The sequence below is a fragment of the Streptococcus fryi genome, from assembly GCF_053206505.1.
In genome coordinates this window covers 1-57,671 of record NZ_JBRUGW010000007.1, presented here as the reverse complement: position 1 = coordinate 57,671, position 57,671 = coordinate 1, and the positions used below count along the sequence as shown (strand labels likewise).

General features: G+C 39.7%; 51 protein-coding genes and 1 rRNA gene (1 of these 52 running past the window's edge). 50 read left to right on the top strand and 2 right to left on the bottom strand.

What is annotated here, in order from left to right; translation table 11 throughout:
- The 44 genes from recO to nrdG all read left to right on the top strand — a co-directional run.
- Positions 1-36, top strand: the 3' end of a protein-coding gene (recO, locus tag ACVRZH_RS03290) for a DNA repair protein RecO (RefSeq protein WP_447453900.1). The gene continues 723 nt to the left of window position 1, outside the view; the window shows 36 of its 759 coding nt (coding positions 724-759); its start codon lies off the left edge, out of view; its stop codon occupies positions 34-36.
- Positions 37-63: 27 nt separating this feature from the next.
- Positions 64-1,056: a phosphate acyltransferase PlsX gene (plsX, locus tag ACVRZH_RS03285; RefSeq protein ID WP_447453899.1), complete on the top strand. Its 993-nt coding sequence runs from the start codon at positions 64-66 to the stop codon at positions 1,054-1,056.
- 121 nt (positions 1,057-1,177) lie between these two features.
- Positions 1,178-1,891: a phosphoribosylaminoimidazolesuccinocarboxamide synthase gene (gene purC, locus ACVRZH_RS03280; RefSeq protein WP_447453898.1), complete on the top strand. Its 714-nt coding sequence runs from the start codon at positions 1,178-1,180 to the stop codon at positions 1,889-1,891.
- Positions 1,892-1,894: 3 nt separating this feature from the next.
- Positions 1,895-5,617, top strand: a complete 3,723-nt coding sequence (locus tag ACVRZH_RS03275) for a phosphoribosylformylglycinamidine synthase (RefSeq protein ID WP_447453897.1) — start codon at positions 1,895-1,897, stop codon at positions 5,615-5,617.
- Between the two features lie 69 nt (positions 5,618-5,686).
- Positions 5,687-7,144 (top strand): amidophosphoribosyltransferase, encoded by a 1,458-nt coding sequence (gene purF, locus ACVRZH_RS03270; protein WP_447453896.1) that lies wholly within the window; start codon positions 5,687-5,689, stop codon positions 7,142-7,144.
- A gap of 41 nt (positions 7,145-7,185) precedes the next feature.
- Entirely contained in the window at positions 7,186-8,205 is a 1,020-nt protein-coding gene (gene purM / locus ACVRZH_RS03265) for a phosphoribosylformylglycinamidine cyclo-ligase (protein ID WP_447453895.1), read from the top strand.
- Positions 8,202-8,741 carry a phosphoribosylglycinamide formyltransferase gene (gene purN, locus ACVRZH_RS03260; protein WP_447453894.1) on the top strand — a complete coding sequence of 180 codons (540 nt, stop codon included), beginning with the start codon at positions 8,202-8,204 and terminating at the stop codon, positions 8,739-8,741. The genes purM and purN overlap by 4 nt, the downstream gene beginning before the upstream one ends.
- Entirely contained in the window at positions 8,738-9,193 is a 456-nt protein-coding gene (locus ACVRZH_RS03255; protein ID WP_447453893.1) for a GNAT family N-acetyltransferase, read from the top strand. Before purN ends, ACVRZH_RS03255 begins: the two co-directional genes overlap by 4 nt.
- A 1-nt stretch (position 9,194) precedes the next feature.
- Positions 9,195-10,739, top strand: coding sequence for a bifunctional phosphoribosylaminoimidazolecarboxamide formyltransferase/IMP cyclohydrolase (purH, locus tag ACVRZH_RS03250; protein ID WP_447453892.1), 1,545 nt, complete (start codon positions 9,195-9,197; stop codon positions 10,737-10,739).
- Positions 10,740-10,866: 127 nt separating this feature from the next.
- Positions 10,867-12,123, top strand: a complete 1,257-nt coding sequence (gene purD / locus ACVRZH_RS03245) for a phosphoribosylamine--glycine ligase (protein ID WP_447453891.1) — start codon at positions 10,867-10,869, stop codon at positions 12,121-12,123.
- Positions 12,120-12,611, top strand: coding sequence for a 5-(carboxyamino)imidazole ribonucleotide mutase (gene purE / locus ACVRZH_RS03240; protein ID WP_447453890.1), 492 nt, complete (start codon positions 12,120-12,122; stop codon positions 12,609-12,611). The genes purD and purE overlap by 4 nt, the downstream gene beginning before the upstream one ends.
- The gene (purK, locus tag ACVRZH_RS03235; protein ID WP_447453889.1) at positions 12,598-13,665 is read left to right on the top strand and encodes a 5-(carboxyamino)imidazole ribonucleotide synthase; all 1,068 of its coding nucleotides are present in this window, start codon (positions 12,598-12,600) and stop codon (positions 13,663-13,665) included. The genes purE and purK overlap by 14 nt, the downstream gene beginning before the upstream one ends.
- Before the next feature lie 10 nt (positions 13,666-13,675).
- The gene (locus ACVRZH_RS03230; protein ID WP_447453888.1) at positions 13,676-13,900 is read left to right on the top strand and encodes a phosphoribosylaminoimidazole carboxylase; all 225 of its coding nucleotides are present in this window, start codon (positions 13,676-13,678) and stop codon (positions 13,898-13,900) included.
- A 42-nt stretch (positions 13,901-13,942) separates the two neighbouring features.
- The gene (locus ACVRZH_RS03225; RefSeq protein ID WP_447453906.1) at positions 13,943-14,611 is read left to right on the top strand and encodes a YdcF family protein; all 669 of its coding nucleotides are present in this window, start codon (positions 13,943-13,945) and stop codon (positions 14,609-14,611) included.
- A gap of 30 nt (positions 14,612-14,641) precedes the next feature.
- Positions 14,642-15,934 (top strand): adenylosuccinate lyase, encoded by a 1,293-nt coding sequence (gene purB / locus ACVRZH_RS03220; protein WP_447453887.1) that lies wholly within the window; start codon positions 14,642-14,644, stop codon positions 15,932-15,934.
- Positions 15,935-16,052: 118 nt separating this feature from the next.
- Positions 16,053-16,532, top strand: a complete 480-nt coding sequence (locus ACVRZH_RS03215; protein ID WP_447453886.1) for a sigma-70 RNA polymerase sigma factor region 4 domain-containing protein — start codon at positions 16,053-16,055, stop codon at positions 16,530-16,532.
- A gap of 154 nt (positions 16,533-16,686) precedes the next feature.
- Positions 16,687-17,610 carry a helix-turn-helix domain-containing protein gene (locus ACVRZH_RS03210; protein WP_447453885.1) on the top strand — a complete coding sequence of 308 codons (924 nt, stop codon included), beginning with the start codon at positions 16,687-16,689 and terminating at the stop codon, positions 17,608-17,610.
- Positions 17,611-17,827: 217 nt separating this feature from the next.
- Positions 17,828-18,826: a Holliday junction branch migration DNA helicase RuvB gene (ruvB, locus tag ACVRZH_RS03205; protein ID WP_447453884.1), complete on the top strand. Its 999-nt coding sequence runs from the start codon at positions 17,828-17,830 to the stop codon at positions 18,824-18,826.
- 572 nt (positions 18,827-19,398) lie between these two features.
- Entirely contained in the window at positions 19,399-20,631 is a 1,233-nt protein-coding gene (gene arcA / locus ACVRZH_RS03200; RefSeq protein WP_447453883.1) for an arginine deiminase, read from the top strand.
- Complete coding sequence (locus ACVRZH_RS03195) at positions 20,631-21,074, top strand: GNAT family N-acetyltransferase (RefSeq protein WP_447453882.1); 444 nt, start codon at positions 20,631-20,633, stop codon at positions 21,072-21,074. Before arcA ends, ACVRZH_RS03195 begins: the two co-directional genes overlap by 1 nt.
- A gap of 22 nt (positions 21,075-21,096) precedes the next feature.
- Positions 21,097-22,113: an ornithine carbamoyltransferase gene (argF, locus tag ACVRZH_RS03190; RefSeq protein WP_447453881.1), complete on the top strand. Its 1,017-nt coding sequence runs from the start codon at positions 21,097-21,099 to the stop codon at positions 22,111-22,113.
- Between the two features lie 111 nt (positions 22,114-22,224).
- Complete coding sequence (gene arcC, locus ACVRZH_RS03185) at positions 22,225-23,172, top strand: carbamate kinase (protein ID WP_447453880.1); 948 nt, start codon at positions 22,225-22,227, stop codon at positions 23,170-23,172.
- A 94-nt stretch (positions 23,173-23,266) separates the two neighbouring features.
- Positions 23,267-24,763 (top strand): YfcC family protein, encoded by a 1,497-nt coding sequence (locus tag ACVRZH_RS03180; RefSeq protein WP_447453879.1) that lies wholly within the window; start codon positions 23,267-23,269, stop codon positions 24,761-24,763.
- A 16-nt stretch (positions 24,764-24,779) separates the two neighbouring features.
- Positions 24,780-26,114 (top strand): dipeptidase, encoded by a 1,335-nt coding sequence (locus tag ACVRZH_RS03175; RefSeq protein WP_447453878.1) that lies wholly within the window; start codon positions 24,780-24,782, stop codon positions 26,112-26,114.
- A 224-nt stretch (positions 26,115-26,338) separates the two neighbouring features.
- Positions 26,339-26,767: an arginine repressor gene (argR, locus tag ACVRZH_RS03170; protein WP_447453877.1), complete on the top strand. Its 429-nt coding sequence runs from the start codon at positions 26,339-26,341 to the stop codon at positions 26,765-26,767.
- 61 nt (positions 26,768-26,828) lie between these two features.
- Positions 26,829-29,372, top strand: a complete 2,544-nt coding sequence (mutS, locus tag ACVRZH_RS03165; RefSeq protein ID WP_522732201.1) for a DNA mismatch repair protein MutS — start codon at positions 26,829-26,831, stop codon at positions 29,370-29,372.
- Between the two features lie 178 nt (positions 29,373-29,550).
- Positions 29,551-31,557, top strand: a complete 2,007-nt coding sequence (gene mutL, locus ACVRZH_RS03160; protein WP_447453876.1) for a DNA mismatch repair endonuclease MutL — start codon at positions 29,551-29,553, stop codon at positions 31,555-31,557.
- A 121-nt stretch (positions 31,558-31,678) separates the two neighbouring features.
- Complete coding sequence (locus ACVRZH_RS03155) at positions 31,679-32,905, top strand: MFS transporter (protein ID WP_447453875.1); 1,227 nt, start codon at positions 31,679-31,681, stop codon at positions 32,903-32,905.
- Positions 32,906-33,496 (top strand): Holliday junction branch migration protein RuvA, encoded by a 591-nt coding sequence (ruvA, locus tag ACVRZH_RS03150; protein ID WP_447453874.1) that lies wholly within the window; start codon positions 32,906-32,908, stop codon positions 33,494-33,496.
- Between the two features lie 9 nt (positions 33,497-33,505).
- On the top strand, positions 33,506-34,057 hold the full coding sequence (locus ACVRZH_RS03145; protein ID WP_447453873.1) for a GNAT family N-acetyltransferase: 552 nt from the start codon (positions 33,506-33,508) through the stop codon (positions 34,055-34,057).
- Positions 34,058-34,618, top strand: a complete 561-nt coding sequence (locus ACVRZH_RS03140; RefSeq protein ID WP_447453872.1) for a DNA-3-methyladenine glycosylase I — start codon at positions 34,058-34,060, stop codon at positions 34,616-34,618. It begins immediately after the preceding gene.
- An 82-nt stretch (positions 34,619-34,700) separates the two neighbouring features.
- On the top strand, positions 34,701-35,954 hold the full coding sequence (locus ACVRZH_RS03135; RefSeq protein WP_447453871.1) for a competence/damage-inducible protein A: 1,254 nt from the start codon (positions 34,701-34,703) through the stop codon (positions 35,952-35,954).
- A 64-nt stretch (positions 35,955-36,018) separates the two neighbouring features.
- Positions 36,019-37,161, top strand: coding sequence for a recombinase RecA (gene recA / locus ACVRZH_RS03130; RefSeq protein ID WP_447453870.1), 1,143 nt, complete (start codon positions 36,019-36,021; stop codon positions 37,159-37,161).
- A 79-nt stretch (positions 37,162-37,240) separates the two neighbouring features.
- The gene (gene spx, locus ACVRZH_RS03125; protein ID WP_447453869.1) at positions 37,241-37,639 is read left to right on the top strand and encodes a transcriptional regulator Spx; all 399 of its coding nucleotides are present in this window, start codon (positions 37,241-37,243) and stop codon (positions 37,637-37,639) included.
- 210 nt (positions 37,640-37,849) lie between these two features.
- Positions 37,850-38,422, top strand: a complete 573-nt coding sequence (locus ACVRZH_RS03120; protein ID WP_447453868.1) for an SP0191 family lipoprotein — start codon at positions 37,850-37,852, stop codon at positions 38,420-38,422.
- An 81-nt stretch (positions 38,423-38,503) separates the two neighbouring features.
- A complete protein-coding gene (locus ACVRZH_RS03115) occupies positions 38,504-38,773 on the top strand; it encodes an IreB family regulatory phosphoprotein (protein ID WP_447453867.1) in 270 nt (89 codons plus the stop codon).
- Entirely contained in the window at positions 38,770-39,189 is a 420-nt protein-coding gene (gene ruvX, locus ACVRZH_RS03110) for a Holliday junction resolvase RuvX (protein WP_447453866.1), read from the top strand. The genes ACVRZH_RS03115 and ruvX overlap by 4 nt, the downstream gene beginning before the upstream one ends.
- Positions 39,190-39,223: 34 nt before the next feature.
- Positions 39,224-39,532, top strand: a complete 309-nt coding sequence (locus tag ACVRZH_RS03105) for a DUF1292 domain-containing protein (protein WP_447453865.1) — start codon at positions 39,224-39,226, stop codon at positions 39,530-39,532.
- Positions 39,533-39,797: 265 nt separating this feature from the next.
- The gene (locus tag ACVRZH_RS03100) at positions 39,798-41,390 is read left to right on the top strand and encodes a hypothetical protein (protein ID WP_447453864.1); all 1,593 of its coding nucleotides are present in this window, start codon (positions 39,798-39,800) and stop codon (positions 41,388-41,390) included.
- Between the two features lie 131 nt (positions 41,391-41,521).
- Positions 41,522-43,690 carry an anaerobic ribonucleoside-triphosphate reductase gene (gene nrdD / locus ACVRZH_RS03095; protein ID WP_447453863.1) on the top strand — a complete coding sequence of 723 codons (2,169 nt, stop codon included), beginning with the start codon at positions 41,522-41,524 and terminating at the stop codon, positions 43,688-43,690.
- 41 nt (positions 43,691-43,731) lie between these two features.
- Positions 43,732-43,878: a hypothetical protein gene (locus ACVRZH_RS03090; protein ID WP_447453862.1), complete on the top strand. Its 147-nt coding sequence runs from the start codon at positions 43,732-43,734 to the stop codon at positions 43,876-43,878.
- 79 nt (positions 43,879-43,957) lie between these two features.
- Positions 43,958-44,902 (top strand): Gfo/Idh/MocA family protein, encoded by a 945-nt coding sequence (locus ACVRZH_RS03085; RefSeq protein ID WP_447453861.1) that lies wholly within the window; start codon positions 43,958-43,960, stop codon positions 44,900-44,902.
- Positions 44,903-44,904: 2 nt separating this feature from the next.
- Positions 44,905-45,411, top strand: a complete 507-nt coding sequence (locus ACVRZH_RS03080) for a GNAT family N-acetyltransferase (protein WP_447453860.1) — start codon at positions 44,905-44,907, stop codon at positions 45,409-45,411.
- A gap of 1 nt (position 45,412) precedes the next feature.
- The gene (gene nrdG / locus ACVRZH_RS03075) at positions 45,413-45,979 is read left to right on the top strand and encodes an anaerobic ribonucleoside-triphosphate reductase activating protein (RefSeq protein WP_447453859.1); all 567 of its coding nucleotides are present in this window, start codon (positions 45,413-45,415) and stop codon (positions 45,977-45,979) included.
- 68 nt (positions 45,980-46,047) lie between these two features.
- Here the strand turns inward: nrdG and yaaA are convergent, their stop codons facing one another.
- Both yaaA and ACVRZH_RS03065 read right to left on the bottom strand, forming a co-directional pair.
- Positions 46,048-46,782 (bottom strand): peroxide stress protein YaaA, encoded by a 735-nt coding sequence (gene yaaA, locus ACVRZH_RS03070; RefSeq protein WP_447453858.1) that lies wholly within the window; start codon positions 46,780-46,782, stop codon positions 46,048-46,050.
- 427 nt (positions 46,783-47,209) lie between these two features.
- Complete coding sequence (locus ACVRZH_RS03065) at positions 47,210-48,763, bottom strand: helix-turn-helix domain-containing protein (RefSeq protein ID WP_447453857.1); 1,554 nt, start codon at positions 48,761-48,763, stop codon at positions 47,210-47,212.
- Positions 48,764-48,963: 200 nt separating this feature from the next.
- Here ACVRZH_RS03065 and ACVRZH_RS03060 point away from each other — a divergent pair, with 200 nt between their 5' ends.
- From ACVRZH_RS03060 to ACVRZH_RS03035, 6 genes are all read left to right on the top strand, one after another.
- Positions 48,964-51,978: a bifunctional FdrA/YlbE family protein gene (locus ACVRZH_RS03060; protein WP_447453856.1), complete on the top strand. Its 3,015-nt coding sequence runs from the start codon at positions 48,964-48,966 to the stop codon at positions 51,976-51,978.
- Positions 51,979-52,336: 358 nt separating this feature from the next.
- On the top strand, positions 52,337-53,584 hold the full coding sequence (locus ACVRZH_RS03055; RefSeq protein ID WP_447453855.1) for an MFS transporter: 1,248 nt from the start codon (positions 52,337-52,339) through the stop codon (positions 53,582-53,584).
- A 47-nt stretch (positions 53,585-53,631) separates the two neighbouring features.
- Positions 53,632-54,825, top strand: a complete 1,194-nt coding sequence (locus ACVRZH_RS03050) for a dicarboxylate/amino acid:cation symporter (protein ID WP_447453854.1) — start codon at positions 53,632-53,634, stop codon at positions 54,823-54,825.
- A 35-nt stretch (positions 54,826-54,860) separates the two neighbouring features.
- Positions 54,861-55,925, top strand: coding sequence for an ureidoglycolate dehydrogenase (gene allD / locus ACVRZH_RS03045; protein ID WP_447453853.1), 1,065 nt, complete (start codon positions 54,861-54,863; stop codon positions 55,923-55,925).
- 84 nt (positions 55,926-56,009) lie between these two features.
- A complete protein-coding gene (arcC, locus tag ACVRZH_RS03040) occupies positions 56,010-56,966 on the top strand; it encodes a carbamate kinase (RefSeq protein WP_447453852.1) in 957 nt (318 codons plus the stop codon).
- 504 nt (positions 56,967-57,470) lie between these two features.
- Positions 57,471-57,671, top strand: a 16S ribosomal RNA gene (locus tag ACVRZH_RS03035); the annotation flags it as partial.

Sequence of the window (57,671 nt, the reverse complement as noted above, 5' to 3'; positions counted from 1 at the left end):
GATTTGGGTCAATGGGGAGAGATTATGAAATCATAAGGGATTTCATAAAATGAGGATTAAATAATGAAGATTATTGCAGTAGATGCTATGGGTGGGGATAATGCCCCTCAGGCAATTGTAGAAGGTGTAAATAGAGCTGTTGCTGACTATTCAGATATTCAGATTCAGCTGTACGGGGATGAAAGTAAAATCAAGCCTTATTTGACACCGTCAGATAGGGTGTCCATTGTTCACACGACAGAAAAGATTGATTCAGATGATGAGCCTGCTAAAGCGATTCGTCGAAAAAAAGAGGCTAGTATGGTATTGGCAGCTAGAGCAGTCAAAAATGGAGAGGCACATGCCGTTCTATCTGCTGGCAATACAGGTGCCCTTCTGGCAGCAGGTATTTTTGTTGTGGGTCGTATCAAGGGGATTGATAGACCTGGTTTGATGTCAACCTTGCCAACAACAGACGGTCAGGGATTTGATATGATGGACTTGGGTGCTAATGCTGAAAATACAGCCAAGCATTTGTATCAGTATGCGGTTATGGGTTCGTTCTATGCTCAAAAGGTGCGTGGCATTAAGCAGCCCCGTGTGGCTTTGTTAAATAATGGCACGGAAAGCAGTAAAGGTGATACGCTTCGCAAAGAGGTTTTTGCTCTCTTGTCAGAAGATACTAGCCTTAACTTTATTGGCAATGTTGAAGCCCGTGAGTTACTAAATGGTGTGGCTGATGTGGTTGTGACAGATGGTTTCACTGGTAATGCCGTTTTGAAATCGGTTGAGGGAACAGCTATTTCTATCATGTCTCAACTCAAAACAGCCATCAAGACAGGAGGTTGGAAGGCTAAAATTGGTGCCCTATTCTTAAAGGATAGTCTTTCTCAACTCAAATCTCGCCTTGATTACAGTTCTGCAGGAGGTGCTGTCTTACTTGGATTGAAAGCTCCTGTAGTGAAAAGTCATGGCTCTAGCGATGCTGGTGCTATTTACCATACCATCAAACAAATTCGCCAAATGCTTGATAGTCAAGTTGTGGCAGAATCTGTACAGGTTTTTTCAGAAGAATAAGAGATGCCGTTCGTGAATAACGAACGGTTTTTTAATAATGTTTGCGTATGTTCTGTTTTTTGTTGAAAAGAGATAATCTGTATGCTAGAATAAGGTTAAACAAAAACGAAAGGCGAATAAAATGACATCCAGAAACCTAATTTATTCGGGGAAAGCGAAAGATATTTTTGCTACTAATGATACAGATGTGATCTTAGCTCATTATAAGGATCAAGCCACAATGTTAAATGGCGGCCGTAAAGAAGAAATTACAGGTAAGGGGCGTTTGAATAATCAGATTTCATCCTTGATTTTTGAACATTTGAATAGGTCAGGTATCGAGACGCATTTCATCAAAAAAGTGTCAGAAACTGAGCAGCTGAATCATAAGGTAGATATCATTCCCTTGGAGGTAGTCTTGCGAAATTATACAGCAGGGTCTTTTTCGAAGCGTTTTGGTGTGGCAGAAGGTGTGAAGTTAGAGACGCCTTTGGTTGAGTTTTACTATAAAAATGATGAGTTGGACGATCCTTTCATCAATGATGAACATATTGCCTTTCTAGGCATTGCGACTGAGGAAGAAGTGGCTGTTTTGAAAGAGCAAACACGTCGGATTAACGAGGTTTTGACAGATTTATTTGCGCGAATTGGGCTTACTCTGATTGATTATAAGTTAGAGTTTGGTCGTGATAAGGATGGTCGAATTATCTTGGCAGATGAGGTGTCTCCTGATACAAGTCGTCTTTGGGATGCAGATGGCAATCACATGGATAAAGATGTTTTTCGTCGTAATCTAGGGTCTTTGACAGATGTTTATACGATAGTATTGGAAAAGTTGCAAGGGTTAAAAGGATAAACTATGAACAAGCGTATTTTTGTTGAAAAGATATCTGATTTTCAAATCAAGTCTGTGGATTTGGTACATCGTTTACAGTATCAGTTACAGTTAAAGAGTTTAAAGCAGGTTCGTCTGGTTCAAGTATATGATGTGTTTGGTTTGAGTGAGCACTTGTTTGAGAAGGCTGAGAGACACTTGTTTTCTGAAGCAGTGACGGATACGGTCTTAAGTGATGGGGATGTGGCTAACTTATTAGTCAATCCGCATTTTGCTATTGAATCCTTACCTGGTCAATTTGACCAACGCGCAGCCAGTGCTCAAGAGGGGCTTTTCTTGCTCGGAGCCTTAGATGATGTAGTGGTCAAATCAGCTCAGCTTTATGTGGTCAATGCTGATATTGAACAGGCTGAATTTGAAGCGATTAAGGCTTTCTTACTCAATCCTGTGGATTCACGATTTAAGGATATGAGCAAAGAGCTTGTCTTAGAAGATTTCTTGTCAGCTCGTTCAGATATTCCTCATTTAACGGTTTTTGAACATTACAAGGCAGATGACTTTGCAGCTTACAAGGCTCAAGAGGGTTTGGCGATGGAAGTGGCTGACTTACTCTTTATTCAAGAGCATTTCAAGTCTATCGGGCGCGTGCCAACAGAAACAGAATTGAAGGTGTTGGACACTTACTGGTCTGACCATTGCCGACATACGACTTTTGAAACAGCCTTAACACATATTGATTTTTCAGCGTCTGCTTTTGAGGAGCAGTTGCAAGCGACTTATGATAAATACATTGCTATGCGTGCTGCATTAGGTCGTATGGACAAACCACAGACCTTGATGGATATGGCAACGATTTTTGGGCGTTATGAGCGTGCCAATGGTCGCTTGGATGATATGGAAGTGTCTGATGAAATCAATGCTTGTTCGGTTGAGATTGATGTGGACGTTGATGGTGTCAAAGAGCCTTGGCTATTGATGTTTAAAAACGAAACCCATAACCATCCGACCGAAATTGAGCCTTTTGGTGGTGCTGCGACGTGTATCGGTGGTGCCATTCGTGACCCCTTGTCAGGTCGTTCTTATGTGTACCAAGCGATGCGGATTTCAGGTGCTGGAGACATTACCCAACCGATTTCAGAGACTCGTCAGGGCAAATTGCCACAGCAGGTGATTTCTAAAACAGCAGCTCATGGCTATTCATCATATGGCAATCAGATTGGTCTAGCAACAACCTATGTCCGTGAGTATTTCCATCCAGGATTTGTTGCTAAACGTATGGAATTAGGTGCTGTTGTAGGGGCAACTCCAAAGGTAAATGTTAAGCGTTTGAAGCCAGAAGCTGGCGATTGCGTCATCCTTTTAGGTGGAAAAACAGGTCGTGATGGTATTGGTGGAGCAACAGGGTCTTCAAAAGTGCAGACAGTGACCTCTGTTGAAACGGCTGGTGCTGAAGTCCAAAAAGGCAATGCCATTGAAGAACGTAAAATTCAGCGCCTGTTCCGCCAATCTGAAGTGACCCAAGTGATTAAGAAATCCAACGACTTTGGAGCAGGTGGTGTCTGTGTTGCCATCGGTGAATTGGCAGATGGCTTGGAAATTGATTTGAATAAGGTTCCGTTGAAATATGCTGGGTTGAATGGGACAGAGATTGCCATTTCAGAAAGTCAAGAACGTATGGCAGTGGTTGTCGCACCAAAAGATGTTGATGCCTTTATTGTAGCAGCGGCTAAGGAGAATATTCATGCTGTTGTAGTGGCGAAGGTGACTGACAAACCACATCTTGTGATGACATGGAACGGTCAGGTGATTGTTGATTTAGAGCGTGCATTTTTGAATACTAATGGTGTTCGTGTCGAAGTAGCTGCCAAGGTCGTTGATAGTGCAGAATGTTTACCTTATCAGATAAGCACATCTGATGAAACTCTGGAACAGGACTTATTGGCTTTATTATCTGATTTAAACCACACGAGCCAAAAAGGGTTACAAACGCTTTTTGATAGTTCGGTTGGATGTTCAACAGTAAACCATCCTCTTGGTGGCCGTTATCAGCTGACACCAACGGAAGCATCCGTCCAGAAATTACCTGTTCAACATGGGGTGACGACAACAGTATCTGCGATAGCTCAAGGTTACAACCCTCATCTTGCTTCTTGGTCACCTTATCACGGTGCAGCGTATGCAGTCATAGAGGCGACAAGTCGTCTTGCAGCGACAGGCGCAAATTGGCAATCGGCTCGCTTTTCTTATCAAGAATATTTTGAACGAATGGATAAACAGGCAGAGCGTTTCGGTCAGCCAGTAGCTGCCTTACTCGGTTCTATTGAGGCGCAGGTGCAACTTGGTTTGCCATCTATTGGCGGCAAGGACTCCATGTCTGGTACCTTTGAGGAGTTGACTGTACCACCAACCTTAGTTGCCTTTGGAGTAACAACAGGTCATGTTGACCGTATCTTGTCACCAGAGTTTAAGTCGGCAGGAGAATATATCTACTACATTGAAGGTATTGAGTTTGGTAAAGATATCTCTTTTGATAAGGTACGTGCTAATCTGGAGCTCTTATCAAGCATTCAACAACGTCATACTGTGACTGCTACGGCATCAATTAGGTATGGAGGTCTTTTAGAAAGTCTTAGCTTGATGATGGTTGGTAATCGTATCGGTGCGACTGTTCAAGTAGACCAATTAGCTACTGCTCTAAAAGGGCAACTGGCAGGTTTTATCTTTACTAGTCCAGAGGAGATTTCAGGACTTGTCAACCTTGGTCGTACGACAGATGACTTCGACTTAGTGGTTAATGGACAAGGTTTATCAGGAGATAGGATACTATCAGCCTTTGAAGGAACATTGGAAGCTATTTACCCAACGGTCTTTGCCCAATCTAATCATCTTTTAGAAGTGCCAGAAGTGGTGACAAATCCTGCTTTGGTAGCCAAGGAACAAGTAGATAAACCTCTGGTCTATATCCCAGTATTCCCAGGAACAAACTCTGAATACGATTCGGCTAAAGCCTTTGAGCAAGCTGGGGCAGAGGTTGTTATGCTACCATTTAGGACTTTGACTCAAGATGTGATTGCCCAATCGATTGATGAGATGGTGGCAACTATTGCTAAAGCCAATATTATTTTCTTCGCGGGTGGCTTTTCAGCGGCGGACGAGCCTGATGGTTCAGCCAAGTTTATCGTCAACATTTTGTTGAATGACAAGGTGCGTGCAGCGATTGATGCCTTTGTTGACAAAGGTGGTCTTATCATTGGGATTTGTAATGGTTTCCAAGCCCTTGTCAAATCTGGTTTGTTGCCTTACGGGAACTTTGAAGAAGCGACTGAAACGAGTCCAACCCTCTTCTACAATGATGCCAATCAACACGTTGCCAAGATGGTTGAGACACGCATTGCTAATGTCAACTCACCATGGTTGGCTGGTGTCAATGTTGGTGATATTCACACCATTCCAGTATCACACGGTGAGGGTAAATTTGTTGTGAGCGATGAAGAATTTACAATCCTTCGTGATAACGGGCAAATCTTTAGCCAATATGTTGATTTTGAAGGCAAACCAAGTATGGATTCACGTTACAATCCAAATGGCTCTAGTCATGCTATTGAAGGTATTACCAGCCCAAATGGGCAAATCATTGGTAAGATGGGACACTCAGAGCGCTATGAGACAGGCTTGTTTAAAAATGTCCCAGGGCAGAAAGACCAGTTTTTGTTTGCCAGTGCAGTGAGATACTTTAGACAAGACTAATCATCACTTTTCTAGTCTGTATTGTGCGACGTGGAGTGATGTTGAACAACGTTTTAAAAAGGAACAATCATGGTATATGAAGTAAAATCTCTTAATGAAGAGTGTGGTGTCTTTGGCATTTGGGGGCATCCTCAAGCATCACAAGTGACGTATTTTGGTCTCCACAGCTTGCAACACCGTGGGCAAGAAGGTGCCGGTATTTTATCCAATGACAAGGGGCAGCTCAAGCGATTTAGAGACACAGGCTTGATTGCTGAGGTCTTTAAAAATCCTGCTGATTTAGAGCAGCTAACAGGAACAGCGGCTATCGGCCATGTACGCTATGCGACTTCTGGCAGTGCCTCTATCCACAATATCCAACCTTTCTTATTTGAGTTTTCCGATATGCAAGTTGGCTTAGCCCACAATGGCAACTTGACAAACGCTGTGAGTTTGAAGTATGAATTAGAACAAGCTGGAGCGATTTTTTCAAGCACATCAGACACCGAAATCCTCATGCATCTCATTCGTCGTAGTCAGGCACCAGATACCATGTCTAAAATCAAGGAGGCGTTAAACACAGTCAAAGGAGGCTTTGCTTACCTCATGATGTTAGAAGATAAGCTAGTGGCAGCTCTTGACCCGAATGGTTTTCGCCCACTGTCGATTGGCAAGATGAAAAATGGAGCTTGGGTGGTTTCCAGTGAGACCTGTGCCTTTGAGGTTATCGGAGCAGAATGGGTGAGGGATTTACAACCTGGTGAACTTGTGACCATTGATGATGAGGGTGTGCATTACGATACCTACACAGAGGATACTCAGTTAGCTATTTGCTCAATGGAGTATGTTTATTTTGCCCGTCCTGACAGTGTGATTCACGGTGTCAATGTCCATACAGCCCGTAAGGAAATGGGACGATGTTTGGCGCGTGAGGCTAAGATAGATGCTGATATTGTGGTGGGCGTGCCTAATTCATCCTTATCGACAGCCTCAGGCTACGCGGAAGAATCAGGTCTGCCTTATGAAATGGGCTTGATTAAAAACCAGTATGTTCAAAGAACCTTTATCCAACCAACTCAAGAACTCCGTGAACAAGGCGTTCGAATGAAACTGTCAGCTGTATCTAGTGTTGTCAAAGGCAAGCGGGTGATCATGGTTGATGATTCTATCGTGAGAGGGACAACTAGCCGTCGTATCGTTCAGCTCTTGCGTGATGCAGGAGCCACAGAAGTTCACGTCGCTATTGGGAGTCCAGAGTTGAAATACCCTTGTTTTTATGGAATTGATATTCAAACCCGTCGTGAGTTGATTTCAGCTAATCATACTGCTGAGGAGGTCTGTGAGATTATCGGTGCAGACAGCTTGACCTATCTCTCGTTGGAGGGGTTGATAGACTCTATTGGTATAGAGACAGATGCACCAAAAGGTGGGCTCTGTGTCGCTTACTTTGATGGTGAGTTTCCAACCCCACTATACGATTACGAAGAAGAATACCTCCGTAGTTTGCAAGAAAAGACCAGTTTTTATATTCAAAATGTCAAGAAGTAGCATGATGTGCTAGTTGAGTGAAGAAAAGAGAGGGAAAACAAATGTCAAAAAATGCCTATGCCCAATCAGGTGTGGATGTTGAAGCGGGATACGAAGTCGTCGAACGGATTAAAAAGCATGTCAAACGAACAGAACGCTTAGGTGTTTTAGGGGCACTAGGTGGCTTTGGTGGCATGTTTGACCTATCGCAGTTGGATGTCAAAGAGCCTGTATTGGTCTCAGGAACAGATGGTGTCGGCACAAAATTGATGTTGGCTATTAAGTACGACAAACACGATACCATTGGTCAAGATTGTGTGGCCATGTGTGTCAATGATATTATCGCAGCGGGTGCCGAGCCACTTTACTTCCTAGACTATATCGCGACGGGTAAGAATACTCCAGAAAAACTGGAGCAGGTTGTAGCAGGTGTCGCTGAGGGTTGCGTTCAAGCTGGTGCTGCTCTCATTGGTGGTGAGACAGCTGAAATGCCTGGGATGTACGGTGATGATGATTATGATTTGGCAGGTTTTGCAGTTGGTATCGCTGAAAAATCTCAGTTGATAGATGGAAGCAAGGTCTCTGAGGGCGACATCCTACTTGGTCTTGCTTCAAGTGGTATTCATTCTAATGGTTATTCTCTGGTACGTCGTGTCTTTGCTGACTATTCTGGTGATGAATACCTTCCCGAACTTGAGGGCAAAACCTTGAAAGAGGTTCTGTTAGAACCCACTCGTATCTATGTTAACGCCGTTTTACCATTGGTTAAAAAAGGCTTAGTTAATGGGATTGCCCATATTACAGGTGGTGGCTTTATTGAAAATATTCCTCGTATGTTTACAGACCATTTGGCTGCTGAAATAGACGAAGAGGCGATTCCAGTGTTACCAATTTTCAAGGCTTTAGAAAGCTATGGCCGGATTAAACATGAGGAAATGTTTGAGATTTTCAACATGGGCATCGGTCTCGTTTTGGCGGTCAGTCCAGAACATCTTAAAGCTGTTAAAGGCTTGTTAAACGAAGAAGTCTATGAGATCGGACGGGTTGTTCCTAAGACAGACCTAGGTGTGGTTATCAAATGAAGAAAATAGCAGTCTTTGCCTCTGGTGGCGGTACGAATTTTCAGGTGATTGCAGAGCAATTTCCAGTGAGCTTTCTTTTTTCAGACCATAGAGATGCCTATGTGCTAGAGCGTGCCAAGCAGTTATCGGTGCCGTCGTTTAGCTTTGAATTACAGGAGTTTGAGAGCAAGGTCGCCTATGAAGAAGCCCTTTTAGCCTTGCTTGACCAACATGAGATTGACTTGGTGGTTTTGGCAGGTTACATGAAAATTATCGGACCTACCCTATTAGCTCGCTATGAAGGTCGGATGATTAACATTCATCCAGCCTATCTTCCTGAATTTCCAGGAGCCCATGGCATTGAGGACGCTTGGGAGGCAGGTGTTTCAGAGAGTGGTGTGACTGTTCATTGGATTGATAGCGGTGTTGATACAGGGAAAATTATCAAACAGGTTCGCGTGCCAAGATTGGCTACAGATACTAGGGCAGACTTTGAAGCACGGATTCACGAAGCGGAGTATCGCTTGTATCCAGAGGTGATTAGGGAGTTGATATGATAAGGCTTGAAATGATTACAGAAGATAATTTTTATCAAGTGATAGGCTTGAAAGTAGCTGATGAGGAACGAACATTTGTAGCGTCAAACGTGCAATCCTTAGCAGAATGTTGGCTATATCGTGATAATGGAGATGTTTTTCCTTATGCCATCTATGCAGAGGACAGCTTGGTGGGCTTTGTCTTGATAGATGTTGATGATGACGACAGTACCTATATGATTTGGCGATTGATGATTGATGAGGCTTATCAAGGTAGGGGCTACGGTCGTCGGACACTTGAGCATCTGATTCAACAAGCCAGAACGTTAAATTATCATCGCTTACGTGCAGACTATGTCACTGAAAATGCCAAAATGGCTCACCTACTAACTCGTCTAGGGTTTGTCAAGATAGGTGAAGATGAAAAAGAGCAATGGACAGTGCTTGATTTAAGGAGAAAAAACGGAGAATAACATGACCAAACGTGCTTTGATTAGTGTGTCAGATAAGACGGGCATTATTGCCTTTGCCCAAACATTGCGAGACTTGGGTTGGGAGATTGTCTCAACAGGTGGAACAAAGACTACCCTTGACAATGCGGGTGTAGAAACCATTGCGATTGATGATGTGACAGGTTTTCCAGAAATGATGGACGGTCGTGTTAAGACCCTTCATCCGAAGATTCATGGTGGCTTGTTGGCACGTCGTGATTTGGATAGCCATTTGACAGCGGCTGAACATCATGAGATTAGCTTGATAGATTTGGTGGTTGTCAACCTTTATCCATTCAAAGAGACCATTTTACGTCCGGATGTGACCTATGATTTGGCGGTTGAAAACATTGATATTGGTGGGCCGTCTATGCTTCGTTCGGCAGCGAAAAACCATGCGAGTGTGACGGTGGTTGTTGACCCGACTGATTATCAAATAGTTCTCTCTGAACTATCGCAGACAGGTGAAACAACTTATGTGACACGTCAACGCTTGGCAGCTAAGGTGTTCCGTCACACAGCTGCTTATGATGCCTTGATTGCTGACTATTTTACCAAGGCAGTGGGTGATGAAAAACCAGAAAAACTCACCCTGACCTATGACTTAAAACAACCGATGCGTTATGGGGAAAATCCTCAACAGGAAGCTGATTTCTACCAATCAGCCCTACCAACAGACTACTCAATTGCCTCAGCCAAACAACTCAATGGTAAGGAATTGTCGTTCAATAATATCCGTGATGCTGATGCGGCTATTCGCATCATTCGTGATTTTAAAGACCAACCAACAGTTGTTGCCCTCAAACACATGAACCCTTGTGGTATCGGTCAGGCGACAAGGATTGAGGAAGCTTGGGACAATGCTTATGAAGCTGACCCAGTATCGATTTTTGGTGGAATTGTCGTCCTTAACAGAGAAGTCGATGCTCCAACAGCTCAAAAAATGTCAGAGATTTTCCTTGAAATCATCATTGCACCGAGCTATTCAGAGGAGGCTCTGGATATCTTGAAACAAAAGAAAAACTTGCGTGTTTTAGCCTTGGCTTTTGATGCTCAAGACCAATCGCAAGTTGAAAAAGAATACACAGGTGTGGTCGGTGGCCTTTTGGTCCAAGACCAAGATGTGATTGCCGAAAATCCAGAGAATTGGACAGTGGTGACCGACCGTCAACCGACAGAACAGGAGCAAGTTGCCTTAGCTTTTGCTTGGAAGGCTTGTAAATATGTCAAGTCAAATGGTATCATTATTACAAATGATAAGATGACCTTGGGCGTTGGGCCAGGTCAGACCAATCGTGTCGGAGCAGTCCGCATTGCGATTGAGCAAGCCAAGGACCGTTTAGACGGAGCAGTCTTGGCGAGTGATGCCTTCTTCCCATTTGCAGATAATGTGGAAGAAATCGCAAAATCAGGTATAAAAGCCATTATCCAGCCTGGAGGCTCAGTCAGAGACCAAGAGTCTATTGATATGGCAAATCAGTATGGTCTGACCATGATTTTCACTGGCGTGAGACATTTCAGACATTAAGAGAGGTCTTATAGTGGAGGAGGAGAGCAGGTAATCAGACCTTTGGTATAGGGTGATTCTTCTTGCCTCCTTTTTCACTAGATGGTTTGGAAATGGTAGAGAGAAATCGTGTTAGGGAGTTTGGATTATGAAATTATTAGTTGTTGGCTCAGGAGGTCGTGAACACGCGATTGCCAAAAAATTGCTTGAGTCAAACGCAGTCACAGATGTGTTTGTTGCCCCTGGCAATGATGGAATGACATTAGATGGCATACAATGTGTGCCTATACAGATAACAGCTCATGATGACTTGATTGCTTTTGCGAAGGAACAGGAGATTGCTTGGACATTTGTAGGGCCAGACGATGCTCTAGCGGCCGGCTTAGTCGATGATTTTCAGGCGGCAAGCTTGACTGCTTTTGGTCCTTCTCGCTTGGCTTCAGAATTAGAATGGTCAAAGGATTTTGCCAAGCAGATGATGGTCAAATACCATGTCCCGACAGCTGCTTTTGAGACCTTTAGCGATTTTGAGGCTGCAAAAGCTTATATCGAAAGTAAGGGAGCACCGATTGTCGTTAAGGCTGACGGTCTAGCACTGGGCAAGGGAGTTGTGGTTGCGGAGACCGTTGCAGAAGCTATCGAAGCCAGTCGTGAGATGTTACTGGACAACAAATTCGGTGATTCTGGAACACGTGTGGTCATCGAAGATTTCTTGGCAGGTGAGGAATTTTCGCTATTTGCCTTTGTCAATGGGGATAAGTTTTACCTCATGCCAACTGCACAGGACCACAAGCGAGCCTTTGATAATGATGAGGGGCCAAATACAGGTGGTATGGGAGCATACTCGCCTGTCCCTCATCTCTCACAGGATGTGGTGGATAAGGCTATTGAGACCATTATCAAGCCTATTTTGCAGGGCATGATTGCCGAAGGTCGTCCCTATCTAGGTGTCATCTATGCTGGTTTGATTGTGACAGCTGAAGGGCCTAAGGTGATTGAGTTCAATGCCCGTTTTGGTGACCCAGAAACACAGGTGATTTTACCACGATTGACCTCTGATTTTGCTGACAACATTAGCGCTATCCTAGAGGGTCGTGAGCCAGAGATGACCTGGGTGGATAAAGGTGTGACACTAGGCGTTGTAGTGGCTTCTGATGGCTATCCTTTAGCCTATGACAAGGGTGTCCGTCTGCCAGAGAAAACATCAGGAGACGTTGTGACCTACTATGCAGGTGCGGCATTTAATGAGGATAAGGCTCTGGTGTCAAATGGCGGTCGTGTTTACATGTTGGTAACCACTAAGGAAACGGTTGCTGAAGCCAGAACCACTATTTATACCCAACTAGAGCAGCAAACAACAGATGGTCTTTTTTACAGAAAGGATATTGGTAGTAAAGCCCTATGAGTCAAGCAGTTATTTCAATTATTATGGGAAGTAAGTCGGACTGGACAACCATGAAAAAAACAGCTGACCTTTTGGATCAGTTTGGTGTTGGTTATGAAAAGAAGGTTGTCTCTGCCCATCGTACGCCCGACTTGATGTTTAAGCATGCCGAGGAAGCTCGTTCGCGTGGGATTAAAATCATCATCGCTGGTGCAGGCGGTGCAGCTCATTTACCAGGTATGGTGGCAGCTAAAACAAGCCTACCTGTCATTGGTGTGCCTGTCCAGTCTCGTGCTCTCAGTGGTCTGGATTCGCTGTATTCCATTGTCCAGATGCCAGGTGGTGTCCCTGTCGCAACCATGGCGATAGGAGAAGCAGGTGCTACCAATGCAGCCTTGACAGCTCTTCGTATTCTAGCTATTGAAGATGTGGCACTGGCAGAGCGTTTGGAGGCTTTTGCCAAGGAGCAAGGAGAGATTGCGGAGGCGTCCACAGATGAGCTTATCTAAAACCATTGGGATTATTGGAGGCGGTCAACTGGGTCAGATGATGGCTATATCGGCTATCTATATGGGGCATAAGGTCATGACTTTAGATCCGTCACCAAATTGTCCAGCTAGCCGTGTGAGTCATCAGATTGTGGCAAACTATGATGATGTGACAGCTTTGAGAAGGTTAGCAGAAGCCTGTGATGTCTTGACTTACGAATTTGAAAATGTCGATGCTGATGCTCTTGACCAAGTGGTCACAGAAGGCCAGTTGCCACAAGGGACAGACTTGCTTCGCATCTCGCAAAATCGTATCGCAGAAAAAGCCTTTCTCACAGAAAAGGCAGGAGTGACAGTTGCTCCTTACAAGGTTGTGACCTCAAGTGCTGATTTGGATGGCATTGACTTGAGCAAAACCTATGTGCTCAAAACCGCGACTGGTGGCTATGATGGTCATGGGCAAATCGTCATTCGCTCGGAGGCTGACTTACCACAAGCTCGTGAATTAGCAGACAAGACAGACTGTGTCCTTGAAACCTTTGTCAGCTTTGATAAGGAAATTTCAGTCCTGATTTCAGGCAATGGTCAGGACGTCACCGTCTTTCCAGTTCAAGAAAATGAGCACCGTAACAATATTTTGTCTAAAACCATTGTCCCAGCCCGTATTAGCGATGAACTAGCCAAGAAGGCTCAGGATATGGCGCGTGCGATTGCTGAACAGTTACAGTTAGCAGGGACGCTTTGCGTGGAGATGTTTGTGGCAGGCGACGATCTCTTGGTCAACGAAATCGCCCCACGTCCCCACAATTCAGGTCATTATTCCATTGAAGCTTGCAACTTCTCGCAGTTTGACACCCATATCAGAGGCATTCTCGGTGAGCCTCTACCAGCGATTGAACTCCTCAAACCAGCTCTGATGCTGAACGTTTTAGGGCAGGACTTGGCGGACGCTCAAACCTTTTGTACCCAAAACCCTAGCGCACACCTCCACCTTTATGGTAAACTAGAAGCAAAGCATAATCGCAAAATGGGACATGTGACGGTGTTGACCGATGATGTTGAGGTTGGGTTGTAGGAGGTTCTAAATGTTAAAAATCATAGTACATGCCTTTGTGGAAAATGGTCAAACTGGTGTTGTGGAAGTTGTTTATGCCAGTCATGACGAGAATAAAGTCAATGAGGTTTACACAAGTTTGACACAGGCACACCCCGAAGACTACCTAGCGATTTATGACTTGCCCTTAGATACTGATTTGACCAAGTTATCCCACTATCCATCGGTAGCGATTGGAAAAGAGGAGTTTGAGTAGACTGGAGTATCTATGACGATTAAAAATAGAAAAGAGAGTATGATGAAGCCGATTATTTCTAAAACACCAGAGTATCCCTCTGAACTATCCACTGATGAGGTTAGGTTTTTAACGGAGGCAACTTTCGAGCGTTTTGTTAAGCCAAAACCTTGTGACGCCTTGTTTGTTTTTAGTGGAACTCACCCAGGACATTGGACGAAAGCCATTGATGCTTACCAAAAAGGTTATGTGAATAAGATTATCGTTACAGGTGGTAGAAGCTTAACAGGTACAGCTCATGAGGATTGGACTGGTGAAACAGAAGCGTCTGTTATTTGTCACCATCTCCTAGAAGCAGGTGTGCCAAAAGATGCGATTGTATTTGAAGATAAATCGACTAATAGTTTGGAAAATGTCCTATATGCCAAAGATGTTTTTGACTTTGATAGTATTAGGACGTTGATGGTTGTTTGTAAATCCCACACCGCAGGTCGCCAAATGAGAACCCTAGCACAACATTTGCCAAAGCATATCACTTTTGTTCCATATCCCTTCAATGCCACTTACAAAGGTGATGACATCTCAAGGGATAATTGGACGATGACAGAGATTGGCAAATCACGGGTTTGGGGAGAGTATCTAAGACTGTTGCATTATGGTGAAAAAGGGGACATCTTACCACTAGATAACCCTCTGTCATTAGACTTAGAGTTATTAACTGCTGACAGTTAATCAGTAAGTGCGTTTTAAAAAGGAGAACACATGATTGAACGTTATTCCCGTCCAGAGATGGCGGCGATTTGGAGTGAAGAAAACAAGTACAAGGCTTGGCTTGAGGTTGAGATTTTAGCTGATGAGGCTTGGGCTGAGTTGGGTGAAATCCCTAAGGAAGATGTGGCCTTGATTCGTGAGAAAGCTACCTTTGACATCGCTCGTATCTTGGAGATTGAAGAAGAAACCCGCCATGACGTTGTGGCCTTCACTCGTGCGGTTTCTGAAAGCCTTGGCGAAGAACGCAAGTGGGTGCACTACGGTTTGACCTCGACAGACGTTGTTGATACGGCATACGGCTATCTCTACAAGCAAGCCAACGACATCATTCGTGAGGACTTGAAGCGTTTCACAGACATTATCGCAGATAAGGCACGTGAACACAAGTACACCATCATGATGGGACGGACACACGGTGTCCACGCAGAACCAACAACCTTTGGGCTTAAGTTAGCGACTTGGTACAGTGAAATGAAGCGCAACATGGAGCGTTTTGACCTTGCTGCCAAAGGTGTTGAAGCAGGCAAAATCTCAGGTGCTGTAGGTAACTTTGCCAATATTCCACCTTTTGTTGAAGAATACGTGTGTGACAAGCTTGGCATTCGTGCGCAAGAAATCTCAACCCAAGTTTTACCTCGTGACTTACATGCCGAATATTTCTCAGTGCTAGCCTTGATTGCGACATCGATTGAGCGTATGGCAACAGAAATCCGTGGTCTGCAAAAATCTGAACAACGTGAAGTGGAAGAATTCTTTGCCAAAGGTCAAAAAGGTAGCTCGGCCATGCCCCACAAACGTAACCCAATCGGTTCTGAAAATATGACAGGCTTAGCGCGCGTGATTCGTGGTCACATGGTAACTGCCTTTGAGAATGTCTCGCTCTGGCATGAACGTGACATTTCGCATTCATCAGCTGAACGCATCATCACACCAGATACCACGATTTTGATTAACTACATGCTCAACCGTTTTGGCAATATCGTGAAAAACTTGACCGTATTCCCGGAAAATATGAAGCGTAACATGGAGTCGACGTTTGGCCTCATTTACAGCCAACGTGTGATGCTTAGCCTCATTGAAAAAGGCATGACCCGCGAAGAAGCCTATGATTTGGTTCAGCCAAAGACAGCTTACGCATGGGACAACCAAGTGGACTTCAAACCCCTCTTGGAAGCAGATGAGAAAGTCACTGCCAAAATCACCCAAGCAGAGCTTGATGAGCTCTTTACCCCAGATTATTATGCCAAACGAGTCGATGACATTTTTGACCGTTTAGGCTTATAACAATCACCTCTCGATAATAGCCATATCGAGAGGTTTTTCATAGACATGACAAATCTGTCCTGTCAGAAATCTCGGAATTTTTTTACAATCAATGTATCAAATGTAACGAGGTATTCACATGGAAACAAAATTCAAAAAGCTTTACCAAGAGGTTAGACCAATCGTTTTGAAAATGCGTCAATCTTATCAATTACGTTTGTGGGAGAGAGATGACTGGGATCAAGAAGGCATGATTATTCTGTATCAATTGGTTTGTCAAAAACCAGAAATTGTGGATAGTCAGCTAGTATTTACCTATTTTAAAACTAAATTTAGCAATCATATCAAAGATCAGCTCCGTAAACAAGAAAGTCAAAAGCGTCGTCTCAATAAAGTGGCTTATGATGAAATTGGTGAAGTTGGCCATCGTATTCCATCACGAGAGATGATGGTAGCAGAACGTATTGCTTATGAAGAGATGCTATTGTACATTGAGGCACAGTTGACAGAACATGAAAAAGAATTGATGAACAGGGTTATGGCTGGTGAAAGTTTTGCAGGAAAAGCAAAGTTTATCCGTAAATTGAAACAGATGATGAGTGACTATGATAGCGTATAAAAATAAGGAGTTGGGGTTCAAAATATCCTGGCTCATTTTTATTTAGCTTGCCTGTTATAAGCCAAGTTACTTTCGTTCTTATTTTTTAATCTGTGTGTTATAATTGAAAGATATTTTTATTTTACAAAAAATATCAGAAAAATGAGGTAATGAAATGAAAGATTTTGGGGCAAGAGTTAGAACACAAAGACAAGCTCTGGGACTAACCAGAGAAGAATTTTGTAGTGATGAAACTGAATTGTCTATACGTCAGTTGGCGAGAATAGAATCTGGAACATCGTTACCAACTTTGAACAAAGTTTATTACATTGCCAAACAACTTGGAGTAGCTATCGGTGATTTGACAGATGGAGCCAATTTAGAGTTACCTGAACGTTATAAAGAATTGAAATACCTCATTTTGAGAGTGCCCACCTATGCAGATGAGGAAAGATTAAAGATTCGTGAAGAACAATTCGATGAAATTTATCTTAACTACTATGATAATTTACCAGAAGATGAGCAATTAGTGGTTGATTGTATGCAGGCAAAATTGGATGTTAATATTACTGATAATGTTGATTTTGGTGTAGGATTGCTTAATGATTATTTTGAGCAAATTATGCTTAAAAAAGTTTATTCATTGAATGATTTAATCATTATTCATCTTTATTTAGCGTGCTTTAATAAAATAGGCAAAGAAACAACTATTTTCAATTATGATACCTATAATAATTTATTGGATAAATTGTTTAATCAAGTTAATTCACTACAGATTGAAGATTTATTTTTATTGAATAATGTTTTGTTAAGTGCTTTCTATGGTTCTTTTCAACGAAAGGAAGGTGAAAAAATGCAAAAAATTATTCAAATAAGTCATGAAATTATGGTAAAAGGACAAGATTATCAAAAAATGCCGATTACTTGTTTATTGGAATGGAAATATCAGTTATTTTGTTTAGAGAATGTTTCTGCAGCAGAAGAATTATATTACAAGGCAATTTTATTTTCTAAAATGATTTCAGACGGATATTTAGAAAAAGCGATTGAAGCAGAGTGGGAAAAAGATTATAGTAATAAGGTCGATAAAATCAATTGACAAATTTGTCATGTTATTAATTACAGATTAGGTGTATACTTATGACATAGTAATTTAATAAACAGATGAGAGGTATTACAATGTTACACAAATTGAAGTTGCTTGTTAAAAAAGCTCAAATATATTTTATCCTTGCTTTACCTTTAATTGCTAAAGTTATTAGTGATTATCCGACTACTTGGTGGGATGCATAATTGATTTATGTTATAATATTTCCATGAACAGAATCTTAGATAATCAATTAATTGGTGATGAGGATAATACAGAGCGTACGCTTAGACCTCAATATTTTAGGGAATATATTGGTCAGGATAGGGTTAAAGATCAACTGAGCATCTTTATTGAGGCGGCTAAGTTGCGTGAAGAGGCTTTGGATCATGTTTTACTATTTGGTCCTCCAGGTCTTGGCAAAACGACTATGGCATTTGTGATTGCCAATGAACTTGGGGTGAATTTGAAACAGACTAGTGGTCCAGCTATTGAAAAAGCGGGTGATTTAGTAGCCATTTTAAATGAGTTAGAACCAGGTGATGTGTTATTTATAGATGAAATTCATCGCATGCCAATGGCTGTTGAAGAAGTGCTGTACAGCGCAATGGAGGACTACTACATTGATATTATGATTGGTTCAGGAGAAAGTAATCGTAGTGTCCATTTAGAATTACCACCGTTTACCTTGATTGGTGCAACGACTAGAGCAGGCATGTTGAGCAATCCTTTGAGAGCACGTTTTGGTATTACAGGTCACATGGTCTATTATGACCTGTCCGATTTAACTGAGATTATTGAGCGTACAGCGACTATTTTCGATGTGTCGATTACACATGAAGCTGCTTTGGAATTGGCACGTCGTTCACGTGGGACACCTCGTATCGCCAATCGCTTGTTAAAACGTGTCCGTGATTACGCACAAATTGTTGGTGATGGTACGATTACAGATCAGATTGCAGACAAGGCATTGACTTTACTAGATGTTGATAAAGAAGGCTTAGATTATGTTGACCAGAAAATCCTTAGAACAATGATAGAGCTTTATGGAGGAGGACCTGTGGGTTTAGGTACCTTATCTGTCAATATTGCTGAGGAACGCGAAACGGTAGAAGATATGTATGAACCCTACCTCATTCAAAAGGGGTTTATCATACGTACACGAACAGGTCGTGTTGCAACCGCTAAAGCCTATGAGCATTTAGGATATGATTATATTGAACATTAAAACATATGATTAGAGGCTGGTGATCAGAGACCAGCCTCTTATTTTTATACTCGATTTGCAGGATTGTGTTATATAGAGGTAATACTAATAAGAATCAGTCAATGGTTCAATTATGTTCTATTAGAGATTAAATGTTATATTATACAGACATTAAAAATGTGGGACAAAAATCCTAAGAGTTTCACCGTTAATTTTGGAGTTATGTTTTTGTAAGCTCAACAAGGTTGGCTAAACTCTTGTTTTAATAGGCTTTTGGAATATTAGTAAATGACAATTTCAATCAAATATGTCAAAGTTGTTTATGAACGGGGGTGTTTTTGTCCCATATTTTTTGACAAAAGCAATTTTTTAGCATTTATATTTATCATTTTTATAAAAAAAATGGCATTTTTTTAAGTTGATAACGCTTTCTTTTGTATAAAGTTGCTTTTTAGGCCTTGAAACTGTGAAAAAGACCACATTTGAAATGCCAAAAATATCAAAAAATAAGATATCATTTGATGTACAATAGCCTTGTAAACAAAACATTTAGGTTACGAACCTAAAAGCAGTAAGAAAGGAAGGCAACTAAAATGTCGCACACTAAACCTATTCAGGTCTTCTCTGAAATCGGGAAGTTGAAAAAAGTCATGCTTCACCGTCCGGGGAAAGAAATTGAAAACTTGGTACCGGATTATCTAGAACGTCTTTTATTTGACGATATTCCATTTTTAGAAGATGCTCAAAAAGAGCATGATGCCTTTGCACAAGCCCTTCGAGATGAGGGAGTTGAAGTTTTATACTTAGAAAAATTGGCTGCGGAGTCTCTAACAACACCGGAGATTAGAGAGCAGTTTATTGATGAATACCTTGAAGAAGCTAATATTCGTGGACGTGCTACGAAAAAAGCGATTCGCGAATTATTGATGGCTATCGAAGACAATCAGGAATTGATTGAAAAAACAATGGCAGGTGTTCAAAAAGCTGAGCTTCCTGAAATTCCAGCGTCTGAAAAAGGGTTGACTGACTTAGTTGAGTCTAGCTACCCATTTGCGATTGATCCAATGCCAAACCTCTACTTCACACGTGACCCATTTGCAACAATTGGTAATGGTGTATCCCTTAACCACATGTATGCTGAAACACGTAACAGAGAAACACTTTATGGAAAATACATCTTTACTTATCACCCAGAATACGGTGGAAAAGTACCGTTGGTTTACAACCGTGACGAAACAACTCGTATCGAAGGTGGGGATGAATTAGTTCTTTCTAAAGATGTTCTTGCAGTTGGTATTTCACAACGTACAGATGCAGCTTCTATTGAAAAACTCTTGGTCAATATCTTCAAACAAAACATTGGTTTCAAAAAAGTATTAGCCTTTGAATTTGCTAACAACCGTAAGTTCATGCACTTAGATACAGTGTTTACAATGGTTGACTATGACAAGTTCACTATTCACCCAGAAATCGAAGGAGATCTTCGTGTTTACTCAGTAACTTATGAAGATGAAAAACTTCAAATTGTTGAGGAAACAGGTGATTTAGCAGAGCTTCTTGCAGCTAACCTTGGTGTTGAAAAAGTGGATCTTATCCGCTGTGGTGGAGATAATATTGTTGCTGCTGGTCGTGAGCAATGGAATGATGGGTCTAACACCCTCACTATTGCACCAGGTGTAGTTGTTGTTTACAAACGCAACACGATTACCAACGCTATCCTAGAGTCTAAAGGGTTACGTTTGATCAAAATAAATGGAAGTGAATTAGTAAGAGGGCGTGGTGGACCTCGTTGTATGTCAATGCCATTTGAGCGTGAGGAATTATAATGACTGTTCCTGAAGAGCGATTGCTTATAGGTGCCGATGATTGGCAGAGGGCTGCTGCATGCTATGTCAGATTCAAGGTTTTTGTCCTAGAACGTCATATCGATATGATGGATGAATTTGACAGCTTAGATACACCAGGTCGTGTTTATGCTGTGGTTTATGTTGGAAAAGAGCCAGTATCAACAGGTCGATTAGTACCCGAGACTGAAACGACTGCTCGATTGACTAGAATTGCGACTGTCAAAGAGTATCGTGGCAAGCAATACGGACGTCAGGTCATTAAGGCACTCGAAGATTACGCTATTAAAGAAGGTTTTAAAACCTTATACATTCACGCTGAATTAACGGCAAAAACATTTTATGAGGAGCTAGGTTACGAGGCTTGCTCAGAGATTTATGAAGAAGATGGCGAATGGTGCCAATCATTAGAGAAACAATTATAAAATAAAAGGAGTAGAGAATTAGATGACAACTTCAGTTTTTAAAGGAAGAAGCTTTTTAGCAGAAAAAGATTTCACACGTGCAGAGTTAGAATGGTTGATTGATTTTTCAGCGTTTTTGAAAGATTTGAAAAAACGTAACATTTCTCACCGTTACTTAGAAGGTAAAAATATTGCCCTCTTATTTGAAAAAACATCAACACGTACACGTGCAGCGTTTACCACTGCGGCGATTGACCTTGGTGCCCATCCAGAATATCTTGGTGCAAACGATATTCAGCTTGGTAAAAAAGAATCAACTGAGGATACAGCGAAAGTTCTTGGTCGTATGTTTGATGGTATTGAATTCCGTGGATTCAGCCAAAAAATGGTTGAAGAATTAGCAGAATTCTCTGGTGTACCAGTATGGAATGGTTTGACAGATGCTTGGCATCCAACTCAAATGCTGGCTGATTACCTTACAGTTAAAGAAAATTTTGGTAAATTAGAAGGTCTAACACTTGTTTACTGTGGTGATGGACGCAACAACGTTGCTAATAGTCTCTTGGTAACAGGTGCTATCCTTGGCGTTAACGTTCATATCTTCTCTCCAAAAGAACTCTTCCCTGAAGAAGAAGTGGTGTCATTAGCAGAAGGTTTTGCAAAAGAAAGTGGTGCACGTGTGCTTATCACTGATAATGCAGACGAAGCTGTTAAAGGTGCAGATGTGCTTTACACTGACGTTTGGGTATCAATGGGTGAAGAAGACAAGTTTGCAGAACGTGTAGCCCTTCTTCAACCATACCAAGTTAATATGGATCTTGTTAAGAAGGCTGAAAACGAAAACCTTATCTTCTTACATTGCTTACCAGCTTTCCATGACACAAATACTGTCTATGGTAAAGATGTTGCAGAAAAATTTGGTGTAGAAGAAATGGAAGTTACAGATGAAGTCTTCCGTAGCAAATACGCTCGTCATTTTGATCAAGCTGAAAACCGTATGCATACGATTAAAGCTGTCATGGCAGCAACACTTGGAGAATTATTCATTCCAAAAGTTTAATCATAAAATTAGTTTAATACAAACATTTATAAATATACAACAGCTTGGAGAGCTGAGACTAAGTTGCTTAGTTCCAGCTCTCCTTTATTATTTTTAACGGGAGAAAAAAAGATGACAAAACGTAAAATCGTTGTAGCTCTAGGTGGAAACGCTATTTTATCAACGGATCCTACTGCAGAGGCGCAAAAATTAGCCCTTGCCAAAACAGCAGAACATCTGGTAAAATTAATAAAAAATGGTGATGAATTGATTGTGACTCACGGCAATGGTCCTCAGGTCGGCAATTTGCTTTTGCAACATTTATCAGCTGATTCTAATAAAAATCCAGCTTTTCCTTTGGATTCTTTGGTAGCCATGACTGAAGGTTCTATTGGTTTTTGGCTTCAACAAGCCTTGCAAAACGCTTTGTTGAGAGAGGGTATTACCAAAGAAGTTGCTTCTGTGGTAACACAAGTTGTGGTGGATAAAAACGATCCAGCCTTTACTAATTTATCCAAACCAATTGGTCCATTCTATACTGAAGAAGAAGCTAGACAAGAGGAAGCTCGTACAGGAGCAACATTTAAAGAAGATTCAGGACGTGGTTGGCGCAAAGTTGTTGCCTCACCTAAACCTGTGGCAATTCAGGAAGTGGAAACGATTCGAACACTTTTGAATGCTGGTCAAGTTGTTGTTGCTGCAGGTGGCGGAGGTATCCCAGTTGTCAGGGAAGCAGACGGTAGCCTGACAGGTGTTGAAGCTGTCATTGATAAAGATTTTGCTTCTCAACGTTTAGCAGAATTAGTGGATGCTGATTTATTTATTGTTTTGACGGGCGTCGATTATGTTTTTGTTAATTTCAATAAACCTGATCAACAACGCTTGGAAAAAGTGTCGGTAGCTGAGTTGGAAACATATATTGAGGAAGGCCAATTTGCTCCGGGATCTATGTTACCAAAAGTTGAAGCTGCTATTGCATTTGTAAATAATAAACCTGATTCAAAAGCGATTATCACATCGCTTGAAAATTTAGGTGAATTGATTGCTTCAGAAAGCGGTACAATTATTGCAAAGGCTTAATGTTTAAAAACTTTATTGCTTCATAATGAAGTTCTATAGCAAAACAAGACTATGATAGCCATTTTTAAAATAAAACATAAAAGGAGTTTTTAAGATGAGTGATAAACCTAAAAAAACCTTTAAGATGCCTTCATCTTATACGGTGTTGATGTTAATCATTACAGTTATGGCCATTCTGACTTGGATTATTCCAGCAGGACAATATCAGGTTGACGATGCAGGAAACTTAATTGCGGGGACTTATTCTGCTGTGGAATCAAATCCTCAGGGATTTTACAATGTTGTGATGGCACCAGTCGTTGGGATGATTGGTAATTCAGTTACTACTGGAGCTATTGAAGTAGCCTTCTTTATCATTATGGTAGGTGCTTTCTTGGGCGTTGTTAATGAAACTGGAGCACTTGATGTTGGTATAGCTTCTCTTGTTAAAAAGTACAAGGGTAGAGAAAAAATGCTGATACCTGTTTTGATGACTCTCTTTGCTCTTGGTGGATCAACTTATGGGATGGGTGAAGAAACAATGGCATTTTACCCATTACTTATTCCAGTGATGTTGGCTGTTGGATTTGATACGATCACAGCTGTATCAGTTATCTTGATTGGGTCACAGATTGGTTGTTTGGCGTCAACAGTTAACCCATTTGCAACAGGTGTTGCTTCTGATGCTGCAGGGATCAGTATTGCAGACGGTGCTATTTGGCGTGTTATTTTCTTTGTTGTGATGTTAGCCATTTCAATTTTATTTGTTTATAATTATGCCAGCAAAATTGAAAAAGACCCTACGAAATCTTATGTTTATAAACAACGTGACGAAGATATGAAACATTTCAAAGTAGAACCAGTTGAAGCTACTTTGAGTAAAGAACAAAAAGCAACCATTTGGATCTTTGTTGCAACCTTCCTCATCATGATTATTAGTCTAATCCCATGGGGAGATTTCCCAACACCAATATTGATTTTTGAAAACCTGAATGATGCGATTACAGGTCTTCCGGTTATTGGACAATTATTTGGCTCATCAGCTGCTCTTGGAACGTGGTATTTCCAAGAAATTACAATGCTTTTCATCTTTATGGCAGTCCTTATTGGTCTTGTGACTAAAATGGGTGAAGGAGCCTTCTTTAAAGCTTTCCTAAATGGTGCTACTGACCTTCTTAGTGTAGCTCTTATCTGTGCTGTTGCACGTGGTATCCAAGTGGTTATGAACGATGGTATGATTACAGCGACTATTCTTCACTGGGGAGAGGAAGGTCTAAAAGGCTTATCATCTCAAGTCTTTATTGTATTAACATATATCTTCTACTTGCCGATGTCATTCTTGATTCCATCAACATCAGGTTTGGCTGGTGCAACAATGGGTATTTTGGCACCTCTTGGTGAATTTGCTAACGTTCCAGCTCACTTGATTATCACAGCTTTCCAATCAGCTTCAGGAGTATTAAACTTGATTGCACCAACATCAGGTATTGTTATGGGAGCTCTTGCTCTTGGTCGTATTGATATTACAACATGGTGGAAATATATTGGTAAGCTAATTGCAATCGTTATTGTAGTCAGTGCCCTAATTCTTGTCATTGCAACATTCTTCTAATTCAGAGAGGTGATATATGAAATCCTTTGTGACAGAAGCACATCGTTTGGACTGTGTTAAAACCATTCAACGTCTTATTGCCATTCCGTCAGTTTTAAATGAAGGAGAAAATGGTACACCGTTTGGTGTTGCTATCCAAGAAGCTTTGGAAGAAACCTTACGCATTTGTGATGGTCTAGGGTTTCAAACCTATATAGACCCGGAAGGATATTATGGCTATGCTGAAATTGGTCAGGGTGAAGAGTTATTGGCGATTCTATGTCATTTAGATGTTGTTCCAGCAGGTGATTTACCAAAATGGGATACCCCTGCCTTTGAAGGTGTTATCAAGGACGGTTATCTCATTGGGCGTGGGTCTCAGGATGATAAAGGACCGAGTATAGCAACCTTGTATGCTGTCAAGGCATTACGAGATGCTGGAGTTGATTTTGGTAAACGAGTTCGCTTTATTTTTGGTACGGACGAAGAAACACTGTGGCGCTGTTTACAACGCTATAATCAGCTTGAAGAAACAGCTACAATGGGCTTTGCCCCTGACTCCAGTTTTCCGTTGACATTTGCTGAAAAAGGTCTTTTACAAGTCAAGTTGCATGGACCAGGTAATGCTGAACTAGCCTTAGAACTTGGTCAGGCCTTCAATGTGGTACCTGGGAAAGCAACTTATAGGGGCAGCTTAGTTGAACAAGTGAAAACTAAATTAACTTGTCTAGGTTATGATTATGAGAGCTCTGATGATAGCGTGACTGTTTTGGGTCTAGCTAGACACTCAAAAGATGCGGCTCAAGGAATTAATGCTATTGTTCGTTTGCTGGAAGCTATATCTGAGTTTTCAGAAGATAGAGCCATTGACTTTATTTTGGAACAAATTGGACATGATGCAACAGGTTCAACATTATTTGGACTTGTTGAAGATGAACCAACAGGTAAGCTATCCTTTAACCTAGCTGGCTTGACTATGACACCTGATAAAACTGAGATACGTCTTGATTTAAGAATTCCAGTTTTAGCCGATAAGGTTGCGTTAGTGCAAAAATTGACAGAAGTTGCAGCGACTTATGGTCTTGTATACGAGGAGTATGATTATTTAGCACCTCTCTATGTACCTCTTGATAGTCCCTTAGTTGAGACGTTAATGACTGTTTATCGCGATATGACAGGTGACATGACTGAACCGATTGCTTCTGGGGGAGCAACATTTGCAAGAACTATGCCGAATTGTGTAGCTTTCGGTGCATGTTTCCCAGATGCCGTTCAAACTGAGCATCAAGAAAATGAACGTATCGTGTTAGATGATTTGTATAAGGCGATGGATATATACGCTGAGGCTATTTATCGATTGTTACAACTATAAGTCATATTTCAGGTATGGTATTTTGAAACAAGAATAGATTAAAAAGCAAATATCTATTTTATGACGGTTATAGAAAAAGGGGAGTTGTTTTCAGTCTTCCCTTTTTCTCACTATCGCCTAGATGATTTTACTAGACTTATCTATTAAGAGCTTGTAGATAAGTGCAAAACAAGGCGTAATTTGCTATAATTGATATGTCTGTAACAGATTTTGAGGTAATAATTATGAATAAAGTGGAACGTCATCGACTCATTAAACAATTGGTCAAAAAAAATCATGTTGGTACTCAGAGTGAGATTCAAGACTATCTTGAAACACAAGGAGTCACTGTAACACAAGCTACTCTTTCAAGAGATATACGTGAATTAGGTTTGTTCAAGTTACGTGATGAAAATCATAAATTATATTATAGTTTACCAAAAATTATTTCGACGCCACTAGGTCAAACGGTGCGCTATTATGTCCAAAAAGTTAATCGTGCAGGATTTATGTTGGTTCTGCATACGAATTTAGGAGAAGCAGATCTTTTAGCTAACATTATTGATGGTCAATCTGACCCAAATATTCTGGGAACAATAGCTGGGGCTGATACCTTATTGGTCATTTGTAAAGACGAAGATGTCGCCAAAATGTATGAATCTGAATTGATTTAACATAATCAAATAAAGAAAAGGGATATTATTCATTGGATAATATGATTTTGAGGAGTTATCTATGACAACAGAAAAAATTTCTCCTGGGATGCAACAGTATCTGGATATAAAAAAAGAGTATCCAGATGCTTTTTTGCTTTTTAGGATGGGAGATTTTTATGAGCTTTTTTACGAAGATGCTGTTAAGGCGGCACAGTTACTGGAAATTAGTCTGACCAGTCGCAATCGAAATGCGGAAAATCCTATTCCTATGGCAGGAGTTCCATATCATTCGGCTCAACAGTACATTGATACACTTATTGATTTAGGTTATAAAGTAGCTGTAGCGGAGCAAATGGAAGATCCTAAAAAGGCTGTTGGCGTGGTCAAACGAGAGGTTGTTCAGGTGATTACTCCAGGAACAGCAGTTGATTCAACTAGAGCAGATGGTAGTCACAATTTCCTAGTAGCTATTGATCGTGATAAGAATCAATATGCGCTATCTTATATGGATTTGGGAACAGGTGAATTTTTTGTCACTCTCCTAGATGATTTTACGTCAGTACGTAGCGAGATTTTAAATTTGCGCGCACGTGAGATTGTTGTAGGATACCCTATTTCAGAGGAAGAAGAGACTGTCTTAGTTAAACAGATGAATCTACTAATCTCTAAAGAGAGCCATGTGTTAGAAAAGTCTACATTGATTAGTAATGCCTTTAGTCCTCTTGAACAAGCTATTGCAGGAAAATTACTCCAGTATGTTGAAAACACTCAGAAGAGAGAGTTGCAACATTTGCAACCTTTGGTACGTTACGAGGTTAAAGATTACCTCCAGATGACATACTCGACCAAATCTAGTCTTGATTTGCTGGAAAATGCTAGGACAGGTAAAAAGCATGGCAGTCTTTTTTGGTTGCTTGATGAGACCAAAACAGCTATGGGAATGCGATTGTTACGCACATGGATTGATAAGCCCTTGGTTGACATCAACTTGATACGCGAACGCCAAGAGATTATTCAGACCTTTTTGGATGGATTCATGGAACGCAGTGATTTGACTGAAAGTCTTAAAGGTGTTTATGACATTGATCGTTTGGCTAGTCGTGTATCCTTTGGTAAGGCTAATCCTAAGGATTTGTTGCAACTGGGACAAACATTGAGCAAGGTGCCTCATATCAAAACTTTACTGGAAAGTTTTCAATCGCCAAGCTTGTCTGCCTTGATTGAACAGATTAACCCACTACCTGAGTTAGAGGGGCTTATTAGCTCCGCCATCTCGCCAGATGCCCCTATGACGATTATGGAAGGTAACATCATACAGACGGGTTTTGATGATCGCTTGGACAAATACCGTCAGGTGCTACGTGAAGGAACATCTTGGATTGCTGATATTGAAGCCAAAGAAAAGGCGGCATCAGGTATTTCAACGCTCAAAATCGACTATAACAAGAAAGATGGTTATTATTTCCATGTGACTAATAGTAACTTATCACTTGTGCCAGATCATTTTTTCCGAAAGGCGACGTTAAAAAATTCTGAGCGTTATGGTACAGCAGAATTGGCTAAGATTGAAGGGGAAATGCTCGAGGCGCGTGAACAGTCGGCTAGTTTAGAATATGATATCTTTATGCGTATCCGTCAGTATGTGGAATCCTATATTCAGGACTTACAATATTTATCCAAACAATTAGCCACTGTTGATGTTTTGCAAAGTTTAGCCGTTGTTGCTGAGCAAAACCATTACGTTAGGCCAACGTTTAGTTCAGATAAAGCCGTTGCCATTGTCAATGGTCGCCATGCCGTTGTTGAAAAGGTCATGGGTATTAAGGAGTATATCCCTAATAATATTACCTTTAGTGATGATACCTTAATTCAGCTCATCACTGGTCCTAATATGAGTGGTAAATCAACCTACATGCGTCAACTGGCATTGACCAGTGTTATGGCGCAGATGGGTTCTTATGTAGCAGCAGATACTTGCCAACTTCCCATTTTTGATGCCATCTTTACTAGAATTGGAGCGGCAGATGACTTGATATCTGGACAATCTACCTTTATGGTTGAGATGATGGAAGCTAATTATGCTATTAAAAAAGCGACACCACATTCACTTGTTTTATTTGATGAATTGGGTCGCGGGACAGCTACCTATGACGGTATGGCATTAGCGCAATCGATTATCGAATATATTCATGATAGGGTTTCTTGTAAAACAATGTTTGCAACACATTACCATGAGTTGACAAGTTTATCAACAAGGTTGACATCCCTTGTCAATCTGCATGTTGCGACGTTAGAGCAAAATGGTCATGTTACTTTCCTCCATAAAATCGCAGAGGGTCCAGCAGATAAATCTTATGGGATTCATGTTGCAAAGATTGCAGGTTTACCAGAGACTTTATTGGAGAGAGCTGATCTAATTTTGAATCAATTAGAGTCAGGTGCAGTCAAACTGGTTGACAATCAAACAACAGTAGCTTTAGTTGATGGGCCTCAACAGATTGATTTGTTTGGTGAGTCTACTGACCATGAAGAGTTGATTAAACGGTTAAAGGCTATCGATTTGATGCATTTGACCCCTATGCAGGCTATGACGACCTTATTTGAGTTGAAAGAATTACTGTGATTGTTTTTTGGTGGTCAAATAAGGTGATTTTATGGTATGCTCGTCATTCTTTGTCAACAACAGGTTAATCAGGCTTGATAAATTAAGATAAGGCTAGCCAGATTTTAGTTAGTAAAAGGTTTAGAACAATAGGTGTTCTGAGCCTCTTTTGCTGTTTGAGACAATCATAGCTTGTCAGATGTGTTATAATAGTCCTAATAATGACCCTACGGAGAGGAAAAATATGGCAAAGATTATTGAATTACCAGAAGTATTAGCCAACCAAATCGCAGCTGGAGAAGTAATTGAGCGACCATCAAGTGTTGTTAAAGAATTGGTAGAAAATGCCATTGATGCAGGGAGTACGCAGATCACCATTGAGATTGACGAATCGGGCTTAAAAAAAATTCAAATCACCGATAATGGAGAGGGGATTGCTAAGGATGAGGTGGCTTTGAGTTTACGCCGTCATGCAACGAGTAAAATCAAAAATCAGGCAGACTTATTCCGTATTCGAACGCTTGGTTTTCGTGGTGAAGCCCTACCGTCTATTGCCTCTGTTAGTCACTTAACCATCAAAACAGCCCGAGAGGGTGATGACCATGGTACTTTACTTGTCTCGACAGGTGGTGTTATTGACAGTATAGAACCTGTTTCGGCACCTGTGGGAACAAAGGTGATTGTTGAAAACTTATTTTTCAACACACCAGCCCGCCTCAAATATCTAAAAAGTTTACAGTCGGAGTTGGCACATATTGTTGATATCATTAACCGCTTGAGTTTAGGGCATCCGTCTATAGCTTTTAAACTAATCAATGAAGGGCGTGAGCTTATGTCTACTGCTGGGACAGGTGATTTACGCCAAACCATATCAGGTATATATGGTCTACAATCAGCTAAAAAGATGATTGAAATCAATACCTCTGATTTAGATTTTGAGGTGACTGGATTTATAGGCTTACCAGAATTGACCCGTGCCAATCGTAACTATATCACTTTGTTGATTAACGGGCGTTATATTAAGAATTTTTTACTCAATCGGGCGATTTTAGATGGTTATGGAAGCAAGTTGATGGTAGGACGTTTTCCGATTGCTGTGATTGATATTCAGATTGACCCTTACTTAGCCGATGTCAACGTTCATCCAACCAAGCAAGAAGTGCGTTTGTCCAAGGAAAAAGAACTGATGACTTTAATCACATCAGCTATTTCGAGTGCCTTGAAAGAACAGGAGCTGATTCCAGATGCTTTGGAGAATTTAGCTCGGTCAAGTACTAGGAATGTAGTTACTGCTGAACAAACTAGCCTTCAGTTAAAATCAGCTATCCTATATGATATGCCGACAAGTGAGGGTTTTGAAAGAGATGTTGATAAAATTGAAGAAGAAATCCCATCTCTAACGCTGTCAAAGGCAGTGTCAAGTCACGTTGATAAAACAGACCATTCTGTTGACAATCAGTTGACAAGTGTTAAATATGCAACGAGGCAGGTTACTGAAGAATTGCCAGACCATCCTGATTTTGACTGGCAAAACAAGACTCAAGTCAACAAAATTTTAGAACGTCTTAATCACGAGGAGACCTCGAGCTTCCCTGAGTTGGAGTACTTTGGGCAGATGCATGGCACCTATCTATTTGCACAGAGTCAACACGGCCTGTACATCATTGATCAACACGCTGCTCAGGAACGTGTGAAATACGAATATTATAGAGATAAAATTGCAGAAGTTGACAGTGGTTTACAGCAACTGCTAGTTCCTTATTTGTTTGAGTTTTCCCAATCAGATGTTCTTAAGTTGGAAGAGAAACGACCTATCTTGAGACAAGTTGGGGTTAATCTGGAGCCTTATGGGGAGAATACCTTTATCTTGCGAGAACATCCTATCTGGATGGCAGAAAACGAGATTGAATCAGGTGTTTATGATATGTGCGACATGCTTCTTTTGACAAATACGGTTTCTGTCAAAGCCTATCGTGCTGAGCTAGCAATTATGATGAGTTGTAAACGTTCCATAAAGGCCAACCACGCGTTAGACGATTATTCTGCTAGGCATTTGCTTATGCAACTTAGCCAATGTCAAAACCCTTATAATTGCCCCCATGGCAGACCAGTGTTAATCCACTTTGGTAAATCAGACATGGAAAAAATGTTTAGACGTATTCAAGAAAACCACACTAGTTTGAGAGAACTCGGTAAGTATGAATGATGTGGTAGATTGTCTATTGCTTAATAAATAAGCAGCTTTGTTTGTAGGTTTAGTCTAAGTGTGTCAACTATGATGATAGATAGCTAACTATTTTTGTCTTAGCTTTTAGAAAGTAGGAAATATGCGTGATTTTTTTAAACTTCCCAGACAGTTGCAGTTGAGGGAAGGCTTGAAGTTTTTTTCAGTTATTCTTGGTTCAGCCATATTTCCATATATGGGCATTTACTATGTGAATTATTTTGGGAAATTTTGGACAGGTATTCTCCTGATGATAACTCAAATTATCGGTTTTTTAGCCAGTCTCTATGGCGGTCATCTGTCCGATTCCATTGGACGTAAGAAAGTGACGGACTGGGGAAATTTTGGGGTTGCTATTGGCTATATCATCATGACTTTGGCCAATAGTCCTCTGGGAACCTATCCTTTTATCACCTATCTAGGCTTATTGTTGGCGGAAATGATGTCTAATTTTGCAGCCCCTGCCTACTCTGCTATGATTATCGACTTGACAGATGATGATAATAGGCATTTTGTCTACACCATGAGTTACTGGCTGGTTAATATTTCGGTCATGCTTGGTTCAGGGACAGCTGGTTTGTTCTATGATAGTTATTTCTTTGCTCTCTTGATTGGGATGACGCTCATTGCGATAGTGACGTTTATTGTGATGTGGCTCAAATTTGATGAGACAAAGCCAGCTCATGTGACTTTTGACCACGGTGTTGGCGTGATGGATTCGTTTAAAAATTATACACAGGTCTTCGGTGATCGGATTTTTCTACGCTATACTTTGGGGGCTTTGCTGGGGAATGTCGTCTGGATGCAGATTGACCACTATATTCCTATTCATTTCAAGGAAGCAATGACAGATACGGTTATTTTGGGGACGGTCTTAACAGGTGCCAAGATGGTCAGTGTCATTGTCTTTATCAATACTGTTATGATTGTCTTTTTGATGACGACTATCAATAAGCGTACTAGCAAGCTTCCACTTTTAAAACAATACACCATCGGAAACTTCATGTTTGTTATGGGTGTCTTTTTCACACTGTCCCTAAACCGTTTTGAATGGGTTATTCCTATGGTTGTGGTTTACACGTTAGGTGAAATGATTAGTATGCCAGCAGGTCAAGTATTGAGAGCTCAGATGATGGATGAAAACAAAGTTGGCTCATATTCGGGTTTTTTATCCATGGTTCAGCCGTTAGGTAGCATTATCGCAGCGTCTATGGTGTCTATGAGTTATTTTACTGGTCCAATCGGTGTTCAACTCATCTTCATCTTAGCAGCGGTTAGCGGTTATATTCTAGTCTTGGGTGCTGCCAAAGCAAAATTAAAGGAGACATAAATGTACGATTACATTAAAGGTTTATTGACGAAAATGACAGCCAAGTCAATTGTTGTCGAGGCGAATGGGATTGGCTATGTGCTACATGTGGCAAATCCTTATCGCTTTTCTGACAAGGTTGGTCAACCAGTGACATACTATGTCCATCAGGTTATTCGAGATGATGCACATGTGTTGTATGGCTTTCAAAATGAGGATGAAAAAGAGGTTTTTCTGAACTTGATTTCGGTGTCTGGGATTGGTCCGACAACGGCTCTAGCTATTATTGCTGTTGATGATAACGATGGCTTGGTCAGAGCAATTGACCAGAGTGATGTGACCTATCTGATGAAGTTTCCAAAGATTGGTAAAAAAACAGCTCAGCAGATGGTATTAGATTTGGCTGGTAAATTTGTCGCGGTACCAGAAGATAGTAAGGTTAGTCCGACGAGTCAATCTAAGACAAATACAGCTTTAGAGGAGGCGATAGAAGCCTTGTTGGCTCTGGGTTACAAAGCAAGTGAGTTGAAGAAAATTAAAGCTTTCTTTGATGGTACTACAGATACGACAGAGAATTATATTAAATCAAGTCTTAAAATGCTGATGAAGTAGGAGGACATTATGCACCCGCTGGTTATTTTAGCCCAGAACCGTTATTTAGAAACGTCACGTCTTTATCTACGTCCGATGGATGTGTCTGATTTAGAAGATTATCATGCCTACACTTCCGATGATGATTTGCTCAAGTACGACTATCCTGCTCATCGCAGTCTTTCAGAAAGCTTAGAAGCACTTGTTTTGTATAATCTTCAGTCACCACTAGGGCGCTTTGGGATAGTCCATAAGGAGACTGGCCGTTTAATTGGCAATATATCCTTACGCCTCACGCCTGATGAACCGACGGCTTTTATCGGCTATACGGTCAATCGTGACTATCATGGTAATGGTTACGCGACGGAGGCTGTTCAGGCCTTGCTTGATCTGACTGAAAAGTTACCCTTGCAAACAGTCATAGCCAAGATTGATGAACGCAACAGTTCCAGTCGCCGTGTGGTTGAAAAATGTGGTTTTATCCTCACGAAAAGTGAACCTAATACTCAAAATTTACGTGGAGAGCTAGTGACTTATTTGACTTACAGTAAAAATTTGACTAAAAAAGAGGAGCCTATTTAAATGAAGATATGTTCTTGGGTAAAAGCTGATGATGATTTAGAAGTTGCTTACCACAATCAAGAGTGGGGTAAACCTTTGCATGATGAACAACAACTATTTGAGTTACTTTGTTTAGAATCCTATCAAGCTGGTTTATCTTGGTCAACGATTTTGCATAAACGAGAGGCGTTCAGACAGGCTTTTTATGATTATGACATCGCTAGAGTTGCTCAGATGACTGATGAGGATTTAGATGCCTTATTACAGAACGACACTATCATCAGACACAAGGCAAAGCTATATGCTACGAGACAAAATGCAAGAGCTTTTCAAGCTGTTCAAGAGGCATTTGGTAGTTTTAATGACTATATCTGGGGATTTGTAGATGGCAAACCCTTGGTCAATCAAGTTGTGTCCTACAAAGAAGCACCAACAAAAACAGTCTTATCGGAATTGATTTCAAAAGATTTGAAAAAAAGAGGGTTTACCTTTGTCGGCCCTGTGATGGTTTACTCTTTCTTACAAGCAGCTGGTCTTGTTGATGACCATGAGAATGGGTGCTTGTTTAAGAGCATCAATTAATTATCATTTGATACATCAATGGTTTTAAAAGGCTAAGATACAAAAACACGTTAATTACGAATAATCATAAGAGGAGGTTGTGATGAGAGCAGAAGTGATTGCCGTTGGGACAGAAATTTTGACAGGGCAAATTGTTAATACCAATAGCCAGTATCTGTCCGAAAAGTGTGCTGAAATCGGGATTGATCTCTATTTTCACACGGCGGTTGGAGATAATACTGACCGTCTAACAGCTGTATTAGAGATCGCTCGTCAGCGTAGCGATTTGGTTATTCTTTGTGGTGGTTTAGGCCCTACAGAAGATGATTTAACAAAACAGACCTTGGCAGCTTTTTTGAAACGTGAATTGGTTTTTGATAAAGATGCCAGTCAGCGTTTAGATGATTTTTTTGCAACCCGTAAACATTATCAACGTACTCCGAATAATGAGCGTCAGGCACAGATTATTGTCGGGTCAACACCCCTACCTAACCGAGTTGGTTTGGCTGTTGGGGGGCTTATCACAGTTGATGGTGTTACCTATGTGGTCTTACCAGGACCTCCTAATGAATTAAAGGTGATGGTGGAAGAAGAACTATTACCGCGATTATCTGGTCAATCACGCTTATACTCGAAAGTCTTGCGTTTCTTTGGTATTGGTGAAAGCCAGTTGGTGACAATTTTAGATGATCTTATTCAAGGACAGACAGATCCTACAATAGCACCTTATGCCAAGACTGGAGAAGTTACTTTACGCTTATCAACTAAGGCGGATAGTCAACAAGAAGCAGATTTTAAGTTAGATAATTTTGAACAGACCTTGTTAGCGGTAGGTTCTGTTGGACGTTATTGTTATGGCTATGGTGAGAGCAATAGTTTAGCTCAGACTGTCTACCAACTCTTATTTGAGAAACAACAGACTGTCACAGCTGCTGAAAGCTTGACAGGAGGTTTGTTCCAATCACAATTGGTGGACTTACCAGGGAGTTCAGCAGTTTTCAAGGGTGGGTTTGTCACTTATGGTATTGATGAAAAAGCTCAATTACTTGGTATTCCTAAGTCGGATTTAGCTAGTCATGGCGTTGTGTCAGCATGGACAGCTCGTCAGATGGCAGAGCGTTCACGAGAACGCTTAGGCACAGACTTTGCAATTAGTTTGACAGGAGTGGCAGGGCCTGATAGTCTTGAAAATAAAGCAGTGGGAACAGTTTTCATTGGTCTTGCTTCCCGAACAGAGAGCAGGGCTTATGAAGTCACTATAGGCAACAGAGGGCGTTCGGAAGTTCGTCACATTTCCTGTTTACATGCCTTTAATTACCTTCGTCTTGCTTTATTAAATGATGGTAATTTGATATAATTGAAAGAATGATTAAATTGGTCTAGTTTGATAAGAATTAGTCCTAATAAGTAAGGAGAGAACATTGGCTAAAAAAGTAAAAAAAACAGACGACATTACCCCTAAATTTGGTGATGAGCGTCGTAAGGCACTGGATGATGCTTTGAAAATGATTGAAAAAGATTTCGGTAAAGGTGCGGTTATGCGACTCGGTGAGCGAGCAGAACAGAAGGTTCAAGTGATGAGCTCAGGCAGTTTAGCGCTTGATATTGCACTAGGTGCCGGAGGATATCCTAAGGGCCGCATCATTGAAATCTATGGTCCGGAATCATCAGGTAAAACAACAGTGGCGCTCCATGCCGTTGCTCAGGCACAAAAAGAAGGTGGGATTGCTGCCTTTATCGATGCCGAACACGCTCTTGATCCTGCCTACGCTCAAGCCCTTGGTGTTGACATTGATGAACTCCTCTTGTCACAGCCTGATTCAGGTGAACAAGGCCTTGAAATTGCTAGTAAATTGATTGATTCAGGAGCTGTAGATATTGTTGTTGTTGACTCTGTTGCTGCCTTGGTCCCACGTGCTGAAATTGACGGTGACATTGGAGATAGTCATGTTGGTTTGCAAGCCCGTATGATGAGTCAAGCTATGCGTAAGCTGTCTGCATCTATCAACAAGACGAAAACAATCGCGATTTTTATTAACCAATTGCGTGAAAAAGTTGGGGTTATGTTTGGAAACCCAGAAACAACTCCTGGAGGACGTGCCCTCAAATTTTATGCTTCTGTTCGTTTAGACGTTCGTGGGAACACTCAAATCAAGGGAACAGGTGATCAAAAAGACACCAACGTTGGTAAAGAAACGAAGATTAAAGTTGTTAAAAATAAGGTTGCACCACCGTTCAAGGAAGCTATGGTTGAAATCATGTATGGCGAAGGTATTTCTAAGACAGGTGAATTGATTAAGATTGCAACGGATTTGGACATTATCCAAAAAGCAGGAGCATGGTACTCTTATCAGGGAACTAAGATTGGCCAAGGGTCTGAAAATGCGAAGAAATATTTAGCTGATAATCCAGAGGTCTTTGAAGAAATTGACCGTCAAGTACGTGTGAAATATGGTTTATTAGAGGAAGTCTCTGTGGTTACAACAGCAGAAGAAGTTGTTGAAGCTTCAAACGTTAATGATTTAGTATTAGAATTAGACGACACAATTGAGATTGAAGATTAAAATAGGTCTAGGGACCGACTTTCTCCTAGAAGGATTGTGCTATAATGATAGTATCATGAGATAGAAAGAGAGAGTTGTCATGATAAAAATTTATACGATTTCAAGTTGTACAAGTTGTAAAAAAGCAAAAACGTGGCTTAATGCTCACAAATTACCTTACAAAGAACAAAATCTTGGTAAGGAGCCAATTTCAAAAGAAGAGATTCTAGCGATTTTGTCGAAAACCGAAAATGGTGTTGAAAGTATCATCTCATCGAAAAATCGCTATGCTAAGGCATTGAATTATAATATTGATGAATTATCTTTGAACGAGGTGATCGATTTAATCCAAGAAAATCCACGCATTCTAAAGAGTCCGATTCTTATTGATGACAAACGTCTTCAGGTCGGTTATAAAGAAGATGATATTCGTGCCTTTTTACCACGTGCCATTCGCAATGTGGAGAATACACAGGCGCGTATGCGAGCAGCCTTATAAAGCAAGGTTGATATATTAATGCTTATTAAAAATAAGGGAAATTACCTTTATTTTCAATCAGTTATAAGCTATTAAAAGGGTTAGAACATAGGTTCTAGCCCTTAAAATCTGTTTTCTAGCTTGCACTATGGCCGATAATTCGATATACTAATTAGGAAAACCCTTTCTTGAAAGAGACATGGGTTTGACTAGAAAATGGAGGAATGAGATATGAAGAAGATGATTTGGCTGCTTAGCCTATTATTCGTATCGCTTAGTTTGGTAGCTTGTTCTAGCAATAAAGAAGAAAAGACAACAAAGCCAGCTAAACCAAAGTCAGAAACAGTGGCAAAAAAAGAAAGCCTTGATGATACTGTACAAACGAAAACCTATAAGTATGAAAGAGGAACAGAGGTTAAACAACAAGGTCGTGAAACTATTACCTACAAAGGTAAAGACATTCAAAAGGTTGATATTCAATTGACGCAACCTTTCGATGATACAACAAAAGCTAATCTTGCTCAACAAGACCTACAGGCGATTAAGCCAGAAGTTATCGCAGCGGTTGAAAAAGACCCAACAATCGCACAACTACTTGGTAAAGAAGGTTTGACGGTTTCTTTTGATGTGACAGAGAATTATGACCTTGTTATCAACATGTCTATTGACATGGCTAAGGTTAATTTTGAAGAGTTGAAAACTATTGAGAATTTTGGCTATAACTTTGCCGCTTTGGAGAATACAACACCTAAACGCTACATGGCGTCGTTAGAAGTAAGAGGTGCTGAGGAAGTTAAGCCTTAATCTAATCGTTGGCTATTCTTGAAAAAAGGGCCTCATTAGTGTATAATAAAAATTGAAATAGTAATGAAAGAGGGTGTAAGTATGGGATTTACAGATGAAACTGTTCGTTTTAAACTTGACGACTCAAATAGAAAAGCAATAAGTGAGACCTTGACAGCAGTTTATTCCTCGTTGGATGAAAAGGGATATAATCCAATCAATCAAATTGTTGGTTATGTGCTTAGTGGAGATCCTGCTTATATTCCTCGTTACAACGAGGCTCGTAACCAAATTCGTCGCTACGAAAGAGATGAAATTGTTGAAGAGTTAGTCCGTTATTATTTGAAAGGAAATGGCATTAACTTAAAATGAGAATAATGGGACTAGACGTGGGATCAAAAACAGTTGGTGTTGCCATCAGTGATCCGTTAGGTTTTACAGCACAGGGACTGGAAATCATCCCAATTGATGAAGAAAAGTCTGAGTTTGGTTTGGAACGCCTAGCAGAATTAGTAACGACTTACAAGGTTGAAAAATTTGTAGTTGGTTTGCCTAAGAATATGAATAACACTAGCGGCCCCCGAGTAGAAGCAAGCCAAGCTTATGGCGAACTCATAAAAGAGCGATTTGGCTTACCAGTAGAGTATCAAGATGAACGATTGACGACTGTTCAAGCAGAACGAATGCTTGTGGAACAAGCTGATTTAAGCCGTCAAAAACGTAAAAAAGTTATTGATAAATTAGCTGCTCAGTTGATATTGCAAAATTATTTAGATAGAATGTTTTAAAAAACCAGATAGTCTGGTGAAAAAGGAGAAAAAAATGTCACACAAACACGATCACGAACATGAGCATGATGTCATTACGCTTGTCGATGAAAATGGAAACGAAAGTTTATTTGAGATTCTCTTAACCATTGATGGTAAAGAAGAATTTGGTAAAAACTATGTGCTTTTGGTGCCGTTTGGTTCTGAAGAAGATGAAGAAGGCCAAGTTGAAATTCAGGCTTATTCATATACTGAAAATGAAGATGGTACAGAAGGTGACTTACAACCTATCCCAGAAGACTCAGAAGCAGAATGGGATATGATTGAAGAAGTCTTTAATAGTTTCATGGATGAAGCTGAGTAACTTTTGCTATCTTTTGAAGATATCGTTATAAACAATTAGGAGTTGTTAGGCAAAACTGAAGACTCCTCAAAGAGTTCGTATTTACATCATAGCTTAACAGTAAGGTAGATTGGTCTTTTTCTGACATGCTTAGTCTACTTTACTCAGCTATCTAAGGTGATAGATCGAACTCTTTTTACATTTACCAGTCTATCTGAATGGTAATTGAAGAATTAACTACCTCATTTTTACTATAATGGAAATAGATTGACCAAGGAGAAACATTGTGAACGATAAACGATACGACAGTGATAAAGAGATAATAACAGTCCACTATAGTCGTTCTAAGGGAACTGTGGAAAGAGAAAATGATATTGATTTAACACAAAATCAAGCAGAAATGTCGGAACAGTCGATTTCGGAAGAGGAAATCCTAGATAAGATTACGCTTAATTGGCCGCATTATATAGCTTATTTCTTGATGAGTATTGTGGTTAGTCTAACGACTGTTGTCCTACCCTATATGGATCTTTTGGGTAATAGCTTGCAGCTTCATCATCTTTATACTGGTCTAGGCATGGCACAAGGACAAATGCCTTATAGCAGTATTTTTGCGACTGGTGGTGTGCTGTATTATACTATTATTGCTCTGTTAGGTATAGTTCACTTAGAATGGGCATTGGTGATTGTTCAATCCTTAGCTTTGTTTCTTTCAGGAGTTTACTTTGAAAAATTACTGATCCGTCTGACGAATAAAAATGGTTTGGATCAGAGTTTCACTTTGATTTTTTATCTTTTTCAGCTAGCTATTGGCTTTGGGGGTCTGTATCCTATTCAATGGGCGATGCCTTTTACATTGATGAGTCTCTATTACCTTGGTCAGTATTTTGTTAATCAGGCGAAAGACGAGGTATTTATTGCTTATGGATTACTGATGGCACTAGCTCTATTATTAGACCCTAAGACAGTAGTCATCTATTTAGTGATGTTGCTTGTTTTATTGGTGCACAATACTTATCACAGACGTTTTGCAAGAGGATTTTATCAATTTTTAAGTTTAAGTTTTGGCTTTGTTTTACTGTTTTACACGGCTTTATACTTTATTTTGAATGTTCAAATTTTATCCCCTTTATTAGAACAAACTTTGCTATATCCTTTCAGCGTTTTAGGATTTGAGAATGATCATATTTGGTTGACCTTAGGTCTTCAATTTGGAGTTCTGATGTTATCAGGTATTTTGACGGGTGTGTTTCTGTTTTATAAGCTTATCAAGCAAGAGCAGGTACAGAAAGCAATATATTGGATTTTATGCCTCGTTACCGTGATATATAGCATTCTGGCTTTACTGTCACAAACTCTTTGGCTGTATCCTATCTTGTATGTATTACCGTTCGGACTTCTATTAACAGGTGTCTGGGTGACAAAAAATCAAAAGGACATCAGACGACCTAAACTAGTTGGTTTCTACTTTAAGAAACATTTGTTTTTCCCGGCAATCATTATTTTAGCTGGTATTGCATATCCTATTGGTATGGGATTACTTCAATACCCTATTAATCAAGAACGTGATGAGTTGGCAAATTTATTGGTTATGGAAACAGCAGATAGTGATAAGATTTACGTTTGGGATAGCAGTCCTCGTATTTATCAGAGCTCACATCGACTACCAGCTAGTCAAATTATTTTGCCTGTTCTTTATACAAAGGACAATAAGAATAGTAGGTTGTTAGATGATGAATTATTACAGCATCAAGCAACTTATATTCTTGTAAATAAAACTCTTCCTTTATCAGATAGCCTAGAAAAAGATTTGTCAAAGCACTATAAAAAAGCTGCTTTAAAGGACATGACGTATTTTGATGTCTTTGAGTTAAAATAAACAACTACCCAATATATTGTGTCTTGTTTTTAAAATAGGCACAATATATTGGGTTTTCTGTTGCATTTCTTCCTAGATGTGTTATAATGAAACTTGTGATACTTGTAACAGAATAAAAAAGGAGAGTGTTTATGCCAATCAACAGTGATACTTTGGTAGCCCAAATAGAAGGTCTTCCTATCATCAAGAGAGATGGGCATACCTCTCTTTTTACATCTCAAAAAGTGAAGCGTAGTCTTTTAGCCTCATCTACTAGCATTAAGTGTGCTGATTTAGAAGAAAGACTATCAATGGTTTTTCAGCAAGTCCTTGCTCAGCTAAATGGGGAACGATTAACCAGTGAGCTAGTTCATAATACGATTGTTTCAGAGTTATCTGTGCTAGGTGAGAATGATTGGCTAAACGCCTATGTGATTTATAGATCTAAAAAAGAAGTTGCTTACGAACACTCACAAGATATCAATCAAGCGGTGAATCAACTTCTAGCTAAAGATAGTGCGGTTGTCAATGAAAATGCTAATAAAGACAGTGATGTCTTCAATACCCATCGTGATTTAACGGCAGGGATTGTAGGCAAGTCCATTGGTCTAAGAATGTTACCGCCTCATGTGGCTAACGCTCATCAAAAAGGAGATATTCATTATCATGATTTAGATTACAGCCCTTATACTACAATGACTAACTGTTGTCTGATTGATTTTGAGGGAATGTTATCTAAAGGGTTTAAGATTGGTAACGCTGAGGTTGATTCTCCCAAATCTATTCAAACAGCGACAGCTCAAATGTCTCAGATTATTGCTAATGTATCTTCGAGTCAATACGGAGGATGCTCAGCAGATAGGATTGATGAAGTTCTGGCTCCCTATGCAGAGCTAAATTTCAAGAAACATATGAAAGAAGCTGAGGAGTGGGTAGTCGCAGAAAAGAGAGAAGCCTATGCTCTCAAAAAAACGCAAAAAGATATCTATGATGCCATGCAATCATTGGAGTATGAAATCAACACCTTATTTACCTCAAATGGTCAGACGCCTTTTACCTCGCTCGGTTTTGGGTTGGGAAGTAACTGGTTTGAACGTGAAATCCAGAAGGCGATTTTGACGATTCGGTTAGAAGGTCTAGGGAGTGAGAAACGTACGGCGATTTTTCCTAAGTTGATTTTTACATTGAAGCGTGGTTTGAACTTGGAACCTACAAGCCCAAATTATGATATCAAACAGCTAGCTGTCAAATGCGCAACAAGACGCATGTATCCTGATGTCTTATCCTATGATAAAATCATTGAGTTGACGGGTTCGTTCAAGGTACCTATGGGCTGTCGGTCATTTTTACAGGGGTGGAGAAATGATCAAGGTCAAGATGTGACTTCAGGCCGTATGAATCTAGGTGTTGTCACACTTAATCTACCAAGAATTGCTTTGGAATCAGAAGGCTCTTTTGACGTCTTTTGGTCTCTGTTTGAAGAGCGTATGGCTATTGCGAAAGATGCCCTCCTATATCGTTTAGCACGAGTTAAGGAAGCTAAACCAGCTAATGCGCCTATCTTATACCAATATGGTGCCTTTGGTGAACGATTATCTAAAACAGACGATGTTGATCAACTCTTCAATAAACGTCGAGCAACAATCTCACTAGGCTACATTGGGCTTTATGAAGTTGCAACGGTCTTTTACGGTGGAAAATGGGAGTCTAATCCAGTAGCCAAAGCCTTGACGATTGAAATCATCAAACGAATGAAAGCGGCTTGTGATAGTTGGTCTAATAACTATGATTATCATTTTTCCGTTTACTCGACCCCGTCAGAAAGCTTGACCGACAGGTTTTGCCGTTTAGATACTGAAAAATTTGGTGTCGTGAAGGACATTACAGACAAGGCTTACTATACTAATAGTTTCCACTATGATGTCCGTAAGATGCCAACTCCTTTTGAAAAACTTGATTTTGAAAAAGTCTACCCAGAAGTAGGAGCGAGTGGCGGATTTATCCACTATTGTGAGTATCCAGTCATTCGTCAAAATCCTAAAGCGCTTGAAGCTGTCTGGGACTATGCCTACGACCGTGTTGGTTATTTGGGGACGAATGCTCCTATAGATAAATGCTATGCTTGTGGTTTTGAGGGAGATTTTGAACCTACAGAAAGAGGTTTTAAATGCCCTAATTGTGGCAATAGCGATCCCAAAACTGTTGATGTTGTCAAGCGTACTTGTGGTTATCTAGGTAATCCCCAAGCTAGACCAATGGTTAAGGGACGCCATCGCGAAATTATTGCTCGTGTTAAACATATGAATGGGTCAAGTCTTTAAAATATGGTACACTATATAGGTTAGAGTATTAGGAGGACGATATGGGAAAATACCAATTAGATTATAAAGGCCAAGCGCAAGTAGAAAGGTTTCACGACAAACATTCTCGTGTTAAAAGTGATAAAAAAGCTCGCGTTAACGATTTAAAAGCGCAATTTTTAGAAAAAATGACTAAGAAAGTCAACTAATGAATGGATTGAGGGAGTGAGGTATGAGATGATTGACATCACTCTCTTTGCTTTATTCAGAAAGGATTGAAATGATAATATGTTAGACATTGGAATAGTTGGCTTAGGCGCGATTTTTAAAAAAGCCTATTTGCCGTACATGTTACAATTACCCAATATTAGATGGCATTTATTGACTCGTAATCAAGATGTTTTGCAAGAGATTTCCGCTCTTTTTGGCAATTCAGTAACTTATTCATCACTTGATGAATTGTTAGAGGTGGATTTGGACGGTGTTTTTATCCATACGGCAACCGTAGCCCATGTGGCAACAGCAAGTCGTTTTTTGAAACGAGGTGTACCTGTTTATATGGATAAGCCTTTAGCTGAAAACTATGAGAATAGTCTTGCTTTGTATGAGTTGGCTCAATCGTCAGGTACCTTTTTGATGGCTGGTTTTAACCGTCGCTTTGCCCCTAAAGTGCGTGAAATGAAGCTTCTTTCTGGTAAAAATCGCATTTTTTGTGAAAAAAATGATATTAATAGGCCAGGAGAACGTCAGTTTAAATTGTTTGATTTTTTCATTCATCCTTTAGATACAGCTCTTTTCTTAGCTGATGAGCCACTTAAATCAGGCTATTTTCAATACCATACGACAGATGATGGTTTACTAAGTCAGGTTTCTGTTACCTTAATGACAGCATCGTCTTCTATTGTTGCTAGTTTGAACATGTCATCAGGTAGTCGTCGAGAAGTGATTGAGGTTCAAACACCCCAATCAACCTATCAGTTGGAAGATTTGTCTGATTTAGTCATTTATGACGGGACAACTAAAATCCAAAAGGGATTTGGCTCATGGGATACAACTTTGTACAAGCGCGGCTTTGAGTCCAGTATTGATGCTTTTTTAGAAGCTGTTGCGACAGGGCATAATCCAGTTAATGCTGAACTTAGTCTGATTAGTCACTATATCTGTCATCAAATTAACCAATCAACGACCTCTTCAGGGCTTTTAGATGTGACTTTACCAATAAAGGAGGGTTAAGTATGTTAGTTTTACGTCGCCCTACTTTAGAAGATCGCCAAACGATTGAAAACATGATTGCTGAATTTGACAAGCATGCTTCTTCGACAGATGGCTTTTGGTTTCAGACAGAGACATTTGATTATGTGACGTGGTTAGAGCAATGCAATGATGCTGAATCAGGTTTGGGGTTAAGAGAGGGTGCTGTTCCTTATGTCCAGATGGTCAGTTTTGATTCTCATGGTGAAGCTATTGGCTTTGTAAATTTACGGTTGCGTTTAAATGATCGCTTATTTGAAAAAGGAGGTCATATTGGTTACTCTATCAGACCAAGTCAACGTCGTAAAGGTTTGGCAAAAGAGCAATTAAGGTTAGCTTTAGCAGAATGTTTATCAAAAAATATTAGCCGTGTCTTAATCACTTGCCATGAAACTAATGAGGGCAGCCGTCGGACGGTTTTAGCTTGTGGTGGTGTTTTAGAAGATGTTCGTCAAGGAACTGAAAGATATTGGATAGACTTGGAGGCTTAAGATGAATAATCCTAAACCACAAGAATGGAAAAGTGAGGAATTGAGTCAGGGACGTATCATTGATTATAAGGCCTTCAACTTTGTAGACGGTGAAGGGGTTAGAAATTCGCTCTATGTCAGTGGTTGTTTATTTCATTGTGAAGGGTGTTATAATCAAGCGACTTGGTCGTTTGCAGCAGGTATCCCTTATACTGGTGAACTTGAAGATAGGATTATGTCGGATTTAAGCCAACCTTATGTGCAAGGACTGACTTTACTTGGCGGAGAACCCTTTCTCAATACGGGGATTTTATTGCCATTGGTCAAACGTATCCGAGCAGAACTTCCAGATAAGGACATTTGGTCTTGGACAGGATATACTTGGGAAGAACTTCAGTGTGAAACGCAAGATAAATTAGAGCTTCTGACTTATATAGATATTTTGGTTGATGGTAGATATGATCGCACGAAGCGTAATCTGATGTTGCAATTTCGAGGGTCCAGCAATCAACGTATCATTGATGTCCAGCAATCATTAGAGAGCCGCAAGGTTATTATCTGGGAAAAATGTCAAGACGGAGTCTTGTAATATTAAAAAAACACCTAATCTCAATGTTTTAAACGTTGAGGTTAGGTGTTTTTGTGTTGAGCAATCTATCAGGACAGTTTTTTAACAAAGGTTAATTGTTGCTCAGTGGATAGTTCTGGTCGATAATGAAAATCAGCAAACTGCAACTTTCTTAAATCGTCAATGGTTTGGCTTTGTTGTGCAATGACGGTGTTAATGAAATGTCCACGAGCTTTTTTTGAAATTGTCGAATGTTTTTTCAGTTGTCCTTCAGTTGTCTCTTCGAAGAAATCAACGAGAAATAGCTTTTTCCTGAGTTGACTCGAAAAAACCTGTTCAAATTCGCTAGATAAAAGAGAGACGACAGGTTCAGTACAATGCCCTAAAAAGGTATCGTAGTGCTCTTTCCATAGCATTTTTAAAGATTGATTGTTGATTTTCAAACTTGTATTAAAATCAAGTCTATGTTCAGCAATGGGATAGTTGGCAGGAATGATACCGTAGAAAGCGGAAGTGATAAAAACAACTTTGTTAAGGTAATCCAATTCAGCGCTAGAAAGCTTATCACGTTTGATTTGCCGATACATGAGCCCGTTAAACAATTGAATAGCCGGAAAGTAAGTTGCTCTTTGTGTGGCAATATCTTGCCAACGTTGCCATTCTTTTTTAGCTTGTTCAGGCTTTATCTTATAAATGTTAGCTAGCTTGACATCATCTAAATCTTGAATACTCTCTAGGATGGCTTGGCTTTCTTCTATTAATGGATAAGCATCTATAGCTTTAGTTTGTCTCATTTCTTTTGCTGTAGGAATAAGGAATTTCATTACTACCTCTCTTAAATAAAAAGTAATCAGCTTATTGTCTTTTGTAACATATCAGTAAAGGTAAATTATAACAAGATGTAGGTTAAGAAGTTTGTTATTATAGACTGCTCACATATTCGTCATCAAACCTTTAGTACCCATTATTATAACACGCTTTCTATGCTTTTTAACAAGTTTTCCACAACATTGTGGAAAACCCATGATTAATCTGTGGATAGGTTTGATAACAAGTAAAAAATGAAAACGAGTGTTATTACAAATAAGAATTTTCAATCTCTTAAATAAAGGAATTCCAGGCAGAATTAGGTAGCTTTATCTGTTGTTTTCAAAATTTTTCAAACAACTGTAGACTTATCCACAGTTGTGGATAAGTCCTTTAATGGAAGAATAAACGATTGAAACTTTAGTGGTTGATAGAAGTGTGTTTTTACTTGTCTGGATTTAAATTGGCAGTAATAGTCGCGAGCGCATAATTCAAGTTTTGTATTGGATTTTGTAAATCAAAGTTAAGTATTTCTTGGATTTTATTGATGCGGTAACGAATCGTTTTAGGGTGTAGAAACATTTTTTTAGCAGTTAGTTGATAATTTTGTTGGCATAAAATAAAGTTTAAGAAAGTATCAAACAATTCACTTTGTCTCTTTTTTAGGTCAACTAGCTCTTTAGCTAAACCAGTGCTAAAAAATTGATTATTATCATCTAAAAGATGTCTGAAAATACCTAAGTCAGAAATTGTCATGACATTAAAAACATGATATTCACGGTTAAAACGTATCATATCCAAACATTCATTGAATAGATTATGAATTTCTTCTTTATAGGTTACACTACTGACGACAAGATTATAATCGTAAGGTCTTTCGACCAAATTTTCTAATGTTCTTAAAGTAATAGTCGCTTTTGGACTGTCAAGATTGAATAATAAAATAATATATTTGCGATTTTCATAATAAAGCTGGTAAGGTGAAATATTTTGTAATTTTTTTCTGAGTTGTCGAAGTGTTTCGTTATCGTGTTGAATATGTTTTCCGATTCCAATAGCTTGATAGTAAGCAAATTGACTCATCTGTGTTTCTTCTAGTAAGTCGTCCCTTTCCTGGTTGGTTGCAGTCGTGTTAAAAAGAATAGAGGCGGCAATGTTATTATAGATGTTGTAATATTCATGGTTAACTGATTGTTCGATTTGTAATTTATGTTGAATAGCTTCCATAGCATTTTCGGCAATCATGATATGGCTGTGGTCAAACTCCTTTTCCTCTTGAAAAATACTAATTGAAAAAGGGATGAGATTGCTAGAGCGGTACTTTATTTTTATTTTATAACGTTCTTTTTCTATAGTAGGGTGCTCGAGCTTGGAGATGGTGTAGGTATTATTGGTATATTCTGTTTTGAGCGGTGAAACTTCTGTAATTTCCCATGAAGTATCCATAATCTTGCCGCTGTCAAACACCAAATCATTTCTAGGAATACGTAGTCGGCATGTTTTTCCGATTAAATGATGCAGCTGGTCTAAAATTTCTTGATAGGTAGCGGCTGCATTTTTGAGAGATGAGAAAATTTTACTGGCATCGTAATAAGTTCTTAGAAGAGCTGATTGTCTATTGAGAAGAGGTTCATAGATAGCTGTTAGAATGTGTTCATAATTGGTTTGTCCGTCTATTTCAATCAGGGGAATAGCATGTTCTAGGCAGAGTGCTATTAGTGAATCGGGTGTAGTATTGATCAATCGGTTGAGCTTAATGATAATACCACTAATCCCTATCTTATGTAGTTTAGCGAAAAATTTTTCCAATTCTGAGTGGTTGAGGTCTTTTAGGGCAAAGTAGGAGGTCAAAATCAGTTGATTTTTAACACCCCATCGCTCAATGTCTACAGCTTCTAGTACCATTGCTGATTCGATAGGATTAGTTAATCCAATCTCTCCAGTTCTTAAACAACTCTTGACGAGAGGTTTTAAGGTCAATAAATCGCTAATTTTCATAGTTACCTCTAATAAAATAAATGAATGCTGTTTGAAATGAGAAAATGATATTGTATAATATAACAAGATTTTTGTTAATTTTTATCCAATGTGGATAAAAATTATAGCAATATTTTAGAAAAAAGGCAAATGAAAACGCAATCAAAGACAGGTATAATAAAGCTGTAAATAACCAAAGCAACATTTAGGAGGAAAAAATCATGTTGTTTACAGAGATTTTAAAAAACAACTATCAAGATTCTATCAACCTCATGTTATTGACGGCTAGAATCAATGAACTTGATGGCGTGACTATGAGTCAGGTCATGATGGGTACGGATGCTAATAAAGATATCCTAGAAAATACAAATCTGTTATCTGAAGAAGCTAAAGGAGCCTCTCCAAATGACTTGATGATTGTTGTTGAAAGTGATAACCCGCAGATTATTGATGTTGTACTACCAGAAGTCAAAAGCTTTTTAGAAGATTTATCTGTCAAAACAACAGATACAAAAGCAAAGGTGGCGACAAGTTGGCAGGAGGCATTTGAGCATTTACCTGATGCAAACCTTGCTTTGTTTAGTATTCCTGGAGAATATGGAGCACCTGAAATGGAAGCCGCGCTTCGTAAAGGGTTGCATGTCTTTTCGTTCACCGATAATATTCCTGTCGAAGATGAAATTCGTTTGAAAAAACTAGCTCATGAGAATGGTTTGCTTATGATGGGACCTGACTGTGGAACAGGAATTATTTCTAGTATTCCGATAGCTTTCACGAACGTTGTAAGACCTGGGAATATTGGTATTGTTGGAGCTTCAGGGACAGGTATCCAAGAAGTGACTACAATTATAGACCGTTTGGGTGGCGGTGTCGTACATGCCATTGGTACAGGTGGTCGCGACCTTAGCACAGAGGTTGGGGCTATAACCGTAAAAGATGCTATTGTAGCATTGGAAAACCATAAAGAGACAGATGTGTTGTGTGTTATCTCAAAACCACCTGCAAAAGAAGTTCGTGATGATGTTGTTCGCTTGCTTCAAAGTGTGACAAAACCAGTAGTGGCTATCTTCCTTGGTGAAAAACCTGAAAATCATTTAGGTAAAGTTTACTTAGCTCATACGCTTGAAGAAGCAGCTCAGATAGCAGTTGATTTGTCTAAGAAAGCACCTGTTAAACCTAACTATCTTGAACCAATCTCCCATCAGGATGTTTCGGTATTAGCAAGTGATAAAGTTGTTAAAGGGCTTTACTCTGGAGGTACACTAGCTTCTGAAGCGGCTATGATGGTAAAAGAAACACTTGGTCTTGAAAGTCTTGCTAAGAGTGAGGGCTATGTTCTTCGAGCTGATGGCTATGACATTATTGATTTAGGTGACGATGTTTATACGCAAGGTAAACCACACCCAATGATTGACCCAGATACACGTATTCGTAAGATTCATGAATTTGCTCAAGACCCTAAAACAGGTGTTATTTTGCTTGATTTTGTCTTAGGTTATGGAGCTCACGATGATATGGCAGGGGCGCTACTTCCTGCGATTACAGCTGAATTAGATAAAGCTAAGGCTGAAGGTCGTGACCTTTACTTTGTTGGTACAGTTACAGGTACCGATAAAGACCCGCAAGATTATCGTAACACTGTTCGTCGTCTGTCAGAAGCGGGTGTTCTAATTGAAGATAGTAATGCAAAAGCTGTACGTTTAGCTCTTAAGTTGAAAGGTTATGATTTCCAAGAAAATGATAAAGGTTTAGTAGAATATACGGGTGAGTTGGTTTCGGTATCAACTCCGAGTGAAGCGGTAATGGATTTGATTACCACTAAGCCACGTGTTATCAATATAGGTCTTCAAAGCTTCAATGAATCAATCAAGGAGTATGGCGGCGCTTCAGAACAGTTTAATTGGAAACCTCGCGCTGGTGGTAATAAAAAAATGATTAAGCTCTTGGCAGCATTGGAACCATTTGCGGCAGAAATTGATCAAGAGAATGCGGAAGTTATTGCTCGTATGAAAGAAGCACAGCCATTCTTAATTGATGTTGTGCCAGCTAAATCCGTTATCCCAGAGTTGAATGATCCAGCTCAGAAAACACTGCTTCATGCAGGTCCTCCGATCACTTGGGAGACCATGACAGGTCCGATGAAAGGTTCATGTCTTGGGGCAGCCCTCTTTGAAGGTTGGGTAAGCAATGAAGAAGAAGCAAAAGCCCTTCTCGAAGGTGGTCATGTTCGCTTTATTCCATGTCATCATGTTCATGCTGTAGGTCCTATGGGAGGAATCACTTCAGCCAATATGGCGGTCATGGTTGTTGAAAACAAAGTTGACGGTGTGCGTGGTTACTGTACAATGAATGAAGGTATTGGTAAGGTGCTTCGCTTTGGTGCTTACTCACAAGAAGTTGTTGATCGTTTGATTTGGATGAGGGATGTTCTTGGTCCAGTGATTGCAAAAGCCCTAAAAGCTTCAGGTGACGGTATCAATTTGAATGTCTTGATTGCACGTGCGATTACAATGGGTGATGAGTTCCATCAGCGTAATATTGCAGCAACACTTAACTTCCTAAAAGAGATTTCACCTCTTATTACGTCGCTTGATAATGTTGATCAAAAAACAAAATACGATGTTATTAAATTCTTATCAGATACAGATCAGTTCTTCCTTAACATCATGATGGCGACGGGTAAGGTAATCGTTGATAGTGCGCGTGCAGATGGCAAAGGTACTATTGTAACAACAATGACTCGTAATGGTGTTGATTTCGGAGTGCGTATTGCTGAAACAGGTGATGATTGGTACACTGCACCAGTAAATACACCGGTTGGTTTGTACTTTACTGGCTTTACGGAAGAAGATGGCAACCCAGATATTGGTGACAGTGCTATCACAGAAACTGTTGGTGTTGGTGCCATGGCGATGATTTCTGCACCAGGTGTAACACGCTTTGTAGGTGCGGGAGGCTTCCAAGATGCTCTTGATATTTCAAATGAAATGGCTAAAATCACTACAACACATAATCCTAACTGGACAATTCCAACTTGGGATTTCCAAGGCTCAGTAATGGGTATTGATATTCGTAAAGTTGTCGAAACAGGTATCACACCAATGATTAATACAGGTATTGCTCATAAAGAACCGGGTGTTGGTCAAGTAGGTGCTGGAACAGTTCGTGCCCCTCTAGGATGCTTTGAAAAAGCTTTAGAAGCTTACGCAAAAACAAAAGGAATCGTTGTTGATTAATATTCAAGTGGTTCATTTTAGATAGTGTTTTAATAAAAAAATCTTATCGGTAGGAGATACGCAACTGGCACATCTCGTTAATAACATGATGTTCTGTAACAGTTCAGGTTAACAAAATGTACCAGTTGCATTATTTTTGAAAAATAGTTTCCTATTTATGAATTACTCTTACATAAGTCATCTTGGTCAACATTGTCTGGTAACCGCTTATATTTAATAAATGTAAGATATTGACGTCGAAACATTGGTCATTATCGGGGTAAATGTTGTAAAACGTGTTTATAAAGTGATTGAATAAGCGTTGAAGCAATGTATTGGCCCTTCCTTTTTAGCATAAAACTCATAGGAGGACTATTAAATGAATCATAGAAAAGTCGAAAAAGTAAATGACAATTACTGGATTAAGGTTGTTGGTCTATTCTTTATGGGATGGATCCTCATGTACGCAACCCGTACGATTTTTAATCCCATTATGGGAAAAGTCGGAGAGCAATTTAACTTAAGTAATACTCAGTTGGGTGCTGCGAACAGTATCTTCTTTCTAACTTACGCCTTTGCTCAAATTCCATTTGGAGCTATCGGAGATAAATATGGACGCAAGTTAGTCATCACTTTTGGCTTCTTGGGACTTGCTGCTGCAACATTTTTAAGTGGTTTAGCTAGTACTTTTGCCATGTTTTTGGTTATCAGAGCTTTAGCTGGTATTGCCCAAGGAGCTTACTACGGTCCACAATACGCCTTATCATCTGAATCTATTCCTAAGAATAAGGTAACCATTGGTAATGCTATCATCAATAGTGGTATGGCATTTGGTACATCAGGAGGCTATTTGTTATCAAGTACACTCGTTTTAGGTGCTGGTCAACATTGGAGCCAACCTTTCTTCATTATGGCTGTCCCAACAGCCATTGTAGGTGTACTTTTCTACACTATGTTAAAAGAAAAAGTTGTCTATGACAACGACGAAAGTGCAGAATCAGTTGTTGTACAAACTGCTGAGGGATCTCAAGAGAATGTCTTTAAACAAATTTTTAGCAATAAAAATTTAGTGGCAACCTTTGTGCTCTTGTTTGGTAGTATTTACGCTAATTTTGTTATTATTACTTGGCTTCCACAATTCCTTATTGGAGAACGTGGTTTTGAAGGTGCCAGTGTTGGATTTGTAGCTTCTATTGTTCCATGGGCATCAATTCCAGGCGCAATCTTCTTTGCAAGTGTTAAAGATAAACTAGGTAGTACTAAAAAGTTAGTTTACTCCCTTGTTCCCCTAGCCATATTGTCTGTGTTCTTGATTGCATTTGTTCAGAGTAAAACACTGCTTATTGCGGTTCTCATTTTATATGGTTTAACTGGTAAATTAGCTTTGGACCCTATTTTGATTTCGTATGTAAACACTTATGCACCTAAAGGTAAGCTATCAACAACTTTGAGTGCTTATAACTTTATTGGTATGTCTGGTTCTATTTTAGCACCATATGTAACAGGCTTTATTTCAGATAAAGCAGGGTCAATGCAAATTGGTTTCTACTTGGCCGCTGTTCTTCTTGGAGTTGGTCTTGTAATATTTGGTTTGTTTGCAACAGATACAAAACGTGCTCAAGCTTAATAAACTAATATTTGGATATTGATTTTAATAGGGGAAGGATGCTAGAAATGAAAAAAACATCATTGATTGCTCAAATTGTATTAGCTGTGATAGTAGGGGTTGTTTTTGGGCTAGCATTCCCTACCCTACCACAACATGTTAGCATTGTTGGTAAAATTTTCTTGAAATTAATGCAGATGTCCATTCCATTGCTGATTTTTGGTCAAATTACCCATGCTTTAGGTAGTATAGAAGGCAAAGAAATTTCAAAGATTGGTGGACGTACTGTACTAATATTCGCTGTGTCGACACTACTGGCAGCTTTTTGGGGAATATTATTTGGACAATTATTTAAACCAGGTCAAGGTGTTGTTATTGACCTGGCTGGTAAAGAAACCATTGAGCCTCAAGAGCTATCTTTCTCTGATACCTTGGTCGAGTTCTTTCCTTCAAATATATTTGCAGCCTTGTCAAATGGTACTATTATTCAAATTATTATATTTGCTTTGATTTTTGGAGCTGCTCTTAATACATTTTTAAAACAAAAACCAGCGTCACCTATTTTACATCTATTAGAAGATATAAATGATGTTGTTATGGGTGTTATCAAGATGGTAATGGCTTTGGCACCTTTAGGAGTGTTTAGTTTGGCATCTAGTACGGTTAGTACGGTGGGAGCCGCAGTCATATTGCCGTTACTCAAGTATTTAGTAGTTTATGCAGGTGCAACAGTTATTTTCTTAGGATTATGGATTTTAGTGGTATCCATTTATTGTAGAAAGTCTCCAAAATTCATTATTGCTGGTGTCAAAAACATGTCTATTGTCGCTTTAACAACAGGTTCTTCCGCAGTAACTTTGCCGATTGCTATGGATGGAGCTATGAATCGTTTAGGCATTGGTGATAGAGTGACCAATCTTGTTCTACCACTTGGAGTATCTTTAAATAGTAATGGCGCAGCCATGCATATGGCTATTACAGTTGTTACTGTTGCTCAATTGTATGCGATAGATATGAGTTTTCAACGGCTAATTTATCTAGCTATACTTGCGTCATTAGTATCACTTGCTAATGCGGTGGTTCCTGGAGCGAGTATTGTTTCTTTAGCTATTATTTTCCCTCAAATGGGAATACCTTTAGAAGCTGTCGCTTTATTTGCTGGTGTTGATTATTTTGTAGGTATGATAAGAACTATTCTGAATGTTGATTCAGATGTTTTTACAGCAATGCTAGTTGCTAAGTCGGTTGATGACTTGGTTTAAGAAGAGTTTCATTTAATCAGAAATGGAGAAATATTATGGATGAACAATTGGTGATGATGACATCAAGTGATTTACATCATCTCATCGAAAAAAAATTACACAAAGCAGGTCTTCCCAGAGAACAAGCAGAGGAAGTAGCCAATCATTTGGTATATGCAGATTTGTCAGGTATCCATTCACATGGTGCTGTCCGAGTAGACTATTACGCAGAGAGAGCCAGCAAAGGCGGGGTGACTTTGCAGCCGCATCTTGAGTTTGAACAAACAGGACCTTGTACAGGCATTTTCCATGGTGATAATGCCCAAGGGCATTATGTAGCTAATCAGTCATTAGAACATATTGTCAAGATGGCTAAAGAAAATGGTGTCGCTGTGGTTGGTCTTTCAAAGGTCAGTCATACTGGAACAATGTCTTACTATCTTGAAAAACTTGCCAATCATGATTTAGTAGCGATTTCTATGTGTCAATCTGATCCTATGGTTGTGCCATTTGGTGGTGCGGATGTTTACTATGGAACTAATCCTATTGGCTTTGGTGCACCTCGTGTAAATGGTAGACCTGTCGTTTTTGATATGGCCACTACAGTTCAAGCTTGGGGCAAAATTTTAGATGCCCGTTCAAAAGGTAAACCAATTCCAGATACATGGGCAGTAGATCAAGATGGTCTTCCGACAACTGATCCACAGGCTGTTGCTGGTTTGTTACCAATTTCAGGTCCTAAGGGATATGGTCTCATGATGATGGTGGATATTTTGAGTGGTATATTGCTTGGTTTGCCATTTGGTGGACATGTATCATCTATGTATGCTGATTTGACGAAAGGTCGTGATTTAGGACATCTTTTCATTGTTATTGACCCATCAAGATTTACAGACATCGATCTCTTTAAAGAGCATATTGAACAAAGTGTTACAGAACTCCATCAGATTAAACCAGCTCAAGGTTATGATAAAGTCTTGTACCCAGGAGAAAAGAGTGTACTTACATATCAAGAAAATGCACAAAACGGTGTAAATATCCCTAAATGGATTATTGATTATCTTGAATCCGACACTATCCATTTTGATAAATATGGAGATATGGATCCGTTTGCTAAATAAAAATATTCTATAGATAATGCCCCACACAACTCTCCTAAACCTCTCATTTGTTTAGGAGAGATTTTTAAACGAAGGAGAAATGACATGACTGATAAAAAACGTAAAATTTTAGTTGCCTTAGGAGGAAATGCTATTTTATCGAAAGATGCTTCTGCTCAAGCGCAACAAGCTGCACTTATCAGCACATCAAAATCTTTGGTTAAATTGATTGCTAATGGAGATGACCTAATTGTTACTCATGGCAATGGGCCTCAAGTAGGTAATTTGTTATTACAACAAGCTGCCGCTGATTCTGATAAAAATCCAGCGATGCCATTGGATACCTGTGTAGCTATGACAGAAGGAAGTATCGGTTTTTGGTTGGTAAATGCTCTCGATAATGAGCTACAATCACAAGATATTCAAAAAGATGTTGTCAGTGTTGTTACACAAGTCATTGTTTCAGAAGATGATACTGCGTTTGACAACCCAACTAAACCAATTGGACCATTCTTAACAGAAGAAGAAGCAAAACTTCAATCAGAGCTCACAGGAGCTAAATTTAAAGAAGACTCAGGTCGTGGTTGGCGAAAAGTTGTTGCTTCACCTAAGCCAATCGGAATCAAGGAAGCTAAAGTGATTAAGCATTTAGTTGATTCCGGAGTGGTGGTTGTTGGTGCAGGTGGCGGTGGGGTACCTGTAGTTGAAGATGCTATGACTAAGAATTTAAAAGGTGTCGAAGCTGTTATTGACAAAGATTTTGCAAGTCAAACATTATCAGAGTTAGTTGAAGCAGATTTATTTATCATTTTAACAGGTGTAGATAACGTTTATGTCAATTTCAATACACCTGAACAACGCAAACTTGAGACAGTAACAATCTCTGAATTGAAGGAGTATATTGCACAGAGTCAGTTTGCTCCAGGCAGTATGTTACCAAAAGTTGAGGCTGCAATTGCATTTGTAGAAAATCGACCAGAAGCCAAGGCTGTTATCACATCACTAGAAAACATTGAACAAGTGGTTTCTGGTAAAGGAGGTACAGAAATTGTGTTTGGTTAGTTCAAGACTATTAATTCTTATTATTAATCCTAAATTAATTGTTAAATTAAATTAGATTTTTCGAGCAATTCAGAAAAACTTGGCATGGTGTTTGGTAATTTAAAGATTTCCTAGGAATTCTATAGGTCATTTATGTTAGTTCCTTTCAGACAAATGTGGTTGTTTATCTGAGGCTAACATAGGTGGCTTTTTCTGTCTAGCTTAATTTGACAATTAGGGATGAAAAAAATAAAAAATACTTGTCAAGGTGATAAAGTTCTGCTATACTATAAAAGTTGTCTCGTGAGACACAGTCACATAAAAAAGTTTCAAAAAAACTTTCAAAAAGTTATTGACAAGTTTAAATTTAAGTGATAGAATTAAGTAGTTGTCTCGCAAGAGGCATAAGACCCTTGAAAACTGAACAAGACGAAGCAAAGTGCGGGTTATGTTTAAGGACATAATCTGTCAATAACGAAATAAATCTGTCGGCAGACAGAATGAGCGAAGAGCTCGAACTTGAATATTAATGAGAGTTTGATCCTGGCTCAGGACGAACGCTGGCGGCGTGCCTAATACATGCAAGTAGAACGCTGAAGGAATAGCTTGCTATTCTGGAAGAGTTGCGAACGGGTGAGTAACGCGTAGGTAACCTACCTCATAGCGGGGGATAACTATTGGAAACGATAGCTAATACCGCATAAGAATACTTATTGCATGATAAGT

What these genes read in the sequence shown, in the direction of transcription:
- ACVRZH_RS03175 (WP_447453878.1), top strand. Translation starts at nt 24,780, where the DNA reads ATGAAATCCTTTGTGACAGAAGCACATCGTTTGGACTGTGTTAAAACC.
- ACVRZH_RS03145 (WP_447453873.1), top strand. Translation starts at nt 33,506, where the DNA reads ATGCACCCGCTGGTTATTTTAGCCCAGAACCGTTATTTAGAAACGTCA.
- ACVRZH_RS03215 (WP_447453886.1), top strand. Translation starts at nt 16,053, where the DNA reads ATGGAAACAAAATTCAAAAAGCTTTACCAAGAGGTTAGACCAATCGTT.
- ACVRZH_RS03230 (WP_447453888.1), top strand. Translation starts at nt 13,676, where the DNA reads ATGTTAAAAATCATAGTACATGCCTTTGTGGAAAATGGTCAAACTGGT.
- mutS (WP_522732201.1), top strand. Translation starts at nt 26,829, where the DNA reads ATGACAACAGAAAAAATTTCTCCTGGGATGCAACAGTATCTGGATATA.
- purE (WP_447453890.1), top strand. Translation starts at nt 12,120, where the DNA reads ATGAGTCAAGCAGTTATTTCAATTATTATGGGAAGTAAGTCGGACTGG.
- ruvX (WP_447453866.1), top strand. Translation starts at nt 38,770, where the DNA reads ATGAGAATAATGGGACTAGACGTGGGATCAAAAACAGTTGGTGTTGCC.
- ACVRZH_RS03180 (WP_447453879.1), top strand. Translation starts at nt 23,267, where the DNA reads ATGAGTGATAAACCTAAAAAAACCTTTAAGATGCCTTCATCTTATACG.
- yaaA (WP_447453858.1), bottom strand. Translation starts at nt 46,782, where the DNA reads ATGAAATTCCTTATTCCTACAGCAAAAGAAATGAGACAAACTAAAGCT.
- ACVRZH_RS03275 (WP_447453897.1), top strand. Translation starts at nt 1,895, where the DNA reads ATGAACAAGCGTATTTTTGTTGAAAAGATATCTGATTTTCAAATCAAG.
- nrdG (WP_447453859.1), top strand. Translation starts at nt 45,413, where the DNA reads ATGAATAATCCTAAACCACAAGAATGGAAAAGTGAGGAATTGAGTCAG.
- argR (WP_447453877.1), top strand. Translation starts at nt 26,339, where the DNA reads ATGAATAAAGTGGAACGTCATCGACTCATTAAACAATTGGTCAAAAAA.
- ACVRZH_RS03050 (WP_447453854.1), top strand. Translation starts at nt 53,632, where the DNA reads ATGAAAAAAACATCATTGATTGCTCAAATTGTATTAGCTGTGATAGTA.
- ACVRZH_RS03195 (WP_447453882.1), top strand. Translation starts at nt 20,631, where the DNA reads ATGACTGTTCCTGAAGAGCGATTGCTTATAGGTGCCGATGATTGGCAG.
- ACVRZH_RS03115 (WP_447453867.1), top strand. Translation starts at nt 38,504, where the DNA reads ATGGGATTTACAGATGAAACTGTTCGTTTTAAACTTGACGACTCAAAT.
- purH (WP_447453892.1), top strand. Translation starts at nt 9,195, where the DNA reads ATGACCAAACGTGCTTTGATTAGTGTGTCAGATAAGACGGGCATTATT.
- purM (WP_447453895.1), top strand. Translation starts at nt 7,186, where the DNA reads ATGTCAAAAAATGCCTATGCCCAATCAGGTGTGGATGTTGAAGCGGGA.
- argF (WP_447453881.1), top strand. Translation starts at nt 21,097, where the DNA reads ATGACAACTTCAGTTTTTAAAGGAAGAAGCTTTTTAGCAGAAAAAGAT.
- plsX (WP_447453899.1), top strand. Translation starts at nt 64, where the DNA reads ATGAAGATTATTGCAGTAGATGCTATGGGTGGGGATAATGCCCCTCAG.
- arcC (WP_447453852.1), top strand. Translation starts at nt 56,010, where the DNA reads ATGACTGATAAAAAACGTAAAATTTTAGTTGCCTTAGGAGGAAATGCT.
- ACVRZH_RS03060 (WP_447453856.1), top strand. Translation starts at nt 48,964, where the DNA reads ATGTTGTTTACAGAGATTTTAAAAAACAACTATCAAGATTCTATCAAC.
- purF (WP_447453896.1), top strand. Translation starts at nt 5,687, where the DNA reads ATGGTATATGAAGTAAAATCTCTTAATGAAGAGTGTGGTGTCTTTGGC.
- ACVRZH_RS03140 (WP_447453872.1), top strand. Translation starts at nt 34,058, where the DNA reads ATGAAGATATGTTCTTGGGTAAAAGCTGATGATGATTTAGAAGTTGCT.
- ACVRZH_RS03225 (WP_447453906.1), top strand. Translation starts at nt 13,943, where the DNA reads ATGAAGCCGATTATTTCTAAAACACCAGAGTATCCCTCTGAACTATCC.
- ruvB (WP_447453884.1), top strand. Translation starts at nt 17,828, where the DNA reads ATGAACAGAATCTTAGATAATCAATTAATTGGTGATGAGGATAATACA.
- ACVRZH_RS03210 (WP_447453885.1), top strand. Translation starts at nt 16,687, where the DNA reads ATGAAAGATTTTGGGGCAAGAGTTAGAACACAAAGACAAGCTCTGGGA.
- purC (WP_447453898.1), top strand. Translation starts at nt 1,178, where the DNA reads ATGACATCCAGAAACCTAATTTATTCGGGGAAAGCGAAAGATATTTTT.
- mutL (WP_447453876.1), top strand. Translation starts at nt 29,551, where the DNA reads ATGTGTTATAATAGTCCTAATAATGACCCTACGGAGAGGAAAAATATG.
- purK (WP_447453889.1), top strand. Translation starts at nt 12,598, where the DNA reads ATGAGCTTATCTAAAACCATTGGGATTATTGGAGGCGGTCAACTGGGT.
- ACVRZH_RS03155 (WP_447453875.1), top strand. Translation starts at nt 31,679, where the DNA reads ATGCGTGATTTTTTTAAACTTCCCAGACAGTTGCAGTTGAGGGAAGGC.
- allD (WP_447453853.1), top strand. Translation starts at nt 54,861, where the DNA reads ATGGATGAACAATTGGTGATGATGACATCAAGTGATTTACATCATCTC.
- purN (WP_447453894.1), top strand. Translation starts at nt 8,202, where the DNA reads ATGAAGAAAATAGCAGTCTTTGCCTCTGGTGGCGGTACGAATTTTCAG.
- purB (WP_447453887.1), top strand. Translation starts at nt 14,642, where the DNA reads ATGATTGAACGTTATTCCCGTCCAGAGATGGCGGCGATTTGGAGTGAA.
- arcA (WP_447453883.1), top strand. Translation starts at nt 19,399, where the DNA reads ATGTCGCACACTAAACCTATTCAGGTCTTCTCTGAAATCGGGAAGTTG.
- ACVRZH_RS03085 (WP_447453861.1), top strand. Translation starts at nt 43,958, where the DNA reads ATGTTAGACATTGGAATAGTTGGCTTAGGCGCGATTTTTAAAAAAGCC.
- ACVRZH_RS03105 (WP_447453865.1), top strand. Translation starts at nt 39,224, where the DNA reads ATGTCACACAAACACGATCACGAACATGAGCATGATGTCATTACGCTT.
- purD (WP_447453891.1), top strand. Translation starts at nt 10,867, where the DNA reads ATGAAATTATTAGTTGTTGGCTCAGGAGGTCGTGAACACGCGATTGCC.
- arcC (WP_447453880.1), top strand. Translation starts at nt 22,225, where the DNA reads ATGACAAAACGTAAAATCGTTGTAGCTCTAGGTGGAAACGCTATTTTA.
- nrdD (WP_447453863.1), top strand. Translation starts at nt 41,522, where the DNA reads ATGCCAATCAACAGTGATACTTTGGTAGCCCAAATAGAAGGTCTTCCT.
- ACVRZH_RS03120 (WP_447453868.1), top strand. Translation starts at nt 37,850, where the DNA reads ATGAAGAAGATGATTTGGCTGCTTAGCCTATTATTCGTATCGCTTAGT.
- spx (WP_447453869.1), top strand. Translation starts at nt 37,241, where the DNA reads ATGATAAAAATTTATACGATTTCAAGTTGTACAAGTTGTAAAAAAGCA.
- ruvA (WP_447453874.1), top strand. Translation starts at nt 32,906, where the DNA reads ATGTACGATTACATTAAAGGTTTATTGACGAAAATGACAGCCAAGTCA.
- ACVRZH_RS03080 (WP_447453860.1), top strand. Translation starts at nt 44,905, where the DNA reads ATGTTAGTTTTACGTCGCCCTACTTTAGAAGATCGCCAAACGATTGAA.
- ACVRZH_RS03135 (WP_447453871.1), top strand. Translation starts at nt 34,701, where the DNA reads ATGAGAGCAGAAGTGATTGCCGTTGGGACAGAAATTTTGACAGGGCAA.
- ACVRZH_RS03055 (WP_447453855.1), top strand. Translation starts at nt 52,337, where the DNA reads ATGAATCATAGAAAAGTCGAAAAAGTAAATGACAATTACTGGATTAAG.
- ACVRZH_RS03255 (WP_447453893.1), top strand. Translation starts at nt 8,738, where the DNA reads ATGATAAGGCTTGAAATGATTACAGAAGATAATTTTTATCAAGTGATA.
- ACVRZH_RS03065 (WP_447453857.1), bottom strand. Translation starts at nt 48,763, where the DNA reads ATGAAAATTAGCGATTTATTGACCTTAAAACCTCTCGTCAAGAGTTGT.
- ACVRZH_RS03090 (WP_447453862.1), top strand. Translation starts at nt 43,732, where the DNA reads ATGGGAAAATACCAATTAGATTATAAAGGCCAAGCGCAAGTAGAAAGG.